Source organism: Bacillaceae bacterium S4-13-56, from assembly GCA_040191315.1.
Classification (GTDB): Bacteria; Bacillota; Bacilli; order Bacillales; family JAWJLM01; genus JAWJLM01.
This window is the reverse complement of sequence record JAWJLM010000026.1, coordinates 1-56,978: the sequence shown is the minus strand read 5'-3', so window position 1 is coordinate 56,978 and position 56,978 is coordinate 1. Positions and strand designations below refer to the sequence as shown.

The window sequence follows — 56,978 nt, the reverse complement described above, 5'->3', positions numbered from 1 at the left end:
AGTTCTACCAAAAAGACAACAAGGTAACAGCATAAATAAATAGTTCTACAATGACATCAAGAAAACTGCATAAATAGGATCCCCTAGTTTTTATTAACGAGCTGGGGGATTTTTTTCACTTGAATGAAGAAAAATAGCATCTAAAACTTTCCTTTTTACGTCTAGGAGTTGATAGGAAAGGAGAGAAAAACTATGAAAAAAAGATTAATTTTTGTTATTTCTTTTCTGCTTTTCATTCTTAATTTCCCTAGTGGAATGAGTGTAATGGCTGAGGGTGATGAAAAACCGGCTAAACCAAGTATTGGGATAGAATCGCAGGATCCATATTATGGGGAAGGTAGTATTGGAGATGTTTTTCTTAAAAAAGACGGCTCTTACTCAACACTATCTTCTACTCAATATTTAAAATATGGAACCAGCTCAATTGAAATCATTGGTACATCTGCTTTTGTGGTGGGAAAGTCGGGAGCTTATTATCCAGTTGATAAAGTGGAGGTAGAGGTTTATTTGCAAATTTGGGATTCAAGTGTTGAGAAAAAATGGGTGGATATAAGTTATATAGGAACATTTAGCAACTATAATGATTCAGTTGCTAGTGGTGGAAGTTATGTATCTCTTATTAGTGGTTATTATTATCGTACAAGATCTCGGCATGCTGTGACTCATGGATCAGATACAGAAACAGCAACAAGTTATTCATCCTATCTTTGGTATCCATAAACAAAAGTGAGGGATTTCCCTCACTTTTGTTTTAAAGAGATTCTGCTATAGCAATAATTTCATCCCTCGATAAAGTACCACTAATTGATATTTCATAGGATTGATTTGTCCATATAATCTCGAATAAATCTTCCTTGTACTGAATGAGAGTCGCTTGCTCTCCATTAATGGAGATTTCTTCTATTGAACTTTCATCGACCCCGTTAACTCTTCCTGAACCATACATTTCTCCCATTAAAATCTGGTTGATTGCAAAACGTTTTTCGTTATTAAAATAATTCAAATAAATATCCTGACTCTTTTCTACATGATTACTGAGTACTGTAACATCCTGTAAAGTAAATCCCTCTGGTATATATTTTGGAACTCTAATGGGGAAGGCAGTAACCTTCTGTGCGTCTTCTAGTGGCATTTTTTCAGTTGTAAAAGGTTCACCTACTTCAAAGTTGTCAGGTGATGGGAGATTTGATTCCTTGGGAGCTGAGTCTGTTTCTGATTTAATAAAAATCCGAGTCACAGAATCACTTGCTGTGTGATACATCTCTGTTAATGGTTTAAAAGCATTCCCACTGTTTGGAATCATAAATAACGAAGATCCCAACAAGAGAAAAAGAATCGCAGCAACTACGATTTTAGGCACCGTAAATGTTTTTTTAGGGGAGCGGTCCCGTTTAGAATTAAGCTTTTCCCATGCCTCTTCAACGGACAATGGGGGATCTGGACTATTTTCCAAGTCCGAATGAATGGTCTCTTTAATTAATTTTTCTAGTTGGTCTTCTTTCTTGTTTTTCATAAAATTCTACCACCATCCTTAAAATCTTCCGTCCTAATCAAGATTTCTTTAAGTCTTTGCTTTCCACGATAGATACGAGACTTTACTGCTGAAAGTGAGATTTCTAGTGCATCCGCAATTTCTTGTTCCTTTAAATCATGTTCGTATTTAAGAAGTAGGACTTCTTTATATTCAGGTTTCAATTCAGAAAGTTTTTGTTGCAATAGCTCTTTAACAAGCTTTGACTCAACGATGGCTTCTACTGTAGGCTGATTATTTAGCTCCTGAATGGTCTCCTTATCTATATAGACGTCATCTGCAAGCAAATCGATGCTTTTTTTTGACTTTCTTATGAAATCAATTGCAGTCCGTGTCGTTACCGTGCCTATCCATGCTTTCAACTTATCTCCATCTTTAACGGTATGTATCTTTTTAAAAATTTTTATAAATGATTCTTGTACAATATCTTGTGCCATATGAGCGTCTCGCACAATGAAATATGCGGTTTGGTAGGCATGGTTATAAAACATTTCAAAAATTAGTTTTTCATATTCACTTTGTCTTTTCTTTGCCATAGGGACACTCTCCCTTTTTCTTTGTGTTTCTCTTATTCTATCGTATGCACCTCTTATAGAAAACTAGTTTTTCGAAGAATAGAAAAACCTCGCGCTTTACAAGTTTTCAATCTAAGCAGTTCATGTTATTCCTGTACTACATCAGCTACAGGTATTCCAATGGTAAGATTTTGTTTTTTCTCATCATATTCTCGACTTAATTTAGGGAGGATAAGGTAATATCCGACTCCTACGAATAAGAGGGCTCCCCCACATGCATAAAAGATTTGGGATATAGTGAACCAGGATGGAAAGCCAACAGAAATAATTCCTAATGTAGCTGTATGGGAGGCCATCATTAGCGGTGTAATCCAGCTCTCCACCCGTCCCATCATTTTTTTATCTACGATCGAAGGGAGCCACCCTCCAATAGCGATGTTTGCTAGTGGAATAGTTAGTGCTACAAAAACGGATCCTACTAGAAACCAAGCCAGTGTAGGAGCTATTCCACCTAACATTAAAAATGCTCCAGAAATGCTTAATCCAAGAGAAAGCGCAGTATAAAGCTTTATTTTGTATACTAACATAGAAGAGAGGATGCTTCCGACAATCATCGAAATACCAAAAATAATACCTAACACAACAGCCCATTGTTCATAAGAGTTCGGCGCCAACTTATATTTTAAAATATACATTGGCATTACTGACAGACCACCATTAACAATCCCTAGAATAAAGAAGCCGGTTATAATCGCAAATAATAACTTGTGGTTAAGAATATAGAGCAGTCCATCTTTAAAATCTTGGAAAATAAATTTGACTTTTAATTCTTTCCATGAATGTGAGCCATTTGGTAGTCTAGCTTCTTGGTCAATTTGGCAAGACCATATTAAGAAAGCCGAGACTAAAAATGTGATTCCATCCGCAATGATGGCTCCTTGAACTCCTAAACTCCAATAAGCGACTAAACCAATCCCTGTTGCAAAAAGATTAAATACACCAGCTACCATTTGGTTGAGGCCAGCGGCTGTTTTGTATTCTTCTTCTTGCAAAATTCCCTGAACTAGACTCTTTTCAGCTGGATCAAAGAATTTGGCAATCCCACTTCTTAAAAATAATACGAAGAATACAAGTGGCATCCACTCTGTTAGAACTGCGGCTACGAGTGTAAAGGATAAGATGGCACATATTAAATCTGCATAAATTGCAACTTTCTGGCGGTCCATACGGTCAGCAACAACACCGGTCAAAAAGAATACAAAAAGTGTGGGAGCTGAGTACATCATTTCTGTGAATGTGGCATAAAAAGGCTGACTAGAAAATCGTTCTAAAAGGTAAAACATAAAGGCTGTCATTCCAACAATGGTTCCTAAGTGGGAAGTAACGGCAGCAATAAAGACTTTCGTAAAATTTTTATTTTGAAATACAGAAAAGGTTTTTTTCATTTCTCATAGTCCCTTCGATATTTAATACATTCATTATAGTTGATGGAATAGCAATCACGAACCAACTAGAGATTGAAATAAGCCTCCGCCCCAAGGGGTAGGAAAGGATGCCAAAAACAAAAGAAAACCCAGCACATAGGCTGGGCGATTTAATCATTCTAATTCAATTCGATACGCTTTTTCTCCAGTATCTCCTTTTGGAATAGAGAGCTGGAGGACTCCATTTTTAAATTTCCCTTTGATCTGTGTTTCATCAATGTCTCCCACATAAAAGCTTCTTTCAAAGCTTCCGTAAGAACGTTCACGACGAATATAATTGTTCTTTTCATCCTTTGTTTCTTTATGCCCCTCACGTTTTGCACGAATGGTGACATAATCTCCTTTGTACTCGACAGAAATGTCATCTTTTTCTACCCCAGGTAGTTCTGCTTCAACTAAGTAGGCATTTCCATCATCTTTTACATCCATTTTAAACGACTGATTACTGAAAAAATCACTCATCGGTGCAAAAAAATCATCGGCAAAGCTCTGGCGCAATCCATGATCAAACACATCTCTCATGTGATCAAAAAGGTCTCTGTTTCGTCTTGGAAACAAGTTTGGCATAGCTGTTACCTCCTCTTTTGTTATTAATATATCTTTTTCAATTATAGTATATTCATTTGGTCAGTAAAGGTCAAATGAAAAGCAAACTTCAAAAAGTGAATTTTATATGAACGTTTGGAACAAAATCCCATAAAGGAAATAAGTAAATTTCTTTACGATTTAAGCATGTTTCATTATAATTTGTAATATGTAATATAAATAAAACTTATATAAGGGGTTTTTAATGTGAAGAAATGGTTTTTAGGAATACTTAGTGTATTTTTTGTTTTAGTACTTGCGGCATGTGGTGGGGATGATGAAAACACAGATAATGCATCTGCTGATAACGGAGATAAGGTTTTTAAAATTGGTGGGATTCCAGATCAAAATGTATCAGATTTGAACCGCCGTTTTCAGGAAATTGCTGATTATATTGGAGAAAAAACAGGGCTAACTGTTGAATATGTTCCTTCTAATGACTATGCTGCCTTGGTAAAAGCTTTTGAGCGTGGGGAAGTTCACTTAGCTTGGTTTGGTGGCTTGACTGGTGTTCAAGCTCGAAATGCAGTGGAAGGGGCAGAAGCTATAGCTCAACGTCCAAGAGATGCTGAGTTCCATTCTGTTTTTGTTGCTCAAAAAGATTTAGGGTTAGAGTCAATTGAAGATGTGAAGGGACTTAGTTTTACTTTTGGAAGTGAAAGTTCAACGTCTGGACATTTAATGCCTCGCTACTATATGATGGAAGCTGGAATTGATCCAAATGCAGATCTTGATGGAGATCCGAACTATTCAGGATCCCATGACAAAACATACAAACTTGTTGAGTCAGGTGCTTTCCAAGCTGGTGCTCTAAATGAGGCTGTGTGGGAAAGTGCAGTTGAGGAAGGGAAAGTAGATACTAGTAAAGTAGATGTTTTCTATACGACGCCTTCATACTACGACTACAACTGGACGATTAATAGTGTAGATGAAGAATTTGGAGAAGGTACAAAGGATAAAGTAAAAGAAGCTCTATTATCCGTAACATCTGAGCAAGAAGCGATTGTAGATCTTTTCCAAACGGATAAATTCATTGAAACTAATAATGCAAATTATGATATGATTCGCCAAGTTGCTGAGGAGTTAGGAATTATTAAATAAAGAATGGGGTAAGAGAAATGACAGCTCCAACTTATCAATATGAGATTAATCAAATAGAAAAACATTATGGGAAGAACGCTGCACTCTCTTCCCTTTCTTTTTGTATTGAAAAAGGAGAAAAAATAGCTTTGGTAGGGCCAAGTGGTGCTGGTAAATCAACGCTACTTAATTTGATGGCTAATTTGATCCATCCTGATCAAGGAGAAATTTTGATTGATCAAAAAAGGACCACACAATACAAAGCAGGTAGGGATTTGTCACGAAAGGTTGGAATCATCCGCCAACAATTTGACCTTGTAACGCCATTGCCTGTCATACACAACGTTTTGGCTGGAAGGCTTGGAGAATGGGGGTTCTTTAAATCCCTAATTTCCCTTATTTTTCCTCGAGAAAGGCAAGTGGCAATTAACGCTTTAAAGCGAGTGGGATTAGAGGAGAAGGCTTATGAGAAAACCGCCGATTTATCAGGTGGACAGCAACAACGAGTGGCTTTAGCACGATTGCTTGTTCAACAACCAGAAATCATACTTGCCGATGAACCTGTAGCATCATTAGACCCTGCGCGAGCAGATGATGTTCTTTCTATAATGGTAAAACTAGCAGAAGAAGAGAACCAAACCTTACTTGCGAGTTTACACTCTGTTGACTTAGCCAAAAAATATTTTGATCGAATTATTGGACTGAGGAATGGAAAATTATTTTTTGATTTGCCAGTGGAACAGGTGAATGATGAACAGCTTCAAGAGTTATACGAATTAGAGGGGATGAGGCAGGATGGTTAGAGCCCCTCTTTTTAAAAATAAAACGTTTCTTACCGTATTAGTAATTGGTGTTTTTATTTGGAGTTTAACCTCTGTGACATGGAATTCTGATCTCTTCCATTCTGGTGGGGGGGTCATGCTTTTACAAATTCTAAAAGGAATGGTCACTCCTGACCTCTCTTCAGAAATCCTAAGTCTAGCTATAGTTTCAACATGGAAAACATTAGCATATGCAGTAGCTGGGATGTCACTTGCCGTTCTATTTGGCTTCGTTTTTGGACTTTTAGCTTCTGGTGTTTTATCAGGAAACAAAACAAGAATTTATACAAAAGTAGGATTTCGCGGAGTATTAGGGTTTATGAGGGCTATTCATGAGCTAGTATGGGCTTGGCTATTTGTGGCGGCCATTGGGTTATCTCCTTATACTGCAATTTTTGCGATTTCCATTCCCTATGGGGGAATCTTGGGTAGAATTTTTGCTGATATGTTAAATGATGTGCCTCAAGAACCAATTGATGCACTTAGAGCAAGTGGTGCTTCAAGGTTTCAGGTTCTTTTATATGGTTATCTGCCTATTGCCTCTGCTGACATGGTTAGTTATGTTATGTATCGTTTTGAATGTGCCATTCGTTCCTCTGCTATCATGAGTTTCGTAGGTCTAGGTGGACTTGGTTACCAGATTCAACTTTCCCTTGACGATTTGAAATATGATGAGGTATGGACCTTCTTGTATTTCTTAATTGCTATTGTCGTGCTCGTTGATTTGTGGAGCCAAGGGTTAAGAAAGAGGTTGGTATCATGAGAAAAAGATCATTAAAGGAACGACTAGGCTTTGTTCGACTTTCTTTTTTCGCTATTATTGTACTTTTTATTAGTTCTTGGGTATTTATTTTTATTGGTGAAAAAGCAACATTATCTACACTTTTTTCAGAGGAAAATGCGAAGCACACTAAAGAGTTTTTAACCTCTTTACTTGGGTTAAATGAAGAAAATCCAGCTTTCCTTGATGTTGAAAGCTGGAAAAATGCTTTGAAACTTTCTTATGAGACCCTTCAAATGAGTGTCATGGCCATTGGTTTTTCGGTTATTGCGATGATTTTTACGGTTATCCCAGCGGCAAGAAATGTGGCTGACGGGACGTTAACCTTAGGGAAAAAGTGGTATGGCTGGTTAATGTACAATATTGTCCGTCTGATGTATGTTTTTTCTCGTGCCGTACCAGAGTTGATCTGGGCAATGATCATTATCTTTATTTTTAAACCAGGTGTTCTTCCAGGTGCCATTGCCTTAGCCCTCCACAACTTTGGTATTCTTGGAAAGCTTTGTGCTGAAGTATTGGAAGATACGGATAACCGACCGATCCGGAGTTTAGCTTCTAGTGGTGCAAGTAAATCACAAATGTTTTTATATGGTGTATTACCTAACGTTCTTCCTAAATTTATTACGTATATCCTCTATCGTTGGGAAGTGATCATCCGAACAACGATTGTGGTTGGCTTCGTTGGTGCAGGTGGATTAGGTAGGGAGTTCAAGTTGAGCATGAGTTGGTTCCATTATTCAGAAGTGACTTTATTTTTAATATGTTATGTCCTTCTAGTTGTATTGGCAGATATGTTGTCTGAAGGATTTAGGAAAGCAGTGAAATAATAAAGAGGCAACCTTTTGGGTTGTCTCTTTTTCTAAGGATTTTTAAAAAACTTATCCGGAAATAATATTTTTCATTTAAATCATTGAAATTAACTATAAAAACGAATATTATGATTAATGTTGGTTAATATCATTCGGAAAGAAGGGTACATATGTTAGAGAAACTATTTCATTTGGGGCAAAATAACACGAATGTTCGAACAGAAGTGTTAGCAGGATTCACTACTTTTTTAACGATGGTTTATATTGTTATTCTTAATCCTGTTATTTTATCAAGTGCAGGAGTTCCTTTTGATCAAGTCTTTATGGCGACGATTATTTCAGCTGTCATTGGAACTTTAAGTATGGCTTTTTTAGCCAATTATCCGATTGCAATTGCACCGGGCATGGGTTTAAATGCCTATTTTGCTGCGACAGTAGCTTCGCAAGGATTATCCTATCAAGTGGTCTTTGGTACGGTATTTCTTGCTGGACTTATCTTTCTTCTTTTAAGTTTTACAAAATTCCGTGAAGCATTATTAGAGTCTATTCCAAATTCTCTCAAATATGGGATTACATCTGGAATCGGTTTATTTATCGCCTTCTTGGGGCTAAAACAAGCTGGTATCGTTGTTCCTAGTGAAAGTACGATGGTGGCTTTTGGGGATTTACATCAACCAACTACTATTTTAGCTATCGTTGGATTATTTATTACGCTTATTTTAATGGCAAGACAAGTGAAAGGCGCGCTATTTCTAGGAATGGTGATCACTGGGATTATAGGTTTTATGACGGATCAACTAGTGTTCCAAGGTTTGTTATCAGCGCCTCCCAGCCCAGTACTATTCGACCTAGATATTGCAGGTGTCTTTTCAAACCATTTATATACAATTGTATTTGCTTTTTTATTAGTAACCATTTTTGATACAACAGGAACATTAATTGGAGTTTCAGAACAAGCTGGTCTGACCAAGAATGGAAAGTTACCAAAAGCAAAACATGCCTTGTTATCGGATGCTTTCGCTACAACTATTGGTTCTGCATTAGGAAGTAGTCCTTCTACTGCTTATATTGAATCTAGCACTGGTGTTGCAGCAGGTGGAAGAACGGGATTAACTTCTGTTGTTGTTGCAGGGTTGTTCCTTTTATCTATGTTTTTCTCCCCTTTCGTTCAAGCTATCGCTAACTTGCCGGCAATAACCGCACCGGTTCTTTTAATTGTGGGTTGTTTTATGATGGAGGGCTTATCAAGAATTGATTGGAAAACCTTTGATGAAGCCTTTCCTGCCTTTATCATTGTTTTGACGATGCCACTTACTTCAAGCATTGCTACAGGTATAGCAATTGGTTTTATCACGTATCCTTTATTGAAATTAGTGAGCGGAAAGGGAAAGCTGGTCCATCCACTTCTTTATATTTTTGGAATCATTTTCATTATTCAAATGATCTTTTTCCCAGCGCATTAAGTGTTTGAGTGTCCTTATTTTAAGGGCACTATTTTTTTCGTAAAGCAATAAAATGATTGAACTTTTGACATACTACGATTAAGAAAGGAGGGCGTAAAGTGAAGAAAGCAATCACTCTTTTTTGTTCCTTGGTGTTAAGTGTTATCTTGGGAGTTTCATCTGTTGGGGCTCAGGGGAACGATACTTATATTGTTCAACGGGGTGACTCTCTTTGGAAGATTTCAGTTAAATATCAAGTTGGGCTCTCAGAAATCATTGAGGCAAACCCTCAATTTGAAAACCCTAATTTAATTTATCCTGGAGATAAAGTCACTATTCCTCTTATTAATGATGTCAAGACTATTGAACAACAGGTTATTGACCTAACCAACCAGGAACGTGCACAGCAAGGACTTCCTGCATTGAAGCATGATTGGCAGCTATCGCGAGTGGCGAGATATAAGTCCGTGGATATGAGAGACAAGAGATATTTTTCTCATGATTCACCGACCTATGGATCTCCATTCCAAATGATTAAAGCCTTTAATATATCTTATACCAGAGCAGCGGAAAATATTGCAGCTGGTCAACAGACAGCAAAAGACGTTGTTAATGCATGGATGAATAGCGCTGGACATAGGAAAAACATTTTAGATCCTAATTTAACCTATATAGGCGTTGGTTATGCTAAAGGTGGAAGTTATGGCCATTATTGGACCCAAATGTTCATTACCAAATAAAAAAAGCAGGGATTTTTCCCTGCTTTTTTTATGGTTCTATTGATTCTTTGCGAAGGATTATAGCTAAATGCTTCTTTTGAATAACTAGCATTCTTCCTAACAAGGTCATGGCTCCTGCGGCTAAACCAATAATGAGCCCCATCCAATATCCATAAGGGCCAAAGTCTGTATAAGTGGCTAACAATATTCCTGATGGGAGGCCGATAACCCAATAGGAGACTAAAGCCATAATTAAAGTAATGTTCACATCTTTATACCCGCGGAGTACTCCTTGTATAGGTGCACCAAATGCATCAGAAAGCTGGAAAAAGATTGCGTAAAAAATAAAGTGTTTTGTAAGCTTTATTACTTTTGGGTTTGAATTATATAACTGTGCAATCCAGTCATCAAATACATATAAAATAATCCCGCAAAATACAGCCATAAGAATGGCCCCTAAGATTCCAATTTTACTATAGGTAATGGCATCTTTAACTCGCATGGCGCCTACTTCAAAACCAACAACTACGGTTAATGCCATGGATATGCTCAACGGAATCATATATAAGAAGGAAGAAAAGTTAATGGCAGCTTGGTGAGCGGCAATTGTATTTGTACCGAAATCAGACATAAATAACGTAACAGCGGCAAAAATGCTTGTTTCGAAAAAAATAGCAAATCCAATGGGTATTCCAATTTTTAATTGTTCTAACCAGAGTTTTATATTGGGTAATTCAAATGAGTTAAAAATATGATAAAATGCAAATGGTCTTATTCGATGTATAATAAAGATAGCAAGAACCATCACTAACCAATAAGTAATAGATGAAGCTAATCCTGCTCCTATGCCACCTAAGGCAGGTAAACCAAGCTTTCCAAAAATAAAAATATAATTTAGAAAAACGTTAATGGGAAGGGCTATAAGAGTAATAAACATGGAAACCCTCGTATGTCCTAACCCATCTAGAAAACTTCGAAGCAAATTGTAAACAAATAATGGAACTAACCCTATACCGAGTGCTAATAGGTAGCCTTTAGCAACTCCATAGACATCAGGTTCAAGTTTCATGAGTTGAAGCAAAGGATCTAGCAAAAAATAACCAATTGTTCCGACAACCGCTGCAAGTAAAATAGCTAAGTAAATTCCTTGTCTGACTACGAAAGGAATCTCTTCTTTCTGTTTCTTTCCATTTAAATGGGCTACAATGGGAGAGATAGCTAATAATATTCCATTCAGTCCCGTAAAGACTGGTACCCAAAGACTAGATCCAATGGCTACTCCCGCTAAATCAGCAGTACCTGCTTGGCCTGACATCACTGTATCAAAAAAGTTCATGGCATATAGGCCAAGCTGTGTGATTAGGATGGGTAGGAGGATGACCGAGAATAATTTCATTTTTTCTTTTATTGTAAATGTTTCATACATTTAAAAACTTCCTTTTATAATGGAGTGATCTTCTAAAGAGTTGATAAGATGGATTATAGCATATCCACATCATGAACATGAATAAATTAAACATCTAACGAAGGGGCGTTGTAAATGAAGGTAAAGGCAAGAAGAATTCTGTTTACTGGTGGAGGTACCGCCGGTCATGTTATGGTAAATTTAGCCTTGATTCCAGAATTTTTAAAGTTGGGATGGAAGGTTGATTATATTGGATCCAAAAATGGAATAGAGCGAGAACTTATTGAGCCCCTGGAAGACGTCACCTATTATTCCATTTCCACAGGAAAATTAAGAAGGTATCTTTCCAAAGAAAACTTAAAAGATCCTTTCAAAGTATTAAAGGGAACATGGGAAGCTCAGCGAATCATAAGAAAGGTAAAACCAGATGTTGTTTTTTCAAAAGGTGGATTTGTATCTGTGCCAGTTGTGATTGGTGCGGGAGTCAATAGAGTCCCAGCCATCATTCATGAGTCTGATTATACTCCCGGGTTGGCTAATAGATTAGCGATTCCTTTTTCTTCAAAGGTCCTAGCCACTTTCCCTGAAACTCTGAAGCATTTGCCAGTTAGAAAGGCGGAGTGGATTGGAGCCATTGTTCGTGAAGAGCTTTTTACGGGAGATGGAAAAGAAGGCATGCAAATATGTCAATTTCATCAAGAACGCACCACGCTTTTAATTATGGGGGGAAGCTCCGGCTCGAAAAAAATTAACGACGGAATACGCGCTAATCTTGAGAAATTACTCCCTACATTTAACATTATTCATATTTGTGGAAAAGGAAATGTGAATCCTTCTTACAACCAAGAAGGATATGCACAGTTTGAATATGTAAAGGATGACCTAAAGCATCTTTTAGCCGCATCAGACTTAATTATTTCACGTGCTGGTGCAAATGCTATATATGAGTTTTTAGCGTTACGAAAGCCAATGTTGCTGATTCCTTTATCAAAAAGTGTAAGTAGGGGAGACCAGATACTCAATGCACATTCCTTTGAAAAACAGGGGTTTGCTCATGTTTTAGAAGAAGAGGATTTTGCGAATTCACACAAATTATATGAAGAAATTTTACAACTCGAAAGAGAAAAAGACAAAATTATGAAAAGTATGGAGAAGTATGAAAGTAGTGTTGCTAAAGATCATGTCATTGAACTCATAAAAAAAACTGCCAAGTCGTAAAAAGCGAGGGAATTTTGATGAAAAAGGATGTAGTATGTAAATATTGCAATAAAAAAATCAACAATCGAGATGAATTAGTTACAGCATCAGCCTTATTTAAAGTTCAACCTTTTCATTATGTTTGTTTTCAAAAAGTAACCAAAGAAACAACCATAAGTTGGACGGCTTGGAAACCGCTAAATACAGTAACTGGAGTTATTTCTATGGTGCTCATGATTGTTTTATCTGTTATTTTGTTAGGAACAGACCTATTAGCAGATAGAACAAAATATAAAGATCTCGATCTAGGAAACATCATAGGAATCATTGCGTTATATCCACTATTATTACGAATTATTTCTTTTGGATTATATGAAAGCAGATTACCGAAACAGTAGAAGAATCATTTCTTCTGCTGTTTTTATTCTGAATGGAATGAATTGTAATTTTATACTTTTCGTCCTAATATAGAATGGAAGTATACGAGGAGGGATTAGTTCAATGGATCTAACTATGTCAACGACTTTGCAAAATGGTGTTAAGATGCCATGGTTTGGGCTTGGAGTTTATAAGGTAGAAGATGGTACTCTTGTGAAAGATACTGTCAAATCAGCAATAGATATTGGCTACCGTAGTATTGATACGGCATCCTTCTATGAGAATGAAGAAGGAGTTGGAGAGGGAATTCGGGAAAGTGGGGTTCCTAGAGAAGAACTTTTTATCACAACTAAAGTTTGGAACACAGAGCAAGGTTACGAAGAAACTTTAGCTGCTTTTGATCGCAGTATAAATAAACTTGGCTTGGATTACATAGATCTATATCTTGTCCATTGGCCAGTACCAGGAAAATATTTGGATACTTATCGTGCTTTAGAAAAACTTTATAAGGAAAAGAAAACAAGAGCTATAGGGGTAAGCAACTTTCTAATCCATCACTTGGAAGATTTGAGAAAGAATGCTGAGATTCAACCAATGGTCAATCAGGTAGAATTTCATCCGAAAGTTGCTCAACCAGAATTAGTTAACTATTGTAAAGAAAGAAATATTCAGTTGGAGGCATGGTCTCCTTTAGCTAGAGGACGTTATCTAGACGACCCTATTTTGAAGAATATTGCTGAAAAATACGGTAAAACAACGGCGCAGGTTATTTTAAGATGGGATTATGAAATGGGTGTTGTAACTATACCAAAATCTACTCATTCAGAGCGTCAAAAAGAAAATGCAAACATTTTTGATTTTTCTTTAACAGAAGATGACTTAGCTTTAATAAGACAGCTGAATGTTGGTGAAAGAACAGGAGCACATCCTGATTTGTTTGATTACTAAAAAAGACTGGGCAAAGGCCCAGTCTTTTTTAAAAGATAAAGTATAAAATTTGTCTAGCTCCAGCGAAAAAGCTTCCTTGAGTAATCTTCGAAGTTTTTGCCCCGAGTAATCGCAGGAAGGAAAGCTACCTAGACCTTCTTCGCAGAAACAAGTGTTTTTCTTGTTTCGGAGGGCGCTTGCGCTTTTCTTATTTTTCGAGAAAAATCTAGTAGTTTTTTTGTCTCTCGGTCAACCATTCAAGTTTACCAGTAGTAGGATCGATTACGAATCCATCGACATTAATTTCCTTCGTAATTAATGGATGATTTTTAATCAAATCAACACTTTCTAAAACAGCTTGACCAACATCGCTGAAACCAGTAAGCCAACCTGCTACATCTTCTTTAACCTGACCTTTACCTACCCCGGCATCAATCATTTTTTGTACTAAAGCTTTTCCCTCAAGATTCTGCATCCCACAATCTTTATGTCCAATGACAAGAACGTGATCAGCTTCTAATGCGTAAATCGATACAAGTAAGCTTTTCATGATGCTTCCATAGGGTTCCGTTATCGTACCGCCTGCTGTCCGAATGATTTTAGCATCCCCATTTTTCAAGTTCAACGCTCTTGGGAGTAAGTCCATTAAACGAGCGTCTATACATGTTAAGATGACTATTTTCTTGTTAGGGAATTTATCGGATTCATAAGGTTTGTGCTCCCCATTTTGAACAAATTTTTCATTAAAACCTAGCATTTGTTTGATATCCATATTGCCCCTCCAAACCCTTTGTTTTGTCTAGACCCATCACCCATCGACTAGAGTCAGTTCCCTTATTTCCTTCGATAAGTCAACATCGATTCACGATGTCAATCGTGCTCCCTTAGGGCCTACAGGACAGGAAAACTACAATGAACTACTTCGCGCGGAGAAAAAATCTTACTTTTTCGAGGATGTAGGTCACGTCGACATTGTCAATCATTTCGGTGGGACGAGTAACTGCAGTCCCAACATGATGTGATGATTATCCATCGTTCTGCGGTCCGCTTTCTTACGATAAACAGGGCGATTCTAGTTTACTCTAATATCTATCATAGAATATCTGATTTAAATAAACAACTTTACCACAAAATCGACGTGATATCTATCACAAAACTGGTAACAAAAATGACAATACAGTGAAGCGGAACAAAAGTGTGACTTTTTTCACGGTTTTCATTATGAGAAGGTGAGTAATATGGAGAAGACAAAGACATCTTTATCTCACATGAATGGGTGATAATACTCCATCTCTAGCCTTAAGTAAAACGAGAAGAGTATAACTGCCCGTAATTGTCCGATTGGTTCAAGGGCCCTTAGGCTATACCCTTAGGTGCTAACAATCAGTGGGAGACGCCCACTGAGGGAAGTTTCACTTTTTGAAAAAGAGGAGTTGCAAGGATGAAAAAGAAAACATCTCCATTATGGAATCGACTAACGTATATGAAGCCTAAAGAAAAATATAGTGATGGACATAGTCAATTACAGGAAGGGAACAGAGACTGGGAAAATGTCTACAGAAGACGCTGGCAGCACGATAAGGTTATTCGTAGTACACATGGTGTCAACTGTACAGGGTCATGCAGCTGGAACATCTATGTAAAAGATGGCCTTGTAACCTGGGAAGGTCAAGCAACGGATTATCCAACCACAGGACCTGATATGCCAGATTTCGAACCAAGAGGTTGCCCAAGGGGTGCTAGCTTTTCGTGGTATATATATAGTCCACTTCGTGTGAAGTACCCATACGTAAGAAAAGCTTTAATTCAAATGTGGAGAGAAGCTTTAGAAAATCACGAATCTCCATTAGATGCTTGGAAGAGTATCGTTGAAAATCCGGAAAAAGCAAAACGCTATAAGCAAGCTCGTGGAAAAGGTGGTCTTGTGAGAGCAGAGTGGGATGAAGTGTTAAAGCTTGTGGCATCATCTGTGCTCTACACTGTAGTTAAATATGGTCCGGATCGAAATATTGGTTTCTCACCAATCCCTGCGATGTCCATGGTAAGCCATGCGGCAGGAAGCCGTTTTATGTCACTTCTTGGTGGGCCAATGCTTAGCTTTTATGACTGGTATGCAGACTTGCCACCAGCATCTCCACAAATTTGGGGCGATCAGACAGATGTACCTGAAAGTTCTGACTGGTTTAATGCAGGATACATCATGACTTGGGGATCAAACGTACCTTTGACGAGAACTCCTGATGCTCACTTTTTAGCAGAAGCTCGTTATAAAGGAACAAAAGTTATTTCCGTAAGCCCTGACTATGCTGAGTCAACGAAATTCTCTGATGACTGGATGTCAGTCAAACAAGGTACTGATGGTGCAGTGGCTATGGCCATGGGTCACGTCATCTTAAATGAATATTACAATAAGCAAGAAATACCTTACTTTGATCAGTATGCTAAAACATATACCGACTTCCCATTCGTCGTAAAACTAAAAAAAGCTGGAGATTCCTATCAAGCGGATCGTTATCTTCATGCTTATGACTTGGGTAAAGAAGTAGAGAAGAATGAATGGAAGCCAGCGATGTTTAATAAGAAAACGAATGATTTTGCGATTCCACAAGGTACGATGGGATCTCGCTGGGATGATAAGGGAAAATGGAATTTAAAGCTTAACGATGAAGAAACAGGAGCAGCTATTGATCCTGAAATTAGCTTCCTAGATCAGAAAGACCAAGTGGTAACAGTGGAAATGCCATATTTTGATGGTGATGGACGAAAAATATTAAACCGAGCAGTTCCAGCGAAAGCAGTAGAAATTGACGGGGAAACTCAATATGTAACGACTGTTTATGATTTAATGCTTGCCAACTACGGAATCGATCGTGGTATCGGTGGAGAATGTGCAAAGAGCTATGAAGACAATACTCCCTACACTCCAGCTTGGCAGGAGAAGATTACAGGAGTGCCGGCTGATCAAATTATAAAGATTGCAATGGAATTTGCACAAAATGCCATTGATACAAAAGGTCGCTCCATGATCATCGTTGGTGCTGGAATTAACCACTGGTATAACTCTGATACGATCTATCGTGCCGTACTAAACCTAGTGTTAATGGTTGGTGCACAAGGAGTCAACGGTGGAGGTTGGGCTCACTATGTTGGTCAGGAAAAATTGAGACCAGCGGAGGGCTGGACTAATATCGCAACAGCAAAAGACTGGGCAGGACCACCGAAGCTTCAAAACGGTACTTCCTTCTTCTATTTTGCAACAGATCAGTATCGATATGAAGAAACTCCTGTTGATGAATTGGTTTCTCCAACAGTAGAAAAAGCTCGCTACAGTCACTATGCTGACTACAATGTCATGGCAGCCCGTTTAGGTTGGTTACCATCATATCCAACGTTTAATCAAAATGGAATAGACTTATATAAAGAAGCGGAAGAAAAAGGGAACAAAACACCTGAAGAAATTGGAAAATATGTAGCACAAAAACTTAAAAATAAAGAATTGAAATTTTCCATTGAAGATCCAGATGCACCAGAAAACTTTCCTAGAAATTTATTTGTATGGAGAGCAAACCTAATTTCTAGCTCCGGTAAAGGACATGAATATTTCTTAAAGCATTTACTAGGTGCTCAAAATGGATTGTTAAACGATGACAAAGACAGTCTTCGTCCACAGGAAATCAACTGGAAGGAAGAAGCTCCTGAAGGAAAGCTTGATTTACTTATTAACTTAGACTTCCGTATGGCAGGAACAGCTCTTTACTCAGATGTTGTATTACCAGCAGCCACTTGGTATGAGAAGGAAGATTTATCAAGTACTGATATGCATCCATTTATTCATCCATTCAACGCAGCGATTGCTACTCCATGGGAATCAAGATCAGACTGGGATATTTTCAAATCCCTTGCTAAAGCAGTTTCCGACTTAGCAACTGAGTTAGATATGGAAACAACAAAAGAAGTGGTGGCTACACCATTACAACATGATACGCCACAGGAATTGGCACAGCCATTAGGGAAAATTAAGGATTGGTCTAAAGGTGAATGTGAACCAATTCCAGGTAAGACAATGCCACAAATCCACGTAGTGGAACGTGATTATAAGTTAATCTATGACAAGATGACAGCTCTTGGTCCAAATATCGCGAATCAACCATATGGAATTAAAGGCATGAACTGGGATATGAAGGAAGAATATGAAAAAGTAAAACGTACACTTGGTGTTATTAAGAAAGATACAATTGCCAAGGGATACCCAGATATTTCTTCAGCAAGAAATGTTTCAGAAGCCATTTTGATGCTATCTTCGACAACCAATGGGAAAGTAGCAGTTAAAGCTTGGGAGTCTCTAGAAAAGAAAACAAGTCTAGAGCTTGTGGATCTTGCGAAGGAGAGAGAAGAAGAATGCTTCACTTTCGATGATATTTCTGCCAAGCCAAAGACAGTTATTACTTCGCCAGCCTTTAGCGGTTCTGAAAAAGGTGGACGTCGTTACTCTCCATTTACAACGAATGTAGAGAAAATGATTCCCTGGAGAACGATTACTGGTCGTCAATCCTACTTCTTAGATCATGAAATGATGACAGAGTTTGGAGAGAATCTAGCAACCTTTAAACCTATTTTAAATCACACGCCTTTCCGTTCAGACCGTCCGAAAGTGGAAGGTAAAGAAATCACTTTAAATTATTTAACACCACATAACAAATGGTCTATTCACAGTATGTACTTCGATGCTCAACCAATGCTTACTCTTTTCCGAGGAGGCCCAACCATCTGGTTGAATAAGGATGATGCAGCTGAAGCGGACTTAGAGGATAACGACTGGCTTGAATGCTTCAATCGTAATGGAGTTGTTGTGGCAAGAGCGGTTGTTTCTCACAGAATTCCTAGGGGAATGGCGTTCATGCATCATGCACAGGATCGTCATATCCATGTACCAGGAACGAACTTAACGAAAAATCGCGGAGGGACTCATAACAGTCCAACACGAATTCACGTCAAACCAACACACATGATTGGTGGATATGGACAATTAAGCTATGGATTTAATTATTATGGACCAACGGGTAACCAGAGAGATCTAAATGTCGTTATCAGAAAGCTGAAGGAGGTAGATTGGCTTGAGGATTAAAGCACAAGTTGGCATGGTTATGAACCTCGATAAATGTATCGGGTGTCATACTTGTAGTGTAACGTGTAAAAATACCTGGACGAATCGCCCAGGAGCAGAATATATGTACTTTAACAACGTGGAAACAAAGCCAGGAATTGGTTATCCAAAGCAATGGGAAGATCAAGAGAAATATAAAGGAGGCTGGGAGCTAAAGAATGGTGAGCTCCAGCTGAAATCAGGTTCCAAAACGAATCGCTTATTAAACCTTTTTTACAACCCATATCAACCTACTATTGATGATTACTATGAGCCATGGAACTATGACTATGAAAATTTAACCACTAGTGGTGAAAAAAAGCATCAGCCAATTGCAAGAGCAAAATCAGCGATTACAAATGAATTTATGGATCTTGAATGGGGGCCAAACTGGGAGGATGACCTTGCAGGTGGACATATTACCGGTTTAATGGATCCAAACGTCCGCAAAATGCAGGAATCTATCAAAACAGAATTTGAAGATGTATTTATGATGTATCTTCCGAGAATTTGCGAACACTGCATCAACCCATCTTGCGTCTCCTCTTGTCCGTCAGGTGCAATGTACAAGCGTGATGAAGATGGAATCGTTCTTGTTGACCAAAATGCATGTCGTGCTTGGAGACACTGTGTGACTTCTTGTCCTTACAAAAAAGTATATTTTAATTGGAAAACAAACAAAGCAGAAAAATGTACGCTATGTTACCCAAGAATTGAAAATGGTCAGCCTACTGTTTGTTCTGAAACTTGTGTAGGACGTATCCGTTACATTGGCGTTATGCTTTATGACGCTGATAAGGTTCAAGAAGCAGCTTCAGTAGAGGATGAAAAGGAACTTTACCATAAGCAATTAGAACTTTTCTTAGATCCAAATGATCCAGAAGTAGTGAAGGAAGCTCTTGCACAGGGTATTCCAATGGATTGGATTGAAGCGGCACAAGCTTCACCATTATATAAAATGATTATTGATTGGAAGATTGCTCTTCCATTACATCCAGAATATCGCACAATGCCAATGGTATGGTATATCCCACCATTGAGCCCAATTATGAACTCCATTGAAGGAAAAGGAAGTCAGGCACAACCTGATGATATTTTTCCAGCTATCGATAACATGAGAATTCCTATTCAATACCTTGCTGAACTTTTAACAGCAGGTGATGAGGAACATATCCGTACAACTCTCAAGAAGATGGCTGTTATGAGAAGTTTTATGCGTGCCCAACAAACCGGAAAAGACTTTGATGAAAAATGGATTACTGACCTTGGCTTAACGAAGGATTCTATGGAAGACATGTACCGTTTACTAGCTATTGCAAAATATAATGATCGTTTCGTTATTCCAAAATCTCATCGTGAAGAGGTTGAAGACTTATATGCAGAACAAGGGTCATGTGGTCTTGACTTTGCAGGCGGCCCAGGAAGCTGCGGAACTTTATCCTAAGGAGGCGTGAAAAATGAATGAAGAACAGATACAAACGGTTTACCAATTGACTTCGTTTCTCTTACGTTACCCTAAGGAGGAAGTGAGATCTGTACTTCCAGAATTAAAAGAAGAGATCTTGGACTTGGGTCAAAATCAAGTCCAAGATCACCTCTTGAGATTTATTGATGTAGTCCAAGAGATTCCAGCCGAAGAATGGATCGACCACTATATTCAGCTTTTTGATTTTGGTAGAACAACGAATCTTTATGTAACCTATCTAAAATTAGGGGAGCAACGAGAACGAGGATTAGAATTACTAAAGTTGAAGAATTTTTATTCAAAAGCAGGTTTTGAGGTGATTGATAAGGAGCTTCCTGACTATCTTCCTCTCATGCTTGAATTTAGTGCTCATACATGGGAAGAAGGAATTGAATTGCTAACTACTTATGAAAAAGCAATTCGTGAAATTAGGGAAACATTAGTGAAAGCCCAAAGCTTTTACACCTTCTTGCTCGATGCCTTATTAATCACAATGGAAGAAGCGGGCATCTATCAAACCGCATAAGGAGGTAAAAAAATGGACTGGATCTTATGGGGAATTCTTCCCTATGTGACACTAACACTCTTCATTGGTGGTCATATTTATCGCTACCAAAAAGATCAATTTGGATGGACTTCAAAATCTAGTGAATTTCTAGAAAAAAAACATTTGAGATTTGGGTCTTTGCTATTTCATTGGGGAATCATCTTCGTGTTTATTGGTCATGTCATGGGATTGGCTGTACCAGAAACTGTTTATAGTACCCTTGGAGTATCAGAGGAAATGTATCATTGGATAGCTATTATAGGCGGTGTTCCAGCTGGAATCGTAGCTATTCTAGGACTCTTCATACTATCTTTCAGAAGATGGAGAGTGAAGAGAATTAAAGTAACTACTTCCAAGGGGGATGTGTTAGCTTTAGTTTTTCTAGGAATTGTTATGTTATCTGGAATGTCAGCAACATTCTCAAACATAGATTCTCATGGCTTTGATTATCGAACGACGATTGGACCGTGGCTTCGTGGATTGTTCTATCTAAATGTGCAGCCTGAACTTATGGCAGAGGTTCCAGTATGGTTTAAATTCCACATTGGTGCAGTATATGGATTAATTGTAGTTTGGCCTTTCACAAGATTGGTTCATGTGTTTAGCCTGCCACTCCGTTATCTATCTAGAAGCTATGTAGTTTATAAAAAGAGAGAAAACAGAAAAGCGAGTTAAGGAATTAGAGGATGCTAATAATTTGGTTAGGGAGGTTCTTTTATGAACGTAAACAAAGGTAGAACATCGGCACTTGTCATGTCAACAATAGCAATGGTAATCGGTTTTTCGGTTTGGTCTATTTTATCTCCTATGGCAAATGACATTCAGGTATTGTATGGATTAAGTGGAACTCAGAAAAGTGTTCTAGTTGCTGTTCCAGTTATTTTGGGTTCGATCATGCGTATTCCTTTAGGAATCCTGTCCGATAAGTATAGTGGGCGTAAGGTATATGCCATAACCCTCTTGTTCTTAGTGATTCCACTTATTGGAGCAAGCTTTGCTGAATCGTATGCTGCATTATTAGTATATGCCTTCTTCATTGGTATGGCGGGAACAACCTTTGCCATTGCCATCACTTTTGTTTCAGGATGGTATCCAAAGGAAAAGCAAGGTTTTGTATTAGGAATTACAGGTGTTGGAAACATCGGTACAGCTGTAGCTGGGTTTGCCGTACCTGTTATCGTTTCTGTATATAGTATTGACGCTGCATTTCGAATTCTAGCTGTAGCTGTTATTATCATGACTGTGATCTTTTGGTTTGGAACGAAGGAAAGAGAAAGAACGGGCCCTCCAAAAACATTTAGGCAATCGATGGAGGCCTTAAAATATCGTCAAACATGGATTCTATCAATCTTTTACTTTTTAACGTTTGGATCTTTCGTTGCTTTCGGTATCTATTTACCAACTTTACTACAGGATTTGTTTGAAGTATCTAGTGTATCTGCTGGCCAGCGTGCTGCTGGGTTTGTTATTTTAGCTACGTTTGTTCGTCCAGTTGGAGGAATGCTAGCAGACAAGATCGATCCTAAGAAGCTATTATTTGGTATTTTTAGTGTAGTCACAGTGTTTGCTGTAGTACTAGGGTTTTTCAATGAAAATATATATATTTTCACAGTATCCTGCTTAAGTATTGCTCTAGTTGTTGGTCTTGGAAATGGAGTCGTATTTAAAATGGTTCCTATGGTTTCTCCATCCAATACAGGTGCAGTTACTGGTATTGTAGGAGCTGCAGGTGGTCTCGGAGGCTTTTTCCCACCAATCGTACTAGGTATGTTAAAGGATACGACGGGAAGCTTCTTCTATGGATTTATCTTTCTTGCCCTTTTCAGCTTGGTATGTCTATTGATTAACATGTCAAAGGCTTCAAATGTGGCAAGTGAAAGTTCAACTAATATGGTGAAAGCGTGATATTTTAAATTCTGAGTTAAATCATAAAAACCAATCTTTTTTGGGCGCCTAGAATCAGGTGCCTCTTTTTTGATTTGACTCGTAGTGTTAACTTAAAGGTGATGCGCGAATATAAAAATTAGATGCGCGATGACTGGAAATCGATGCGCGAATCTGCAGGACAACGTTCTAAATCTAACAAATAGAGGAGGTATTCGAGAGTGAGAAACTGGTTGTTGCTTCATGGTGCTATTATAGTAGGGTTACTATTCATTATCTTTTCAAACCCAGAACATGTTATTTCAAAATCCATTGCATTTTTAGCTATTTTGTTATTAATCGTGAACTGGAACATGTACCCTCTCTTTTACACCATTAAAAAAGGGAAAAATAAATCATTAAAGAAAAGGTTGGTACAGTACTCAAGAAAAATGATGCCCCTTCATCCGTGGATAGGTCTGGCGGGGATATTATTAGCCGTAATACATGGTTGGTTAATGTGGCAGAATACGCCTTCGCTTTCTAGCACCCATTACAGTGGGGTCTTCACATTGGGGATGGGATTATTTTTGCTTGGTACGGGTTGGCATAGGAGAAGAAAGGCCACCGGAAGATGAAGAAAACTTCATCTTTATAGTGCAGGAACATTCTTATTTCTAGTCATCTTACATATCATTCTATAGAGCCATAAAATATTAAATAGGAAAGACCCCCCATAATAAAAATGGAGAGCTCGAATTTTTCTATATAAAGAATTTTTTTAAATGGGGGAGAACCTATGAGCAATCTCAGTCGTATATGTAAAATTTGTGGTGCACCGATCTCGAATACTCCTTTTATGTCATGTGGGAAGTGCTTGCAGGATCAAGAAAAAGTTCTTTCTTATTTACGGAAAACACCTTTGGCAACTGTACAACAAATCGTAAAGGGGACGGGAGTGTCCGTAGATAAAATTAGCAAAATGATATATCTCGGTTCTTTAAAAATAAAAGTGTAGATTGACTTCATGAGAAGATGAGGATATACTGATTGAGGAAAATATATGCAGAAGGAGGTTAAAGGAAATGAAAAAAGTATATGTATATCAAAATCAACTGAATATTTCCGTAACCTCGCATAAGATGAACATCAGATAATTATTTGTTTTAATTATTTCATTTTCTTAAAGCAGGTTACGTATGCTCGTGGCCTGCTTTTTATATTGCTTTATTAAGATTTCTGAATTCTTAAACAGCGTGCGTCAGGAGACGTGTGCTGTTTTTTGTTTTTGGAGAGAGTTCGACAGGAAATCTCAATTCACCATTAAAAATGTGTAGAAGTTATGGTTTGTTCGATAGAAAATAAATCGTAAGGACTAGATATACGACGAAGTTTAGCCAGGTTCAACACAAAATGAACAAAGAACATTAAATCGGCGTCGAAGTAGATCCGACTTAAACTCAAAATGATTAACAATAACCAAAATTGTGTGGAAGTACCGTCAAGTTCGACATAAAAAGGAGATTGCATCTTAAAAATGCGTCAAAGACAAGTCAACTTCGACTCAAATAAAACGTGACATGTAAATTTGCGATGAAGCAGAGTCATGTCTGCACCTATATTCCGAGTTCAAGCATTTAGCTTAACTATATAAAAATTTTTTAAGGAGGAAATGAATGTGAGTCATGCAGTTGTTTCAAAACCAAGTGTAAAGAAAGATGATTGGATGGATGATGGTTAGTTAAAAACAGAGAGAAGGTAATTGTATGTTTAGTGTATTAGGAAAGTTAAAATGGTTCTTTTTAGAACATAAGAAAAGGTATATCATTGCGGTTTCATGCTTGATTCTTGCTAGTATCGCTGATGTGTTGCCACCGAAATTAATTGGACTGGCGATTGACGCAATTACCTACGAGCAAGCAGGACCGAGTGAATTAGCCAATTTATTGCTAATCTACGGAGGAATCATTGTCTTCTCCTATATCATCTCATTTGTATGGGTCTATTTGCTTTTTGGTGGAGCTTATCTAGTAGAAAGAATGATGCGCACCAAACTTATGGGCCATTTACTACAAATGAATCCGACCTTCTTCGGTAAGTATCGAACCGGGGATTTAATGGCTCGTGCTACGAATGACTTAAAAGCAATATCCGCAACTGCCGGGTTTGGAATCCTGACACTAGTAGATTCCACCGTATTTATGATGTTGATTATTGGAGTCATGGTGTTCACGATTAGCTGGAAACTTACGTTGGTAGCTTTAATTCCACTGCCATTTATGGCGATAGTCATGCACAAATACGGAAAGACGATCCATGAACGCTTTATGCGTGCTCAAACTTCTTTTGGGGATTTAAATGATTATGTCCTTGAGTCTGTACGAGGTGTCCGTGTTTTACGTGCTTTCGTTCAGGAAAAAGAAGATGAAAAAAGATTCCGTGAGCATACGGAAGATGTGTATACCAAAAACGTTGCTGTTGCGAAAATTGATGCCATGTTTGAACCAACCATGAAGGTTTTAGTTGGACTATCCTATACCATTGGTTTGGGATATGGGGCACAGCTCGTTTTTCAGAATGAATTAACTCTCGGAGGTCTTGTTTCCTTCAATGTCTATTTAGGAATGTTGATTTGGCCAATGTTTGCTGTAGGGGAATTAATAAACGTAATGCAGCGTGGAAACGCTTCTCTTGATCGTGTAAATGAAACCCTATCTTATCCGGCAGATGTAAGATCTCCAGAACATCCAGTTTACATCAACCTCCCGGAAATTCTAGAATTTAAGGATTTAGACTTTGTTTATCCTGAAAGTCAGATGAAAAGTGTTTCTAATGTGACTCTAACAGTAAAACGTGGTGAAACCATTGGTGTGGTTGGGAAAACAGGAGCAGGGAAAACAACCCTTTTCCGTCAAATGCTTCGAGAATATCCTAGAAAAAATCATGGAGAGCTTTTGATTAATGGAGTTCCTATTGAAAAACTATCCTTAGATCAAACTCGTTCTTGGATTGGATATGTACCACAGGATCAGATTTTATTTTCAAAATCTGTTTTAGAAAATATTCGATTTGGTAAATCTGATGCAAGTCGTGAAGAAGTCAACCAAGTTCTGGGTCTATCTTATTTAAGGCAGGATGTGGAGTTGTTACCGGAAGGGTTAGATACACAGGTTGGCGAAAGTGGAGTGACTTTATCTGGTGGACAGAAACAACGTTTAGCATTAGCTAGAGCCTTAATCATGGATCCTGAAATTTTAATTTTAGATGATGCTATGTCTGCTGTTGATGGAAAGACGGAAGCGAATATTATTGCAAATCTTCGCAAAGAGCGAAAAGGAAAAACAACATTTATTGCTGCTCATCGTCTATCCGCAGTTGAACATGCAGACCAGATTATCGTTTTAGAAGAAGGTGAAATTGTGGAGCATGGTACCCATGAGCAATTAATTGCCCATGGTGGTTGGTACGCTGCACAGTATCAACTCCAGCAACTAGAAGATCAGGAGGTGGTCTAAATGAATAAAAAATCCACCGAACGACGTTTATTTGATTATGCCCTTTCTTTTAAAAAGTCCATTCTTTTAGGGTTATTGTGCTTAGTATTAGCCGTAGCTCTTGAATTGACCGGTCCTTTTATCGCGAAGAAAATAATTGATGATCATATTTTAGGGGTTGAAGGTACCTGGTATGAAGTTGAAGAAACTTTAGATAAATCCGTTCAATATCATGGAAGTCATTATATAAGAAGAGACCGTTTAGAAGATACATCTACAGCCACTGATATTGTTTCCATCGTTCAAGTTGGACGAAAATATTATATGGTAGAGGATGAAGTACCCGTAAATGGAGCGAAGAGTATGGAAGGGGATCAAATCAAAATTGAAACAATAGATGGATCCCAATTTTACGAAGGAGATCCCCTTACTATTCAGGAGATAGGAACCTTCTTTAAGTCCGAAGTTCAACCTATTTTCCTATTATTAGGTCTCTATGTCTTACTTTTACTCATAGCAGCGTTTTTCCAATTCGGAAAAACTTATTTACTTCAAGTATCTTCGAATCGAATCATTCAAAAAATGCGTGGAGATATTTTTACTCATATTCAAAGGCTGCCAATTCCTTATTTTAATGATCGACCAGCAGGGAAAATTGTTGCACGCGTTACGAATGATACAGAAGCTATTAAAGAGCTTTATGTTAAGGTTTTAGCGACCTTTGTTACAAGTGCTGTTTATATGATTGGGATCTATTCTGCTCTTTTTCTTTTAGATGCCCGTTTAGCAGCTTTTTGTTTAATTCTCGTTCCTATCCTACTTGTCTGGATAAATGTCTACAAACGGCTTGTATTAAAGCATAATCATGTCGTTCGATCCACAATAAGTGAGATTAACGGAAATATTAACGAATCTATTCAAGGTATGCCTATCATTCAGGCATTTCGGCAAAAGAAACAGACTGAGGAAGAGTTCGAGGTGCTTAATCAGCGTCATTTTACTTTCCAAAGTAAAATTTTGAAGCTGGATGCCTTAACGTCTCATAATCTTGTAAATGTTATTCGGAATATTACCTTTGTTGGATTTATCTGGTATTTTGGTTCTCAATCAATGAACATTGGTTCTGTTGTAACAGCAGGGGTCTTATATGCGTTTGTTGATTATTTAAACCGCTTGTTTGAGCCAATGAATCAAGTGGTAAACCAGTTACCACAGCTTGAACAGGCTCGAGTAGGTGCATCAAGGGTTTTTGAGCTTATGGATCAACAAGGTGAAGAAACAGACCATGATGCAATTCCAAAATATAGGGGACATATAGAATTTAATCATGTATCCTTTAGCTATGATGGAAAAGAAGATGTATTGAAAAACTTAAACTTCACCATTCAATCAGGAGAGACTGTTGCTTTCGTTGGCCATACAGGTTCAGGAAAAAGCTCCATTATGAATCTATTGTTTCGATTCTATGATCCTCAAAAAGGGACTATAAAGATTGATGGAAATGATACAAAACAATGGTCTAAGCAACAAGTGCGATCTCATATGGGGATTGTGTTACAGGATCCATTCATTTTTTCGGGAACCATTCTATCAAATGTAACAATGAATGATGAACGAATTAGCCGCGACCATGCGATTGCGGCATTAAAAGCAGTCGGAGCAGACCGCTTTATTGAGAAGCTTTCGAAGAAATATGACGAACCATTAAAAGAGAAGGGTAGCACTTTATCAAGTGGTGAACGTCAGTTAATTTCTTTTGCAAGAGCCCTTGCATTTGATCCAGCTATCTTAATTTTAGATGAAGCGACAGCAAATATTGATACAGAAACAGAGGTTCTAATACAAAATGCCCTTCAAGTGCTAAAACAAGGACGAACCACTTTAGTCATTGCTCATCGCTTGTCGACGATTCAGCAAGCCGATCAAATTCTTGTTCTTGATCATGGGAAAATCATTGAAACGGGAAACCACCAACAGCTTCTCGAACAAAGTGGAGTGTACTATCAAATGTATGAAATGCAAAAAGGAAAATTGAAAATTTCTTAAAAGTAGGTCACAATAGTAGAAGGATGCCTGATGTACATATCCGTGCATCAGGCTTTTTTTCTCAAGATAAGAAAATAATTGACTCGCTTTACAGGTCGAGGAAGCAAACCAGGTGAATAGACCGGTCCTATTGACTCGTTTTTCGGATCGAGGAAGCAAACCAGGTGAATAGAGCGGTCCTATTGACTCGTTTCACAGATCGAGGAAGCAAACCAGGTGAATAGACCGATTCTATTGACTCGTTTTACAGGTGGAGGAAGCGAACCAGGTGAATAGACCGATTCTATTGACTCGTTTTACAGATCGAGGAAGCAAACCCAGTGAATAGACCGATTCTATTGACTCGTTTTACAGGTGGAGGAAGCAAACCAGGTGAATAGACCGATTCTATTGACTCGTTTCACATGTCGAGGAAGCAAACCAGGTGAATAGACCGATTCTATTGACTCGTTTTACAGGTCGAGGAAGCAAACCAGGTGAATAGATCGATTCTATTGACTCGTTTTACATGTGGAGGAAGCAAACCAGGTGAATAGATCGATTCTATTGACTCGTTTTTCGGATCTAGGAAGCAAACCGGGTGAATAGACCGGTCCTATTGACTCGTTTTACAGGTGGAGGAAGCAAACCAGGTGAATAGACCGGTCCTATTGACTCGTTTTATAGGTCGAGGAAGCAAACCAGGTGAATAGACCGGTCCTATTGACTCGTTTTACAGGTGGAGGAAGCAAACCAGGTGAATAGACCGGTCCTATTGACTCGTTTTATAGGTCGAGGAAGCAAACCAGGTGAATAGACCGGTCCTATTGACTCGTTTTACAGGTGGAGGAAGCAAACCAGGTGAATAGACCGGTCCTATTGACTCGTTTTATAGGTCGAGGAAGCAAACCAGGTGAATAGACCGGTCCTATTGACTCGTTTTACAGGTGGAGGAAGCAAACCAGGTGAATAGACCGGTCCTATTGACTCGTTTTATAGGTCGAGGAAGCAAACCAGGTGAATAGACCGGTCCTATTGACTCGTTTTACAGGTGGAGGAAGCAAACCAGGTGAATAGACCGGTCCTATTGACTCGTTTTATAGGTCGAGGAAGCAAACCAGGTGAATAGACCGGTCCTATTGACTCGTTTTACAGGTGGAGGAAGCAAACCAGGTGAATAGACCGGTCCTATTGACTCGTTTTATAGGTCGAGGAAGCAAACCAGGTGAATAGACCGATTCTATTGACTCGTTTTATAGGTCGAGGAAGCAAACCAGGTGAATAGAGCGGTCCTATTGACTCGTTTCACAGATCGAGGAAGCAAACCAGGTGAATAGATCGATTCTATTGACTCGTTTTACAACTATCAATAGTACATAAAAAAAATTATGCTTTCGCCATTAGGACTTGCACTGCAGATTATAAGGGCTTTTAAGAAAGCAAAACATGCTTTCAAGAATCCCTTTAGCGATAAGCCAAGTTTTTCTAATATAATAGATAGTTCAGGAGGGGAAAGCTTTTGGATGATCAAAAAGATGATATCAACTTTAAGAAAGAAAGCAAAACAAAAACTCCAGAGACAATAGATGAGTCAGATCTGTATGAAGAGCTTGAGCCTGAAGAGATGCTGGAGGTTCTTAAAGAAGAACGAGAAAAGGCTTTAGCAAGAAAAAGAGCAGAGAAAGAAAACCTAAATCCTCCTGCAGGTTTTCCTCGATGGATTTTTTGGCTCATTGCCTTTGTGATGGCTTTTCAAATCATATCAATTATTCCGAAGACATTCTCTATCCCAGCGATAGAATTTTTAATGACATCAGCTGACCTTTTGGATGATGAAGATATGCAAAAGTACAAGGAATCCGTCGTTCTAGTAAAGGCTGGGGGCAGTAAAGGTACAGGGTTTTCCATAGATTCAGAGGGTACGATTCTTACCAATCACCATGTAATAGAAGATAGCCATCAAATAACCGTCACGTTTCCAGAGGATGGAATGTACAAAGCGAAGGTTTCAGAGTCTTATCCCGATATTGATTTGGCTGTGTTAACCATTGAAGGGGAGGACTTACCGTTTTTAACTTTAAGTGGAAGTCCTGAGTATAATAAAGGAGATCCTATTCGTTTTATAGGTAATCCACTCCAATTTTCTGGTATTGCAAATGAAGGAAATTTATTGGAGATGACACAGCTAAAAAGTTGGGAGCGAGAGGTCATGATGATCGAGGCCCCTGTCTATCGAGGGAATAGTGGCAGTCCGGTATTAAATGAAGATGGGGAGGTAATTGGAGTTATATTTGCTACGTTAAAGAAGGAACCTTTTGGAAAAGTAGGGCTATTTGTCCCTATTACGTATTATCTTGATAAAGGGAAACTTCAATCAGCGGCAGTCCCCCACTGATTGTTTGCACCAAGAGTATGACCTAAAAGTCCTGCACTTTTACCTTTAGTCGGTTGATAGTATAAGAAAAAACTAATACTTTCGGCTATAAGGACTTGCACTCCAGAGTATAAGGGCTTCTAAGAAAGTAAAATTCGTTTCAAGAATCCCTTTAACGACAAGCCAAGTTTTTCTTACCCCCATAAAATTTCTCTTTATAACGAAACTTATAGTGACGGAGGTGAAGAGGTTTGATCAGCCGTTTATTTCAAAAACGTATAGATAATTCACTCGAAGAACAAGTCATCGCAGCGCAGAATGGGCAGAGTGATATTACCAATCATCTCCTGGAAAAATATCGCCCCTTTATTGCCAAAACAGTTTCTGAGGTATGTAAACGTTTCATCGACCCAAATCACGATGATGAATTTAGTATTGGTCTGATTGCTTTTCATGAAGCAATTGATGCTTATTCCAGTGAAAAAGGAAGTTCTTTCCTTTCATTCGCTAAGTTGGTCATTAAACGTAAGGTCATCGATTACATAAGAAGTGAGAAAAAGAAGGTAGCAGTTGCTTCTATCGACCACTTTTATGATAATGAGGATTACTCAGAAAATCCTGAGGAAGTAAAGGCCGCAAATGAACAATATAGATTACAGATGGAGGCCATGCATCGTCAGGAAGAAATTAAGGATTATCAAATAAAACTCAAGAGGTACCAATTGTCTTTTGAGGAACTGACGAAAATATCACCAAAGCATAAGGATGCAAGAGAGTCTGCAATTAAAGTAGCCAAGCTTTTGTATCAAGAAGAAAGTCTTCGAAATTATGTGTTTGATAAGAAAAAACTTCCTATAAAAGATTTAGAGGCGAAGGTAGATGTAAGCAAAAAAACACTTGAAAGAAACCGAAAATATATTATCGCCATTTTTATCATCTTATGTGAGGATTATTTGTATTTAAAGGATTATTTAAGGGGGGTGGGATGATGAAAAAAGGAATTTTAATGGAGAACAAAAGAAACTATTCCATCTTCATGTGTGCAGATGGTTCCTTCTATAAGGGAAAGGTTGAGCCAGGTTACCAGGTTGGTGCTGATGTTTATTTCGAGCCAATGGAAGATAAAACTTGGATCGGCTCTTTTTGGGCGGCACAGTCGAAGAGAAGAATGGTTGCTGTGCTGACTGCCCTCCTTGTGATGTTACTCCCGCTTTTTGGTTGGTACGATTCAAATAAAGTATATGCATACGTTAATATCGACATTAATCCTAGTGTGGAACTTAAAGTAAACAATGATATGAAAGTAGTAGATATTGAACCACTGAATCAAGATGCTAGAGAGCTCCTTGAGGATTTTTCCAATTGGAAAAAGGAACCGATTCAAAAGGTTACTCTTCGTCTTATTCAAGAGAGTAAAGATAGTGGATATGCAACAGACAAGGGCGTTTTGATTGGTGTAAGTTATACAAAGAACCTACAAACGAAACATGATATTATTCAAATTCTTAACCAGTCTATCCAAACAGAAGAATTAGTTGATTCCGTAATAACCTTCGAGGTGCCTAAGGATACTTTAGAAAAGGCACATAAAGAGGATCGCTCCATGAATGAACTTTTTGCAGAGTTATTAAAGGATGAAAAATCTGCACCTCCTGTAATTAACCAAGAGGATAAGAAGGCAGAAATTCAAGAAAAAATAGCAAAGAAAAACGCTGAACAAGAAAAAAAGAAAGAAGAAAAGAAGCTTGAGATGGAGGAAAAGAAAAAAATAAAAGAGTTTTTTCAAAAGGAAAACAAGGATAATAAAGAAAAAAAAGATTCAGCAAACAAGGGGAATGAAAAAAAAGGTAATCCTCCAGGACAAGAGAAAAAACAATTAAAAAATAAGAATGAGGAGGAAGTTGAGCAAAGGGAAAGACAACTTCCCCCTGGTCTTGAAAAAAAGGACAAGCGAGGTAATTCAGGAAATAATCAGTCTGAGAAACAGGAGTCAAAAGGTAACAAAAATAAACAAGAATCTAATGGCCAAGAAAAAAACCAAAAGAAGAACGATTAGAAAAACAAGGTATTAGCCAAGGTCTTGTGGCGAATACTTTAGTTATATTTATACAGATAGGAAAGTTATATATTTTCCTATCTGTCAAAAAGCGAACATCCTTCCGGAGGGTGTTCTTCTTTGTTAAAAGATCAGAAAATTTGTAACTTTAGCGAAAAACCCTATTCTAACCAAAGTCTATCTCAGTTTTTGCCCAAGTCATCGCAGGAAGGGAAGCTGCTTAGAGCTACTTCGCAGAAACAAGTGCTTTTCTTGTTTCGAAGGGAGCTTGCGCTTTCCTTAATTATCTAAGCTTTCTAAAAAAAAACAGATTGAAAATTTGGGTATGAAGCATATATCCAGAATAGTATAATAGTAAAAGGTTGGTTTTCAATGCAATGTTGAACTATGTTTTAATAGATTCGTAGAGAATAAGAATCACAGGAGGAGGAGAGGGAAAAATGGAATCACAAAGGAAAAAGGGGATCAAACTATGGCTTGTTGCCTTGATCACTATTATAGTGATTGGTGGCTTTGGTATAGCAGCTTATGGGTTATTGAAAGATTTTAATCCGAAATTGGCTTATTTAAGTGCAGAAGAAAAAACATTTGAAGAACAATTGGAACGTATGGAGCCTTACTTAAAGGATGCTTATGAGCATCAAGAAAACATGCAGAGTAAGGCCTTTCAATCGAATGGAGAATTAACCACAGAGTTTAGTTTAGGCGGCGAACAGATGACTCAAATGTTACCCATGATGTCTATGATTCAAGGAATCGTAGCTAACTCAAGCATAACTACCAGTCTACAGGTAAACCCTGAACAGAGCAAAGTATTTGGTGAATTTGATGTAAATATGCAAGGGACAAGCTTACTTGGTGCTAAAGTATATCAAGATGAAACAATATCAGGAGTCTATGCACCATTCATGTACGATCAATATCTTACACTGGAAAATTCCCGTTTAGGAGAGTTTCTAGAAGAAACTGGAGAAGTGAATCCTGAAATCAATGAAATCCCAAATTTTACGAAATACCTATCAACTGGCATGACAGTGGATGAAGCGAAAGAATTAACTTTGGAGTACTCCAAGACCATTGCTGATCAGCTTACTGATGAGCAATTTATAATGGAAAAGGGAGTAGAATATAAGGGTCATTCTTACGATGAAGTTACAGTCACTTTAACGGGAGAAGAGGCTCGCAATGTAATAAGTGCTTTAGTGGAAAAAATGAAGAATGATGAGCGTATATCGGACCTTTTCCAATCCCAGTTGGTTGGATCAGGGGCTGAACTCGATCTAGTTATTGAGGAAATCGACAATATTGAAATTCCAAATGGTATGGTGTTAAAGGCTTATCTAGATAAAGGGTATGTAGCACACCGTACTGTTTCAGTAGATATTGCAGCAGAGGGTGAAACAGTAACAATCCAGCTGGATACTAGTTACCTAAAAGATGGTGACAAGTATACAAGTACTTTTGATTTAAATGTTGAACCCCAATTAGGGGAAGGGTATGCAGCCATTAACTATCAAGCTGTAGGTGAGCCAACTGATAAAGGCTTACATGTTGACTATGATATGGCACTTTCCTTTAGTGATGATTTTACGAACTTCTCTGCAGGTGCAACATTGGCTACTGATTATTATAATAAAGGATCAGAAACAGCCTTTGACCTCACTTTTGAGGGGTCAGATATGCCGGCTGAAATTCCAGTGATTTCAGGCTTTCTAAACACATCTCTAGAAAAAGATGAAGTCCTAACTACATCTAACTCAGAATTGGGTATAACGATTGATATGAATGATCCAACTACAGGAAATATTATTTTAGATGTAATTCTTCGCTACAAAGAGGATGTTGAATTCACAAATGACTTAGAATTCCCTTCTCTGGAGGCTCAAGCGGTTAATCTCTTAGAGCTGAGTGAAGAAGAAAGAAATCAACTGATACATGAAATGGAGTCCAATATGAACCAGTTGACGCAAGGGTTAGAAATGTTTGGCGGATTTTAAATTTTGATGAAAGAAAGGAAGGGTTAGAATGTTGTTTTCTCAAGAATGGAAGGCGATCGTTCAACGACCCCTTCCTTTTTTATTTTGTATAGTGTTTCCTATTCTTCTCATGGGACTTTTTATTTTACTTGGTTATGGAATGTTAAATCCCAGTTCGGATGAAAAGATAACAGCAGCCATAATTGATGAGGATGGAACATTTGAAACAAAAGCCCTTCTTTCTCAATTGCAAAGTGAAACCAAACTACAAGAAGTAGTTGAATTGAAGAATATGACTTTTCAGGAAGCTAAAAAAAGCCTGGAAGAAGGGAATATAACAGGATATATTCTTATACCGAAAGGGTTTACAGAAAGTCTAAGAATCGGTGAGAATGATCCTCTTTATCTGGTTACAAGTAATCAACAAATGTATCAAGGGTCTTTATTAGATAGTTTTTTAAATAGTGGTGCTTCCTACATATCTGCTGCACAAAGCGGAGTGAATACCGTTTATGACCTATACCTTAAAGGAATTTCGGACTCTAAGGAAAGGAATGAACTATTAAATCAAACGATTGTATCTTACAGTATGTTTGCGTTAGGACGAAATCAGTGGTTTCAAAATATAGAAGTTCCTCACGGGGCATCAAATGGCTGGAGTACTCACATCATTGTTGCTTACCTTTTTACAACTCTTATGATGAGCATGCTTTTATATCTCTTTTTATGGGAAAGTCCGACTAAAAATAAATTTTTTTTAGAAAGACTTAGAATGCTTAATAAAACAAGACCACATCTTATACTCCATGAATTCGGCAGATTATGGATCTTTGGAGTATTTGTATCGTTTGTAAATTATGGGATTACTATACTTACTCCGTTTACCATGCACATGCCTTTATTAAAAGTAACAGGTCTAATTCTTATTACATCCTTTGTGTTTTCTGCTTTTATTCTTTTCTTTTATCATATATTTCACTCACCTGGTCTTGGTTTTGCTGGAAAAGGATTCATTATGTCTGTGATTTTTTACTTGGAGGGAATATGGATTCCGTCGATTTATTTGCCGGAGTCACCGACGTGGACCCAGTGGGTTTATCCATTTCCAAATGTTTATTCGATCTGGGTAGAGGGAGTTTCAACAAAATGGACAGGAGAAATGATTCAATTGGTGATCATGGGGATCGTTTATCTCATTCTACTGGTTCTCTTTGCCATAAGAAAGGAGAAACATTATGCTTACTACACTATTTCTCCGTCTTAAGCAGCTTATAGATAAACCTTGGATGATATTATTCTTAATTCTAATTCCAATGATAGTTGTCTTGGCTATTCAGCCCCTTATTCAAAAATCAATGGATACGGTGGGTATTCCCATTGCAGTAGTTGGTTTGGAGCAGACTGGTTCATCAGATTTTATAGAACTAAAGCTATCTGAGGCAGATCGAATAGACATACGACACCTTGATGAAAAACAGTCATTAACCTTATTACAAAAAGGAGAAGTTGAAGCTGTATTTGTTTTCGATGAGGAATTTGAAGAGATTCTTCAAAGCGGTGAAATAAAAAAAGCGATTACTTGGTATAGAACTGGCGAGTCTCAATTAGATTTTATTGTCAAAGAAAAAATTGCTTCCTTAGTTACTCGATATGCGATAAATAGTAAGGCTGCACAGCAAGTATCCAGTCACACAGATGTTTCATGGCAGAAGGCTTGGGACTATTCAGATGAATTTTGGGAACCGGAGCCCTTATTCCAAATAGAGCATGAGATGATTGTGACAAAGGAAATACAACAAGAAGAGAAACCTTCTGTACAAATGTCCTCTCTTTTATGGGCTGGCTTCTTCCTCTATCTATCTTGGAGTACATTGTTATATTTACATGAGCCCCTCATACATGAAAAACGGAAAGGGATTTTAGAAAGAATCCGCTCCAACAAAGGGACAATCCTCCCTTACTATTTAGGGCATTTTGTTTTTACAACCGGAATAACTCTTCTTGTTTTTTTTCTTTATTTAATGATTAGCTATCTATGGAAAGGACAATTATTGTTTAGTTTTAGTGAGATGTTGTCCATTTTAGGATGGGTGTATATAGTGGGAATTGGATTTCCATTATTATTACAATACTTTATCCGCGATATTAAGATTTATCGCATGGTAATCTTGATATACCCACTTCTCTCCTATGCTGTGTTTTTTATGATTTTCTTTCAGATTTACGATATTGGACTTTTGAAATGGATGTTCCCGCATGTTTGGTATTATTATTGGTTATTGGGATGAGGTGAAGAAATGATCTCAGTCAAAAATGTCGGTAAAACTTATAGAAATAAGAAGGTAATACATGAAGTTTCTTTTGATATAAAGAAGGGTGAATCCATTTGCTTACTTGGTCCAAATGGTGCTGGTAAAACTACTTTATTGAAAATGTTAGCATCTGTCGAAAATCACACTAAAGGTTCTATCACCTACTTGGGAGTTCCTTTGAAAAAAAGTTTTAAGAAATTACGTAAGCAAAGTGGTTATGTATCTCAAGAAATTGTCCTGTATGAAGAAATGAAAGTAAAAGACCAAATTCAATTTTGGCAAAAAATAACGAAGAAAAAGGCAAGTTCCGAATACATTAATGAGACTATTCAGCTTCTCCGACTTCATGATGTTTGGGATGAACGAACGGAAAATCTATCTGGTGGTTGGAAGAGAAAATTACATTTATGTGTGGGAATGATCCATGAGCCAGAGATTTGTTTTTTAGATGAGCCTACTGCAGGAGTAGATATAGCAGCAAGACTTGACATCATAAAATGGTTAAAAAAGCTGCATGAGCAAGGCATGACTCTTATTTTTATCAGCCATCATTGGGATGAAATGAAGCAATTGGGAGAACGTATTTTATTATTGGAGAATGGGGAATTACTTTTTGATGGATCAGAAACGGAATTGGATCAAAACATAGACCGCTTAATTGGGAATGCATCTACAAAAGAATTAGCATCCATTCTAGAAGCAAAACAGTAGTTCAAAAAGGACTGCTGTTTTGCTTTTCAAAAGCTAGGGAAGTTTCAATAAGGGAAGATAAGAATAAGAGTTTGAACAGGTATTCTTTCATAAACTAAGGTAAACTAATGGTAAATGAAAAGAAAGGAAACGATAGTATATGCCAAAATTGGATTTATCAAAATTTGAACATAAAATTAAAATACGAAATATAGAGTATTCAGACATTGAGCAAATCTTAAAATTGCAAGAGCTTTGTTTTCCAAACATGGAGCCTTGGAAGAGGGATCAGTTAAAAAGTCATATTGACCATTTTCAAGAGGGTCAATTTTGTGTTGAATATGATAGTCAAATTATCGGGACATGCTCCAGTCTTATTGTGAATTTTGATGAGTATGATGATAAACATACATGGGACGACATTACAGACGAGGGGTACATCACGAATCATGATCCAGATGGTTACAATTTATATGGGATTGAAGTCATGGTACATCCTGATTTTAGAAGAATGAAGATTGGTCGTCGACTTTATGAAGCTCGTAAGGATTTAGCAAGAAGATATAATCTTAAAAGTATCATTATAGGAGGGAGAATTCCTTTTTATCATAAATATGAAAAAGAATACTCTCCTAGAGAATATGTGGAAGAAGTTATGGCGAAAAATATTTATGATCCAGTCCTTACCTTTCAGATAATGAATGGATTTACGGTCATGAGAATTAATCCAAAGTATCTTCCAGATGATAAGGCGTCTTTAGAATATGCAACTTTAATGGAATGGAATAATGTTGATTATCGGCCGACATCCAAACGACATTTTAAAACCTCTTTTCCAGTTCGAATTACAGTGATTCAGTATATGATGAAGTCCATTGATTCGTTTGAGGAGTTTAAAAGGCAGGTTGAATATTATGTAGATGTAGCCTATGACTTTGGATCTGACTTTGCCGTATTTCCTGAAATATTTACGACACAGCTCATGTCATTTTTAGATGAGAAAGTGCCGGCCAAGGCTGTCCGTCGTTTATCGGAATATACAGAGGATTATATCGAGTTATTTACTCATTTAGCAGTGAGGTACAACGTCAATATCATTGGTGGCTCGCATTTTGTTGAAGAGGATGATCATATTTATAATATTGCCTATCTCTTTAGACGAGATGGTACCATTGAAAAACAATACAAAATACATGTAACACCAAATGAAAAAAAATGGTGGGGAATACAACCAGGTGATTCAGTAAAGGTCTTTGATACAGATTGTGGAAAAATAGCTATTCAGATTTGTTATGATATTGAATTTCCTGAGCTTTCACGTTATGCGGTAGATCAAGGTGCTAACATCATTTTCTGTCCATTTTGTACTGATGACAGACAAGGATATTTGCGTGTTCGATATTGTGCTCAGGCCCGTGCCGTTGAAAATCAAGTATATACGGTTATTGCTGGAACAGTTGGCAACCTTTCACAAGTGGAAAATATGGACATTCAATATGCTCAGTCAGGCATTTTCACTCCTAGTGATTTTGAATTCGCAAGAGACGGAATTATTGGAGAATGTCATCCTAATATCGAAACGGTTGTCGTTGGTGATGTAGACATTGAGATATTACGAAGACAAAGAAAGTCAGGAACTGTAAGACAATTGCGAGACAGAAGAAGGGATCTATTTGAAATTAAATTTAATAATTTAAATACCCAAGTAAAAGAGATGAAAAAGGACTAACCTTTGCGGGTTAGTCCTTTCCTATCTTAAAAAAGCTCCAGTTCTTCTGGAATTCCCATGGCGTGGTCAATGTATTGTAATAGGCTTTGGTGATTTTCTAATACTTCCTCATCACTTCGGGAATAATGGTAGGCATGTAAGAAATGTTCTATTCGTTTAGAGAGGAACTCATCCTTTGTTCGCACCATTAAAACTAATAAATCGTCCCACTGCCCCCACAATGTAAAGTAGAGGGCTTTGTCGTAGTCTGCTGCATTCATTAAAATGCCCTCCTTTTTCAAGGGTTACTTTTAGTATGGTTTCAATTTTTGTTTTATTACTGGGACGTTTTTGGAGGAGTTGGAAAATATAAAATAAGCGAGATAAAAGAAAAATCATACATTTATATTTCTTTACTCACACGGTAAAAATAAGAGAGAAAGGAGTTGGGATCCATGACTAGTCACCGTGGAAGTAAAGGAAGTAAGAATCAGAATTCACCTAAAAGAACTGGGAAATTACCAGGTGGTGTGGAACAAGAGGAATTTTCCAAAGAAATAGCAACTGGGGATCAAAACAAAGGAAAGGACTATCGTTCAAAAATTGGAAGTAAGTCCCAATTAAAACATCCTTATAATCATTAGATTTTCCTAGAAGAGACGCCAATATGTGGCGTCTTTTTCCGTTTAAAGAAAGAATATCGTTTTATCTTTAGTTTCATACTAAAGATGTCGGCATATTTTAATTGGAGGTGTCAGTCTTGATAAAGAAAAGAACATTAGGAACAGTTACTATATCAGCTTTGTTATTAGCTAGTGGGTGTGCTGGTAATAACGATGAATCCATGATTGATCGAGCTGACGATAACCGTTACCAAACGGAAGATGTTAGGTATAATACTGGGGATAATCGAATGAACGTAGGAGATTACCCAAGAAATCGGAATTACGATAATGGGAATACGACACGCTTAAACACAGGTAACGACCTGAATAATAATCAACGTGATATAGGAGATAATGTTACTCGTAACAATAATGAAAATCGTTTTGATATTGCCGACGAGGTTGCAGAAAATGTATCGCGTGAAGTGAGTGGTGTAGATCGGGCTTATGTGCTGACCACTGACGATAATGCATATGTCGCCGTGGTGTTGGATGAAGGGACGAATAATGAATTAGGGGACAATGTAAAACAGGAAATTGAAAGAGCTGTTAAGGACGTAGATGCTGATATTGATAATATTTATATCTCAGCTAACCCTGATTTTGTAAATATGACGGACGATTACACGAATGATGTTCGTCAGGGGGAACCAGTAGAAGGGTTCTTCCGTGAATTTACTCAAATGATCGATCGCGTATTCCCAGATGTAGAATAAGTACAAGATTAGATGATTCCTCACATTAGAGGAATCATCTTCTTTTTAATCAAAACTTCACGGAGTCATCAACTCTTGGTTTTGCTCCCAGTAATACAGAGGAAACCTATTGACTAGAGTCGGTTCCCTTATCCCACTTGATAAGTCAACATCGATGAAGGAAGTTTGGTTAATAATCTTATGTAGTTTTTTTCTGTCTCTCTTTCTTCGTAACAGCACCCGCATTTTTTACCCTTTTTTTTCATACATATGAGTAATAGTCAAAAAGGGGAGATGGACAGATGGCTACTCAGGATCACCAAGCCTTAGAGAAAGCGATTGATGAGATAACAGAGATTGCAGGAGGATTTGGTTTGGATACTTATCCTATGCGATATGAAGTATGTCCACCAGAAATTATTTATACGTTTGGAGCTTACGGGATGCCTACACGATTTTCTCATTGGAGTTTTGGAAAGCAATTTCATAAAATGAAGCTTCAATATGATTTAGGTCTAAGTAAAATTTATGAACTTGTCATTAATTCTAATCCTTGTTACGCGTTTTTATTAAATTCAAACTCACTTATTCAGAATAAGTTAATTGTGGCTCATGTGCTTGCTCACTGTGATTTTTTTAAAAACAATGTTCGATTTAAAAATACAAATCGGGAAATGGTCGAAAGCATGGCAGCTACAGCGGAGCGCATAAAAATTTATGAAAAAAAATATGGTCAAAAGACGGTAGAAGATTTTTTAGATGCTATTTTGGCTATTCAAGAGCATATTGATCCTTCGATTGTTCGCCCTCAACTTAATTATGACTTAGAGGAGGAATCTTCAGGAAGCGAACAGAAAATATATACTCCATATGACGATTTATGGGACTTAGATCAAACTTCTTCTGATAAAGAGCCGAAGTCGATCAAGAAAAAGAAATTTCCTCCCAAGCCAGAAAAAGATATTTTACTTTTTTTGGAACAATATAGTAGAGAGCTTGAGGAATGGCAGAGAGATATTCTCACTATGATGAGAGCAGAAATGCTCTATTTTTGGCCTCAGCTGGAAACCAAAATTATGAACGAAGGCTGGGCTTCTTATTGGCACGCTAGAATTATTCGTGAGATGGATTTGACTAGTGATGAAGTGATAGAATTTGCAAAATTAAATGCGGGTGTTGTACAGCCATCAAGGACATCCATAAACCCATACTATTTAGGATTAAAAATATTTGAGGACATTGAAGATAGGTATAATTATCCAACAGAAGAGATGAAAATGAGAGGAGTAGAGCCTGGTTCAGGAAGAGAAAAAATATTTGAAGTTAGGGAAATTGAATCGGACATTTCCTTTATCAGAAATTATCTGACAAAAGAACTTGTTCAAAGAGAAGACATGTATCTTTTTCAAAAGAAAGGAAAAGATTACAGAATAACTGATAAAGATTGGCAAGGGGTTCGAGATCAATTAGTCACCATGAGGGTTAATGGAGGTTTTCCTTATTTAACGGTTCAGGACGGTGACTATTTGAAAAATGGGGAATTATATATAAAGCATCACTTTGAAGATGTAGAGTTAGACGTTAATTATCTGGAGAGGACGATGCCATATATATATCAGCTGTGGGGACGTCCTATTCATCTGGAAACAGTCATTGAAAATAAAGAAATTCTTTATAGTTATGATGGAAAAAGAGTCTCGAAGAAATTTATGTAGATTAAGAAAAGCTGGGACTTCCCCGGCTTTTCTACTGCATTTTTTCATCATTGTAATTGCAGTGTTTACCATGTATTCTGTGAGGACGAGATAAAGTGAAACTTTAATCAGTGGGGGACGGTCAATGATTGAAGTTTCACTTTATCATTATTTTGAAGAAGCCTTTTAAGAAAAGAAAATTGATGAGATTTGTATTATTCATGCAGGTGATAAAGAGCAGGCCATGAAATGGAAACTAGAACAGAGATAACCAAATGTTTCATTTCCTATTGAGGCGTTGGTTCCTGTGGTTGGTGTTCATAACAGGATATGGGACAATAGGAGCTGGGTGGTTGGAATAACATAAAAGAAGAAGAGGAAGCCCCTTCTCTTTATTAATCAAAGGCCCTACCATGATACTCTTCATAAGCTTTCTTGTTCTCAGGGGATGCTTCTAGTACTTCATATTCATACATACAAATGATATCTAAGTGACGTTGTGGAGTAGACCAAGTTTGAAAGTCTAGTGCTTCTTCACCTTCCTCTAAAGAGGAGCACATATCTTGGTATAAATCATCAGCTAAAGATTCAATAATCGTATGGGCTGAAACGATTGGAGTAGGCGTGATAAGCTAAACCATCACGCCAACGGAAAGAAATTTCAGAATAAAGGAGATAGAGAACATCTCCTCTGCAAAAAGGAAAAATTTTTACTCCCTTGCATGCATGCTAAAACGAGGAAGTATAGTGAAGGAGGGACAGGGTTCAAAGTTTCTTCCTGGGATCAGCTGAAGAGCAAAACAAAAAACCGTTTCTTCACAGAAATCACATTCTGAAAAACGGTTTTCTCCATGTATTTAAGACTGGATTACTGAAAGGGTCTTTGTCTCTGCATTTAAAACTTGAGTAGGGGATTGCAATGTACTATAGGTAGATCGATAGTTTGAATAGACTAACCTTTATGAAAGAACATTTCCTTATTTTTTATCATCTAAATCCAATTTAGTCTCATAAGTATTACTGCCTACATGAAAAAACAGATCAAAAGTACCACCAGCCCATCCTCCTAACAAAGAATAGATAATTCTATACTCAGAATAAGCTCTATAATCCTGAGTTTCATATTTTCTACCTATCGTTAAAGTTTCGGAAGTAATCGTTCCACCGATAACAGAAGCAGCTTCATTATAAGATCTAACGATATAATCATAATCACCAATTCTCGTAACAAAATCAGTAGTAAATTCAATATTTACTACTCCTGAAATCCAATATGAATTTATTGTGTGTTCAATGGATGTACTTAAAGCATAGAGCATTTCATCATTTTGAATTTCTTCATTGCCAATTTTCGCTACAGATCCATCAGGATAGATAATAGTTTCCGTCTCATTAAGACCAAGTTTTTTCAGTTTTTCTGTAGCTTCTTTAATAGAGTTAGGTTTCGTCGAATCAATCATTTGGCCCTTGCTCAATTTATCTAGTAATTTTTCTTGAGTCTTTGGACTAATACCTAACTCTGTAAAAGATTTTATTAGCTCAACCTTATTCGCACTTACCCAATCAGCTGCATTTTGATCAGACACTTGTTTTGCGCTCGGAATTGAAGGCCCTGATAAAATAAAAACAACTACTAACAACAGGTATAGAAGTTTTCTCATGTACATTCAGCTCCTAATTTTTTTATATACTGTTATAACCAACAATCCCCCATAACCAAATTTTAACAAACAGTATATAGGGAAATAATTCGATATAAATTTTAGAATTCTTTCCAAAATAAATAATAATTTTCCCACAAAAAGTATTTATGGAAATTATTGTTTTGGTGAGCGTATAACAAATATAAAAAGATTAAGAGGTGAAAAAATGTCAGTAATAGAGCTTTTACCAATACTATTTGCATATTTATTTTTTGGAGCTGTACTAACCGGAATTATTTTAGTAATTGTTTTTTTTATGCGAAAGAGAAAAGAGTAATTTAAAACGATTATGTCCGCTTTTAACAAGTGTTTCAAAAAACTATCTAAATTTAAGAAGGAATGAAAAAAGAGGGGAAAGAGCATGATAAAAGAAAAGGGAAGAGCCACACGATCAGATAAGTTAATATCAAACTCATTCTCCAATATCATTTTGATGGAGCGTGCACCTTTCTTATACCCCTCCGATCAAAAGCCTTTAGAATGAGTTCCTTGGCTTCGAGGTCTAACTTCTCCCTAGCTTCACGGACAGAGGTAGCCTTCAAGTAACTATAATACCCAGACCTAGAAACATCCAGAAGCTTACAAAAGTACCTAGTCATCCCCTTAAATCCGTTTTGCTCAAGCGTCTTCTGGATCAATTGATATGCCTTCTCTGGATTTAGATTTTAGCTTGCTTTTAGCAGCCTCCTTTCGGTCGTTTCTATCTTTTTTAACAGCTCCACCTGTCCCTCCAACAGCTCGATCCTCTTAATTACTTCGGATGGTGTAAGCCCCCGTTTTAAGGGTCTGCCGGATGTTGTTTTCCTCGTATCTGTAAGCCCAATCAAGCCATTCTTTTCATAGGCCTTTTTCTACCTATGGGCTGACTGTTCAATTCGTTTGATGCCAATGACATCCGCATCAAATTCGTTCTCCTCAAAGATCTAATTTAGGTATATAAAAAATACCTGCAGTTTGAACACTCTTTTTTTACAAGTGTCCTACCTACAGGTACCATTCTACGAGAAGCCCTCTTTTATATTTTTGTGTTTCTTTTTTTTGCTCGGTCTTCAAGTACAGATTTCGGACGTTGATCCGTTACATCTTCTGAAAGACCTTGAGGATTAACAGAAGAAGCCCCTTGTCCTCGGTTACGATGTTTTTCTTGTTTAGCCATGAAATAGCACCTCCATTAGTAGTGTTTCTCGATTCTTTCATCTTATCCGAATTTTTGAAACATACGAAAATGCAATTACTGAACTAAAAAAGCGAGCACAATGGCTCGCTCACTTGATACTCTAAGTTATTCATTTTGTTATGACGTGCCGCGGTTCAAATCTAAACCACAAATAATTCCTAAATAACAAAAGCCCTACCTCTCTTTCGTCCTTGCGACTCCTAGGTCGCGCCAGTACAGATAAGAGTTTAAAAGTAGTACTATAGACGCCAGTATTTACAAATTCCTTTGAAAACGACTTCAAAGGCTTTATTTGTTCGTTCATAATCGATATTCCTAGAGTAAAATTAGGATATTGGCAACTCGACTTTTCCTAACAATCTTTTATACTACAGCAAATAAGGGGATAAGTCAAATCTGTTTACGCTCTCGCATCTTTTTTTTGCAGTACCATAAAATGAGGATGGGAAGGTTCTTTCTTTTTTGATACACTACAAACAAGTACAGTGGGTAAGGAAGGGGAATTAGATTGACAATAAAATCAACAATCTTAACGGAGCAGGGTTTTATGAATCATGACGAATTATCATATCCTTTTGAAGAACGGGGGTTGCAGTTCGGCGACGGAGTTTACGAAGTCATTAGAGTGTATAATGGACAATATTATTTAATGAGTGAACATATCAACCGCCTTTACCGTTCAGCAGCAGCGATCAAGCTTCAAGTTCCTTTTGAAAAGGAAGAACTTTGGAGAAAATTAGATGAATTATTGGAAATGAATAAAGTGACTGGAAGTGCGAAGCTTTACCTTCAAATTACGAGAGGATCAGCTCCGAGAGATCACATTTTCCCTGTTGGTGTTAAATCTAATATGTATGCCTATGTTATGGACCATGAGCGAAATATTAAAGCCTTAAAGGAAGGTATAAAGACTATTACTGTTAACGATGTACGATGGGAAAACTGTTATATTAAAAGTTTAAATTTACTTCCTAATGTTCTTGCCAAGCAGGAGGCCCATGAAAATGGATGTGGAGAAGCTATTCTGCATCGCAACGGTACAGTGACTGAATGTAGTTCTTCAAATGTTTATGCAATCTTCGATGGGCAGGTATATACTCACCCAGCATCCAAAAATATTTTACATGGCTGTGTAAGAATGAAAGTCCAATCAATTTGTGAAGAAAAAGGAATCCCTTTTGTAGAAAAACCATTTAGCATAGAAGAAATGTGGAAAGCAGATGAATTGTTTATCTCAAGTAGCTTAAATGAAGTAACGCCAGTCATTGAAGTTGATCAAAAAAAGATCCAAGAAGGAAAACCGGGTAAAATGACTCAACTTCTACAAAAAGCCTATGAGGAAGACGCTGGGATATCAGATAATGCTTCTATTTTTCAATTGAATTAAGTGCCTATAAAAAAAGCTCGCCGAAAGTGGCGAGCTTTTAAACTGAATAGATATTATGATTAATGATTTGCAATTTTGGCATTTGGTTTGTTGTATATTCCAATACGATTCACAAGGTGAAGACTTTCATCATTAAGACCACGCACATTTACGTGAATGCCTCTGCTTCGGAATTTTAATACAATACGATCGATAGCGTCCACACCAGAGTCATCCCAAATATGGGAATGGGTAAGATCTAGTGTAATTTCCTCTATGTTTTCATCATAATCAAATGATTGTATCACTTCTGATACTGAAGCGAAGAAAAGTTGCCCTTTCACTTGATAAATAATATTTTCGTTCTCTACTATTTTCTTCACATGTACATTGGAAATCTTCGCAGCAAAGAAAACAGCACTAAGAACAACCCCTGCAAGAACACCCTTAGATAAATCATGTGTAATAACAACAGTAGTAACAGTGGTTAACATGACTAGTGTATCCGATTTAGGCTTGATATGGAGTGTTCGAAGGGATGTCCAGTCAAAGGTTCCGATAGACACCATGATCATCACTCCTACTAATGCCGCCATTGGAATTTGAACAAGAATGTCGTTAAACAATAAAATCATGGCCATTAATGTTACACCAGCAACCATGGCTGATAACCTGCCACGACCACCTGATTTCACATTAATAACAGATTGTCCAATCATGGCACAACCAGCCATACCTCCAAAAAATCCTGCCGCAATGTTTGCTATTCCTTGTCCCGTTGCCTCTTTATTTTTGTTGCTTGTTGTATCTGTCATATCATCAACAATTTGTGCTGTGAGAAGTGATTCCAGTAGACCAACCATGGAAAGGGCAAGTGAATAAGGGAAGATAATCATTAAGGTTTCCCATGTGAATGGGATATCTGGGAATAGGAAGACTGGTAAAGCCTGTGTTAATTTACCCATTTCTCCTACTGTACTAACAGATGTTCCTGTAATCATAACAAAAACTGTCATCGCAACAATTGCAACTAGCGGGGCAGGAACAATTTTAGTGAATCTAGGTAAAATATAAATAATTGCTAAAGATCCTCCCACCATGGCATACATTACCCAGTTAGCATTTTCAAAGTGAGTAAGCTGGGATGTGAAAATAAGAATAGCTAATGCATTAACAAAACCCACCATTACGGATCGGGGAATAAACTTCATCAGTTTCCCAATTTTCCCGATGCCAAATAGGATTTGCAGAATTCCTGTCAGAATGGTTGCTGCTAACAAATATTGAAGTCCATATTCGTCAACTAGGGACACCATAACTAAAGCCATGGCTCCTGTTGCAGCTGAAATCATTCCAGGTCGACCTCCAACGATGGAGATCACGACAGCTATACAAAAGGAGGCGTATAAACCTACCATTGGGTCCAAACCGGCAATAAGGGAAAAGGCTATTGCTTCAGGAATAAGAGCAAGAGCTACAACAATTCCAGAGAGAATATCACCTTTCCAGTTACCAAACCATTCATTTTTTATTGTTGTAAAATCCAATGCTGCACCTCTTTCTATATTTTTAAAATTGTTTTCCTCAGGAAAACGTGTACCGTCCGCGACAGTTTTTGATTATAGCATCAAAGCTGATTTATACATAATGGGATGAAAGCGTATGAAATCTGATCATGCTTCCTTTTGCTTTCATTTTCTTTATAATACTTAGAAAACAAACATTTTCACTATATTTATATAAAAATGTCATAAATAAAAGCTTCTCTTGTAATGAATTACTGTTAAGATATAGGGATACAGAAAGGATTGATGAAAGTGGTTGAAAAAATTTTATTGGCCTCTGATGGGTCATCACATGCCTTAAGAGCTGCTGAAAAAGCGGCTGAACTCGCTAAGCTTAGTAATGGAATGATAACTGTGCTGTACATCATTGATCCATCTCGATCAAAATCGGAGGTTCTATCTGTCGGAGATACAGATGCCCTTGAGGATAAAAGGAAAAAGAGACTTCAAGAAACTGAAGAGGTTCTGTTAAAGCAGGAATTAGAATATACAGTTAAAATTTTAAAGGGCGAGCCTGGGCCATCGATTGTTTCACTATGCTAATGAAAATAAATTTGAATTGGTTGTGATAGGTAGTCGCGGGTTAAACTCTTTTCAAGAGATGGTTTTAGGAAGTGTTAGTCATAAAGTAGCTAAGCGTACTGATTGCCCGGTACTGATTGTGAAATAAGGGAACAAGCGAGCCTAACTGCTTTTCAAAACAAATAAATCAAAACTTCCCGTGTTTGGTTAACTTGAGTGCTATTTGATCCATTTAGGTGCTATAAAAAGCCTTTGGGAAACGATAATAAGCGTTTAGTGATAATTTCAAAGTTCTATGTGCTAAATGGCCGGTTTTAAGTGACGATTTTTTGGTGCATAGTGCCGGTTTTATAACTTGCGTGCTATACCCTTGGTTTGGGTGCTACTATCTTTGTTTGAGAGCCATACGCTCCATTCCTATGTGACAGTTTCAAAGTTTTAGGTGACGCTTTTTTCCGATTTAGAAGGTTAGGTGAAACTTCTGTTGGTTGAGTGCTGAAATGACTAATTAAGTGCCGCCCGTCCAATCCATATAATTATATAAGTGCCACCCATCCGCAAATAAATGGCTATTTAAGTGAACTCACACCACTCACTTCAAAAGGTATAATAAGCAATCGATGGGCTCACATATCCGATCCCATTTGAACATACATATATACGTAGATCATAAAATTTTGAAGGAGGTTGCTTCCTTGAAACCGATTATTGGGGTAACAGCTTCGGTGGAGGATTCAAAAGAATCCATTAGCCGAGATAATTTATGCTCGATTATAAATAATGGTGGTATACCTTTTGTTATAACAAGTGAATACGAGAAGAGTGATGTGTATCAAATTGCTAAAAGTATAGATGGACTTTATCTTACAGGAGGGTATGATATTGATCCAACTTTGTTTGGGGAAGAACCACATCCAAATCTGGGGATCATAACTCCTACTAGAGATCAGTTTGAAGTGGAATTAATAAAGGCCTTGTTACAGATGAATAAACCGATCTTAGCCGTATGTAGAGGCTGTCAGATTCTTAACATAGCCATGGGTGGGGACATGTATCAAGACATTTATGATCAAATAAATGGTGATTTGCTGCAACATAACCAAAAAGCTCCTAAAGACCATGCTTCACACTATGTATATGTGGAATCCAACACACTTCTCTACTCTTTGGCAAAAAATAATAAAATAAAAGTAAATAGTAGACATCACCAAGCCAACCGAAAAGTAGTAAGTCCTATGCAGGTATGTGGCAGAGCAAGCGACTCTGTTATTGAAGCCATTGAAAGTGCAGGTCATTCTTTTGTGTTAGGGCTTCAATGGCATCCTGAGAACATGGCAATGAGCGGAGATCAAGTATCTATAAATATATATAACGCATTTATTGATACGTGTCAGACACGGAGATGAGGGACTAAGTTTACCCGAGTCGACGTAAAAAAGAGGAATAACAGAGAAAATGGGTCGAAGTCACTTAAACCCTAGACTTCGACCCAAATTTTATAAAAACAACACCATTAAATTTTGGTCCCAATACGTATGATCCAACTTTAATCCCTTCATCTCAACCCCATATGTTTCAAATCCATATTTAGAGTAGAAGGTGGTTGCGGCTTTTATCGTAGAAACAACGGTGAGTTGTAGTTGTTCAATTTTATAAGACTTTGCAACCTCTACTATCTTATCCATAAGTTCCTTACCTACCCCTTTTTTTCGGAACTCAGGGGTGACATACATATTTAAAATATGTCCTTTATGCTTTAACTTCCGTGGGGACTCTAATCTAAGGGTGATAGATCCGATTAATTCCTCTTTTTCGAATGCACCATATGTAATTTCAAGGTCTGAACTAAGCTCTTCTTGATACTTTTGGAGGGGACCCTTTGTTTCTAATGCTTCATCATAAACAGTCACAAATGACTCGGGATTTTCTTTTAATGCTTCAATCCGTAGTTCCCAATAGGCCTTTGCATCTGCTGAGAAGAGTTGTTTAATTTCCATTTATTCCATTCATCCTCTTTCTGAAAATAAATTATCCTCCTTCACTTTACCATTTTTTACGTAAGGGGGAATAGGAAAAACACTTCGAAATTTTAATTTAACTACCAAGTAAAAATAGGTGAATAACTACGAACAATTCGCTATAATATGGTGATACTTACCATATAAAAGTGAAATATACATAAAGGGCGGAGACCAAGTGGATAGTGTTAGTAAAGTTTGGGGAGAAAAACAAGAAATACATACTCGTAAAACAATGTTTAAAAGGGGAGTATCCGCAGGAATGCCCATTTTTCTTGGCTATACCCCAATTGCTATTGCATATGGGGTTCTTGGCCAACAAAGCGGGCTTACCGTGCTAGAAATTGTTCTAATGAGTATTATGGTTTTTGCTGGAGCAAGCCAATTTATGGGCGTAAAAATGATCATGGACGGTATAGGCTCAATTGAAATTATTTTAGCTACCTTTGTCTTAAACTTTAGGCATTTTGTGATGAGCCTCTCTCTTATGAATCGTTTCAAGCCCTTACCTCTTAGGTGGAAAGGGATTTTGTCCTTCGGAATTACCGATGAGACTTTTGCTATGTCTTCTTTATTTCCAAAGGAAGCCCATCAAAAAAATGGGGCATGGTTTTATGCTGGATTAATGTTAATTGCTTATTCATCATGGGTAACAGGATCGCTTGTAGGTGGGGTCTTGGGCGATGTCATTCCCCCAGTGTTAAGTAATAGCATGATGATTGCTTTATATGCGATGTTTATTGGATTATTAGTACCTTCCATCAAAAAAGAATATAAAGTCGGAATTATTGCCGCTATTAGTATTGTAATTAATTATATGTTAACGGAGTTCGTTGGATTATCAGATGGGTGGTCCATCGTTATAGCGACCATTTTAGGAGGATTTTCAGGGGTGTTTATTTTAGATGCACCGAAGGAAAAGGAGAGTGAAGGTTAATGATCTACGCTATAATTATCGGAATGGCTGTTGTGACTTTCCTTCCTCGACTGTTGCCGGCCTTTATTATGGAAAAATTAAGAATTCCTGAGTGGGCTGATAAGTGGTTAATATCGATCCCCTACGCTGCTTTGGGAGCTTTGATATTTCCTGGAATCCTTGAGGTATCACCAGATAAACCTTATATCGGCGTTATTGGTGGATTAGTTGCTGTTGTAATAGCTTTTTATGTAAAAAACGTTATTTTGGTTGTACTTGGCGCAATCGGAGTCGTTTTTCTTATGCAAGTTCTATAATTAAAACAACCACGTGATGGAGATGTCACGTGGTTGTTTTTGAGTAAGGTTCAATATGAATATGTGAATGGTGAATCTCATATTCTTTCTTGAGGTGTAATTCAATTCGATCTGCTATCTCATGGCTTTCTTGAACACTTAAAGATGGATCAACATGTATAGTTGCCTCTAAAAGTACATGATTTCCATGCACTCTTGCCTTACAATCACCAACCATCATAACACCTTTATCTTTACTAATTTCATTTTTGATAGCCAAAAGTTGATCGATATCAAAACCATCGGTGAGCATATGAGTAGCATCGGAAAATATGTCCCATGCTGTTTTGGAAATAATGATTCCTACGATCAGGCCCGCAGCTGGGTCTAACCAGAATGCTCCAAATTGAGCACCAATAATCCCGACGAAAGCCCCGATACTTACAAGAGCATCTGAACGATTATCTTGCGCAACGGCTTTTAAAGAGTGACTTTTCACCTTTTTAGATAGATTTAAGTTAAAAAAATAGACACCAAACATGGCAAATGCAGAAAATAAAGCTGTCCATGCAGTGATCATGGACGGCTGCTCTCCTTGTCCAGAAAAAATCGATTGTAACGTATCCCATATAACTTGGAGTCCTACAGTGATCATGATAAAAGCAGCAACTAAGGAAGAGATTGTTTCGGCTCTCATATGACCATAATGATGATTTTGATCGGGTGGTTTACGAGAAATCCGCAACCCAATTAATACAGCTATGGAAGCAATGATATCGGTCGTATTATTAAGTCCATCTGCTTTAAGAGCCTCTGAATTCCCTATAAAAGCAACAGAAATTTTTATGAAAGATAGAAAAATATATGCCCCTATGCTTACCCAAGCTCCTTTTTCGCTTCGCTTAAGGTTTGAATAATCTTCCATTGATTGAACCTCCATTTTTAAACCTAACCTTATTGTATCTTTGCAGACAAAATGTATAACAGCTCCTTATCTGCATTAGGTTTGTTAATGGTAAAAGATTCGATGATATACAGGTTCCCTAAAAAAAATTATGACAAACAGGTAAAATGTTTTTCACACATCTTTTTTAGAAGATTACTTATGGTATAGTACAAATAGTATCGCATCGTGGAGGCTTCTAATGAAAAAAATTATATTTTTAACTTTAGTTTTATTATTACTCACATCTTGCATCTCAGAGAGAGAAACTGGATCAATAGAATTACATATAGCGGCTGCATCAAGTTTAACAAATCCTTTGCAGGAATTAAAAGAAGAATATGAAAGGGACAATGCGAAGGTAGAAATCATACAATCATTTGCTTCATCGGGGACCTTGGTTCAACAAATAGGACAAGGTGCAACGGTAGATCTTTTTCTATCTGCTGATGAACATTGGATGAATGAAGCTATTCAAGACCAACTTGTTGATGAAACTACTGTACAAACGGTGGTAACAAATCAGTTAGTCCTTGCAACCATTAATGAACAGGAAATTTTATTAGATGATCTTACGAATTTTGAATTTGAAAGGTTCTCAATGGGAGACCCAGCAAGTGTCCCTGCTGGGAAATATGCCAAAGAATCTCTTGAATTCTATGGTTTATGGGAAAGGGTAAAGGAGAAGGCAGTTTATGGTAAAAATGTAAGACAAGCACTTCTTTATGTAGAATCAGAAAATGTTGTGGCGGGTATTGTATATTTGTCTGATGCTTTATCAAGTTCTAAAGATTTAAATTTTACTATTATAGATGATGAAAGCCATACACCTATTGTGTACCCAGTTGGCATTGCTAAGGAAGCTCCAAATGAAAATGAGGCAGAAAAATTTTTATCTTTTCTTACGTCAGACAAGGCCATCACTATCTGGGAGAAGTATGGATTCAAAGTAAGTAAGGAGTAGTCAATCATGGATATGACCCCATTTTTTTTATCGATTCGAATAGCGCTACTATCAACGATCATTGTTTTTATAATAGGTACTATTTTAGCGAGGTTCATATCTAGAAGAAACTTCAATGGAAAAACTTTTTTGGAGTCTCTTTTTATGCTTCCAATGGTGCTTCCTCCAACTGTCATTGGCTTTGGTCTATTATATTTGTTTGGGAAAAATGGTCCTCTTGGAATAATGTTGGAAACTGTTTTTGATTGGAGAATTGTGTTTACCTGGCATGCAGCAGTTTTAGCAGCAACAGTGGTTTCTTTTCCTTTAATGTATCAAAGTGCAGCGGCAGCATTTTTAAAATATGATAGAAATATTGAAAATGCAGCTTACACATTAGGAGCTAGTCGATGGAAGGTATTTTGGACCATCTCCTTTCCTATGGCATGGCCGGGATTGTTAGCTGGAGTAGTGTTAGCTTTTGCAAGAGGATTAGGTGAATTTGGTGCAACGTTAATGGTTGCGGGCTATATCCCTGGAAAAACCGATACATTGCCAATGGCCATTTATTTTGCAACAGAAGCCGGCAATACGGCACAAGCAGGGATTTGGGTTCTTATCATAGTGTTCATTGGATTGACGACAATTTATTGGCTAAATAAGTGGAACCAAAGTCCAACGGTTCGTTTCATTTCCAAGAAGAAAAGGGGTTTCTGACTTGTTATCTGCAAATATTTTCACCCCACTCAATCACTTTGAGTTGAATATTCAACTAAATATACGTAATGAACTGTTAGTCATTACAGGGAAATCGGGTTCAGGAAAAACAAGCCTGTTAAATTGTATAGCTGGTCTTCTTACTCCCAAAAAAGGTGAAATTAAATTTCAAGATCAAATTCTATTTAAAACAGCTGAAATAAATCTACCTCCACAACAAAGGAATATTGGATATGTCTTTCAAGACTATGCATTATTTCCACATATGTCTGTTCAAAAAAATATATTTTATGGGGTTCCGAAAAACAAAAGGGCAGAGATACTTCCGCATATTAATTTGTTAGTAAATACTCTTGATATTGGACATCTTTTAGAACAGTACCCTCATGAAATTTCTGGAGGAGAAAAGCAGAGAGTTGCTGTTGTTCGCGCATTAGCTAATCGGCCTAACGCTCTTCTTATGGATGAACCCTTTTCCGCTTTAGATCCTGAGACTAAAATGCAATGCTATAAGCAAATTTTACATCTGAAAGAAACTTGGAATATTCCCATGATTTTGGTTACACATAATGTTGAGGAAGCAAAAATCTTGGGAGATCGTTTAGTGCAAATGCATCAAGGAATAATAGTGGATTCGAAAGACTTGAACTGACTGTGATATTACCTTTTCAATGATGAACTCGTCCATATGGCGAGTTTTTTTATACTAGTTGATAGCATAAGAATCTAAGGCAGGACTCGGCGATAAGCCAAGTTTTTTTAAAAAGATAAAGTATAAAATTTGTCTAGCTCCAGCGCCCTATCGACTAGAGTCGGTTCCCTCCTCTCCATCGATAAGTCTCCATCGATGAAGGAAGTTCGGTTAAAAACGCGACATACGATTACTCGGCCCACCGAAAACATTTGTCGCAACACCGAACTGAATCGCATCGTGAACCGTGTTTCCTTTACCTCGGAGGATCGTAGGCTAAAACCGCCACATCGTGTGGCAACGCTTACGTGACCTACATCCTGTGGGCCTCACCGCCTTACGTCGATGATCACAAGAAATGCTTCTAAGAATTACTTCGCAGAAACAAGTGATTTTCTTGTTTCGAAGGGCGCTTGCGCTTTTCTTATTAAACCCACCCCCAAAAAGCAGCGACAGAACTCGTACATTATAGTGAATATAATTTAAAGGGGTGTTTACAAAATGAAAAATAAAAAAACTATTCATATTTTCTCAGCAACAATGTTATCAGCATCCATGTTTGCTGCACCATTAGCAACATTTGCAGAGGAGGATGAGAATCAAGATGTTGTTGTTGATGGGTCAACGGATACTGATGTAATTACTGAAACAGAGAGTACACAGGAGGAGCTCGTGCTTGTTACTGAGGATGTCATCTTTGACAATTTATTTCAATTTGTTGAAGCATTGACAAACAATATAAAACTTGCACTTTCAAATGAAGATGGAGAAAAAGCAGAACTTTATATTGCGATTGCTGAAAAACATATCGCTCAAGCTGAAGAGTTATTAGCTGAAGGCAACGAAGATGAAGCTGCTAATTTATTTGAAGATGCACTTGTAGCTTTAGCTAATGCTGATAAAATATCAGATGATATAGACGGTGAACAAACGGAAGACGGTACTGAAGAAGAATCTGAAGACGCAAATTCTGATGAGGATGTAGTAGCTGAGGATGATCTGGAAACGGATGATGTTATAGCTAACGATGATGAAGCTGAAGATTCCGAAGAAGGCGAAATCAAAGACCGGATTGGTCAAAACGTTATTTCACTAGCTCATAACATGAATAAAGTTGGTAATGAAAAAGCTAAGGCTGCTCTTAAAAGGAATATTGATAGAGCTTTAGAAAGACTAGAAGTAAAATACGGAAATATCGATGACTTAAAAGCAGAGCTTAAATCCATACTAGAACCGAATGATGAAGAGTCAGCAGAATCAACAGAAGATGCGACTTCAGATGCAGAAAGCACAACAGGTGAAGAAGCTGCGGAGGATACCACCTCAGGAGATCAAGCTACTGATGAAGATACAGAAGAAGAATTAGTAGATGTTGAGGAAGACGAAAGTGTCCTAGATCCTACTCCTGAAGAACTTAAAGGAATGCAAAAAAATCCTTCCCAAGACGTAATCAAAGGTTTTGAAAACGCTAATAAAGGGAAAGAAAATAGTAAAGCCAAAGGAAAAGCAAAGGGAAAAAATAAGGATTAAAAATAACTCCTTTTTCCTGGAGTTTAACCATAGATTCTCTTTCCACTTGACCACGGACAACTAGTTCTGTGGTCTTTTTTTAACAGATAAGTTATGGCTCGCTTCGCGGAGCCACCATCTACCATGAAAATGAATTCCTAGTCAAACAAGGAGGATAAATCTTGTTCGTCTTCGGGAATACCTTTAATAACAATATGACCAGGTTGAAAT

At 37.5% G+C, this 56,978-nt stretch carries 49 protein-coding genes and 1 pseudogene; 38 read left to right on the top strand and 12 right to left on the bottom strand.

Annotated elements, in window-relative coordinates:
- The first annotated feature begins 192 nt into the window (after positions 1-192).
- Entirely contained in the window at positions 193-720 is a 528-nt protein-coding gene (locus tag RZN25_08835) for a DUF6147 family protein (GenBank protein MEQ6376923.1), read from the top strand.
- A gap of 31 nt (positions 721-751) precedes the next feature.
- On the opposite strand, the gene RZN25_08830 is transcribed toward RZN25_08835, so the two are convergent.
- From RZN25_08830 to RZN25_08815, 4 genes are all read right to left on the bottom strand, one after another.
- The gene (locus tag RZN25_08830) at positions 752-1,513 is read right to left on the bottom strand and encodes a DUF4367 domain-containing protein (protein MEQ6376922.1); all 762 of its coding nucleotides are present in this window, start codon (positions 1,511-1,513) and stop codon (positions 752-754) included.
- Positions 1,510-2,067, bottom strand: a complete 558-nt coding sequence (locus RZN25_08825) for an RNA polymerase sigma factor (protein ID MEQ6376921.1) — start codon at positions 2,065-2,067, stop codon at positions 1,510-1,512. Before RZN25_08825 ends, RZN25_08830 begins: the two co-directional genes overlap by 4 nt.
- 125 nt (positions 2,068-2,192) lie before the next feature.
- A complete protein-coding gene (locus RZN25_08820; GenBank protein ID MEQ6376920.1) occupies positions 2,193-3,491 on the bottom strand; it encodes an MFS transporter in 1,299 nt (432 codons plus the stop codon).
- A gap of 153 nt (positions 3,492-3,644) precedes the next feature.
- Complete coding sequence (locus RZN25_08815) at positions 3,645-4,097, bottom strand: Hsp20/alpha crystallin family protein (GenBank protein MEQ6376919.1); 453 nt, start codon at positions 4,095-4,097, stop codon at positions 3,645-3,647.
- 225 nt (positions 4,098-4,322) lie between these two features.
- On the opposite strand from RZN25_08815, the gene RZN25_08810 reads away from it, so the two are divergent.
- The 6 genes from RZN25_08810 to safA all read left to right on the top strand — a co-directional run bounded on the left by RZN25_08810 (position 4,323) and on the right by safA (position 9,788).
- Complete coding sequence (locus RZN25_08810; GenBank protein MEQ6376918.1) at positions 4,323-5,216, top strand: putative selenate ABC transporter substrate-binding protein; 894 nt, start codon at positions 4,323-4,325, stop codon at positions 5,214-5,216.
- 17 nt (positions 5,217-5,233) lie between these two features.
- Positions 5,234-5,998 (top strand): phosphonate ABC transporter ATP-binding protein, encoded by a 765-nt coding sequence (locus RZN25_08805; GenBank protein MEQ6376917.1) that lies wholly within the window; start codon positions 5,234-5,236, stop codon positions 5,996-5,998.
- Entirely contained in the window at positions 5,991-6,779 is a 789-nt protein-coding gene (locus tag RZN25_08800; GenBank protein ID MEQ6376916.1) for an ABC transporter permease subunit, read from the top strand. Before RZN25_08805 ends, RZN25_08800 begins: the two co-directional genes overlap by 8 nt.
- Positions 6,776-7,624, top strand: coding sequence for an ABC transporter permease subunit (locus tag RZN25_08795; GenBank protein MEQ6376915.1), 849 nt, complete (start codon positions 6,776-6,778; stop codon positions 7,622-7,624). Before RZN25_08800 ends, RZN25_08795 begins: the two co-directional genes overlap by 4 nt.
- A 152-nt stretch (positions 7,625-7,776) precedes the next feature.
- Entirely contained in the window at positions 7,777-9,069 is a 1,293-nt protein-coding gene (locus RZN25_08790) for an NCS2 family permease (GenBank protein MEQ6376914.1), read from the top strand.
- A 131-nt stretch (positions 9,070-9,200) separates the two neighbouring features.
- Positions 9,201-9,788, top strand: a complete 588-nt coding sequence (safA, locus tag RZN25_08785; protein MEQ6376913.1) for a SafA/ExsA family spore coat assembly protein — start codon at positions 9,201-9,203, stop codon at positions 9,786-9,788.
- Positions 9,789-9,816: 28 nt separating this feature from the next.
- Here safA and RZN25_08780 read toward each other — a convergent pair whose 3' ends face one another.
- Complete coding sequence (locus tag RZN25_08780; protein MEQ6376912.1) at positions 9,817-11,193, bottom strand: MATE family efflux transporter; 1,377 nt, start codon at positions 11,191-11,193, stop codon at positions 9,817-9,819.
- Between the two features lie 114 nt (positions 11,194-11,307).
- Here RZN25_08780 and RZN25_08775 point away from each other — a divergent pair, with 114 nt between their 5' ends.
- The 3 genes from RZN25_08775 to RZN25_08765 all read left to right on the top strand — a co-directional run bounded on the left by RZN25_08775 (position 11,308) and on the right by RZN25_08765 (position 13,695).
- Positions 11,308-12,390 (top strand): undecaprenyldiphospho-muramoylpentapeptide beta-N-acetylglucosaminyltransferase, encoded by a 1,083-nt coding sequence (locus RZN25_08775; protein MEQ6376911.1) that lies wholly within the window; start codon positions 11,308-11,310, stop codon positions 12,388-12,390.
- Positions 12,391-12,407: 17 nt separating this feature from the next.
- A complete protein-coding gene (locus tag RZN25_08770) occupies positions 12,408-12,767 on the top strand; it encodes a hypothetical protein (GenBank protein MEQ6376910.1) in 360 nt (119 codons plus the stop codon).
- A gap of 103 nt (positions 12,768-12,870) precedes the next feature.
- A complete protein-coding gene (locus RZN25_08765) occupies positions 12,871-13,695 on the top strand; it encodes an aldo/keto reductase (protein MEQ6376909.1) in 825 nt (274 codons plus the stop codon).
- A 205-nt stretch (positions 13,696-13,900) separates the two neighbouring features.
- Here RZN25_08765 and RZN25_08760 read toward each other — a convergent pair whose 3' ends face one another.
- The gene (locus RZN25_08760) at positions 13,901-14,446 is read right to left on the bottom strand and encodes a carbonic anhydrase (protein MEQ6376908.1); all 546 of its coding nucleotides are present in this window, start codon (positions 14,444-14,446) and stop codon (positions 13,901-13,903) included.
- Positions 14,447-15,115: 669 nt separating this feature from the next.
- Between RZN25_08760 and RZN25_08755 the strand changes: the two genes are divergently transcribed.
- From RZN25_08755 to RZN25_08680, 16 genes are all read left to right on the top strand, one after another.
- Positions 15,116-18,799 carry a nitrate reductase subunit alpha gene (locus tag RZN25_08755; protein MEQ6376907.1) on the top strand — a complete coding sequence of 1,228 codons (3,684 nt, stop codon included), beginning with the start codon at positions 15,116-15,118 and terminating at the stop codon, positions 18,797-18,799.
- Positions 18,789-20,261, top strand: coding sequence for a nitrate reductase subunit beta (narH, locus tag RZN25_08750; GenBank protein MEQ6376906.1), 1,473 nt, complete (start codon positions 18,789-18,791; stop codon positions 20,259-20,261). The genes RZN25_08755 and narH overlap by 11 nt, the downstream gene beginning before the upstream one ends.
- A gap of 13 nt (positions 20,262-20,274) precedes the next feature.
- Positions 20,275-20,808: a nitrate reductase molybdenum cofactor assembly chaperone gene (gene narJ / locus RZN25_08745; GenBank protein ID MEQ6376905.1), complete on the top strand. Its 534-nt coding sequence runs from the start codon at positions 20,275-20,277 to the stop codon at positions 20,806-20,808.
- Between the two features lie 12 nt (positions 20,809-20,820).
- Positions 20,821-21,504 carry a respiratory nitrate reductase subunit gamma gene (gene narI / locus RZN25_08740; protein ID MEQ6376904.1) on the top strand — a complete coding sequence of 228 codons (684 nt, stop codon included), beginning with the start codon at positions 20,821-20,823 and terminating at the stop codon, positions 21,502-21,504.
- 42 nt (positions 21,505-21,546) lie between these two features.
- Complete coding sequence (locus RZN25_08735) at positions 21,547-22,734, top strand: MFS transporter (protein ID MEQ6376903.1); 1,188 nt, start codon at positions 21,547-21,549, stop codon at positions 22,732-22,734.
- A 200-nt stretch (positions 22,735-22,934) separates the two neighbouring features.
- Complete coding sequence (locus RZN25_08730; GenBank protein MEQ6376902.1) at positions 22,935-23,330, top strand: hypothetical protein; 396 nt, start codon at positions 22,935-22,937, stop codon at positions 23,328-23,330.
- Positions 23,331-24,458: 1,128 nt separating this feature from the next.
- Positions 24,459-26,207, top strand: coding sequence for an ABC transporter ATP-binding protein (locus tag RZN25_08725; protein MEQ6376901.1), 1,749 nt, complete (start codon positions 24,459-24,461; stop codon positions 26,205-26,207).
- Entirely contained in the window at positions 26,208-28,232 is a 2,025-nt protein-coding gene (locus tag RZN25_08720) for an ABC transporter ATP-binding protein (GenBank protein MEQ6376900.1), read from the top strand.
- A gap of 1,498 nt (positions 28,233-29,730) precedes the next feature.
- Positions 29,731-30,606, top strand: coding sequence for a serine protease (locus tag RZN25_08715; protein ID MEQ6376899.1), 876 nt, complete (start codon positions 29,731-29,733; stop codon positions 30,604-30,606).
- Between the two features lie 230 nt (positions 30,607-30,836).
- The gene (gene sigI / locus RZN25_08710; protein MEQ6376898.1) at positions 30,837-31,574 is read left to right on the top strand and encodes an RNA polymerase sigma factor SigI; all 738 of its coding nucleotides are present in this window, start codon (positions 30,837-30,839) and stop codon (positions 31,572-31,574) included.
- Complete coding sequence (locus RZN25_08705; GenBank protein ID MEQ6376897.1) at positions 31,574-32,641, top strand: hypothetical protein; 1,068 nt, start codon at positions 31,574-31,576, stop codon at positions 32,639-32,641. The genes sigI and RZN25_08705 overlap by 1 nt, the downstream gene beginning before the upstream one ends.
- Positions 32,642-33,081: 440 nt before the next feature.
- Positions 33,082-34,638 carry a DUF6583 family protein gene (locus tag RZN25_08700; GenBank protein ID MEQ6376896.1) on the top strand — a complete coding sequence of 519 codons (1,557 nt, stop codon included), beginning with the start codon at positions 33,082-33,084 and terminating at the stop codon, positions 34,636-34,638.
- 28 nt (positions 34,639-34,666) lie between these two features.
- Entirely contained in the window at positions 34,667-35,881 is a 1,215-nt protein-coding gene (locus tag RZN25_08695; protein ID MEQ6376895.1) for an ABC transporter permease, read from the top strand.
- Positions 35,853-36,905, top strand: a complete 1,053-nt coding sequence (locus RZN25_08690; protein MEQ6376894.1) for an ABC transporter permease — start codon at positions 35,853-35,855, stop codon at positions 36,903-36,905. The genes RZN25_08695 and RZN25_08690 overlap by 29 nt, the downstream gene beginning before the upstream one ends.
- 9 nt (positions 36,906-36,914) lie before the next feature.
- Positions 36,915-37,640 carry an ABC transporter ATP-binding protein gene (locus RZN25_08685; protein MEQ6376893.1) on the top strand — a complete coding sequence of 242 codons (726 nt, stop codon included), beginning with the start codon at positions 36,915-36,917 and terminating at the stop codon, positions 37,638-37,640.
- A gap of 139 nt (positions 37,641-37,779) precedes the next feature.
- Complete coding sequence (locus RZN25_08680; protein ID MEQ6376892.1) at positions 37,780-39,348, top strand: bifunctional GNAT family N-acetyltransferase/carbon-nitrogen hydrolase family protein; 1,569 nt, start codon at positions 37,780-37,782, stop codon at positions 39,346-39,348.
- Between the two features lie 26 nt (positions 39,349-39,374).
- Here the strand turns inward: RZN25_08680 and RZN25_08675 are convergent, their stop codons facing one another.
- Positions 39,375-39,608, bottom strand: coding sequence for a YhdB family protein (locus RZN25_08675; protein MEQ6376891.1), 234 nt, complete (start codon positions 39,606-39,608; stop codon positions 39,375-39,377).
- A gap of 174 nt (positions 39,609-39,782) precedes the next feature.
- Between RZN25_08675 and RZN25_08670 the strand changes: the two genes are divergently transcribed.
- From RZN25_08670 to RZN25_08660, 3 genes are all read left to right on the top strand, one after another.
- Entirely contained in the window at positions 39,783-39,971 is a 189-nt protein-coding gene (locus tag RZN25_08670; GenBank protein ID MEQ6376890.1) for an imidazoleglycerol-phosphate dehydratase, read from the top strand.
- A gap of 116 nt (positions 39,972-40,087) precedes the next feature.
- Positions 40,088-40,708: a YhcN/YlaJ family sporulation lipoprotein gene (locus tag RZN25_08665; protein ID MEQ6376889.1), complete on the top strand. Its 621-nt coding sequence runs from the start codon at positions 40,088-40,090 to the stop codon at positions 40,706-40,708.
- A 281-nt stretch (positions 40,709-40,989) separates the two neighbouring features.
- A complete protein-coding gene (locus RZN25_08660; GenBank protein MEQ6376888.1) occupies positions 40,990-42,402 on the top strand; it encodes a SpoVR family protein in 1,413 nt (470 codons plus the stop codon).
- A gap of 956 nt (positions 42,403-43,358) precedes the next feature.
- Here RZN25_08660 and RZN25_08655 read toward each other — a convergent pair.
- The gene (locus RZN25_08655) at positions 43,359-44,048 is read right to left on the bottom strand and encodes a hypothetical protein (GenBank protein ID MEQ6376887.1); all 690 of its coding nucleotides are present in this window, start codon (positions 44,046-44,048) and stop codon (positions 43,359-43,361) included.
- Positions 44,049-45,099: 1,051 nt separating this feature from the next.
- On the bottom strand, positions 45,100-45,240 hold the full coding sequence (gene sspL / locus RZN25_08650) for a small, acid-soluble spore protein L (protein MEQ6376886.1): 141 nt from the start codon (positions 45,238-45,240) through the stop codon (positions 45,100-45,102).
- Between the two features lie 529 nt (positions 45,241-45,769).
- On the opposite strand from sspL, the gene dat reads away from it, so the two are divergent.
- Positions 45,770-46,648, top strand: a complete 879-nt coding sequence (gene dat, locus RZN25_08645) for a D-amino-acid transaminase (GenBank protein ID MEQ6376885.1) — start codon at positions 45,770-45,772, stop codon at positions 46,646-46,648.
- Between the two features lie 59 nt (positions 46,649-46,707).
- Here the strand turns inward: dat and RZN25_08640 are convergent, their stop codons facing one another.
- Positions 46,708-48,174, bottom strand: coding sequence for a SulP family inorganic anion transporter (locus RZN25_08640; GenBank protein MEQ6376884.1), 1,467 nt, complete (start codon positions 48,172-48,174; stop codon positions 46,708-46,710).
- Between the two features lie 270 nt (positions 48,175-48,444).
- Here RZN25_08640 and RZN25_08635 point away from each other — a divergent pair.
- Both RZN25_08635 and RZN25_08630 read left to right on the top strand, forming a co-directional pair.
- Positions 48,445-48,862, top strand: a pseudogene (locus tag RZN25_08635) (universal stress protein).
- Positions 48,863-49,409: 547 nt separating this feature from the next.
- Positions 49,410-50,120 carry a gamma-glutamyl-gamma-aminobutyrate hydrolase family protein gene (locus tag RZN25_08630; GenBank protein ID MEQ6376883.1) on the top strand — a complete coding sequence of 237 codons (711 nt, stop codon included), beginning with the start codon at positions 49,410-49,412 and terminating at the stop codon, positions 50,118-50,120.
- A 90-nt stretch (positions 50,121-50,210) separates the two neighbouring features.
- Here RZN25_08630 and RZN25_08625 read toward each other — a convergent pair whose 3' ends face one another.
- Complete coding sequence (locus RZN25_08625; protein ID MEQ6376882.1) at positions 50,211-50,711, bottom strand: GNAT family N-acetyltransferase; 501 nt, start codon at positions 50,709-50,711, stop codon at positions 50,211-50,213.
- A gap of 199 nt (positions 50,712-50,910) precedes the next feature.
- Here RZN25_08625 and RZN25_08620 point away from each other — a divergent pair, with 199 nt between their 5' ends.
- A complete protein-coding gene (locus tag RZN25_08620) occupies positions 50,911-51,669 on the top strand; it encodes an AzlC family ABC transporter permease (GenBank protein MEQ6376881.1) in 759 nt (252 codons plus the stop codon).
- Positions 51,669-51,965 carry an AzlD domain-containing protein gene (locus RZN25_08615; GenBank protein MEQ6376880.1) on the top strand — a complete coding sequence of 99 codons (297 nt, stop codon included), beginning with the start codon at positions 51,669-51,671 and terminating at the stop codon, positions 51,963-51,965. Before RZN25_08620 ends, RZN25_08615 begins: the two co-directional genes overlap by 1 nt.
- A 25-nt stretch (positions 51,966-51,990) precedes the next feature.
- Here RZN25_08615 and RZN25_08610 read toward each other — a convergent pair whose 3' ends face one another.
- Complete coding sequence (locus tag RZN25_08610) at positions 51,991-52,869, bottom strand: cation diffusion facilitator family transporter (protein MEQ6376879.1); 879 nt, start codon at positions 52,867-52,869, stop codon at positions 51,991-51,993.
- Positions 52,870-53,089: 220 nt separating this feature from the next.
- Between RZN25_08610 and modA the strand changes: the two genes are divergently transcribed.
- From modA to RZN25_08590, 4 genes are all read left to right on the top strand, one after another.
- Entirely contained in the window at positions 53,090-53,851 is a 762-nt protein-coding gene (modA, locus tag RZN25_08605) for a molybdate ABC transporter substrate-binding protein (protein MEQ6376878.1), read from the top strand.
- A gap of 6 nt (positions 53,852-53,857) precedes the next feature.
- On the top strand, positions 53,858-54,547 hold the full coding sequence (gene modB, locus RZN25_08600; protein MEQ6376877.1) for a molybdate ABC transporter permease subunit: 690 nt from the start codon (positions 53,858-53,860) through the stop codon (positions 54,545-54,547).
- A 1-nt stretch (position 54,548) separates the two neighbouring features.
- Positions 54,549-55,199: an ATP-binding cassette domain-containing protein gene (locus RZN25_08595; protein ID MEQ6376876.1), complete on the top strand. Its 651-nt coding sequence runs from the start codon at positions 54,549-54,551 to the stop codon at positions 55,197-55,199.
- 540 nt (positions 55,200-55,739) lie between these two features.
- Entirely contained in the window at positions 55,740-56,768 is a 1,029-nt protein-coding gene (locus RZN25_08590) for a DUF5667 domain-containing protein (GenBank protein MEQ6376875.1), read from the top strand.
- Positions 56,769-56,978: the final 210 nt, after the last annotated feature.

Coding starts and splice junctions, on each gene's coding strand:
- RZN25_08835 (MEQ6376923.1), top strand. CDS start 193: ATGAAAAAAAGATTAATTTTTGTTATTTCTTTTCTGCTTTTCATTCTT.
- RZN25_08830 (MEQ6376922.1), bottom strand. CDS start 1,513: ATGAAAAACAAGAAAGAAGACCAACTAGAAAAATTAATTAAAGAGACC.
- RZN25_08825 (MEQ6376921.1), bottom strand. CDS start 2,067: ATGGCAAAGAAAAGACAAAGTGAATATGAAAAACTAATTTTTGAAATG.
- RZN25_08820 (MEQ6376920.1), bottom strand. CDS start 3,491: ATGAAAAAAACCTTTTCTGTATTTCAAAATAAAAATTTTACGAAAGTC.
- RZN25_08815 (MEQ6376919.1), bottom strand. CDS start 4,097: ATGCCAAACTTGTTTCCAAGACGAAACAGAGACCTTTTTGATCACATG.
- RZN25_08805 (MEQ6376917.1), top strand. CDS start 5,234: ATGACAGCTCCAACTTATCAATATGAGATTAATCAAATAGAAAAACAT.
- RZN25_08800 (MEQ6376916.1), top strand. CDS start 5,991: ATGGTTAGAGCCCCTCTTTTTAAAAATAAAACGTTTCTTACCGTATTA.
- RZN25_08795 (MEQ6376915.1), top strand. CDS start 6,776: ATGAGAAAAAGATCATTAAAGGAACGACTAGGCTTTGTTCGACTTTCT.
- RZN25_08790 (MEQ6376914.1), top strand. CDS start 7,777: ATGTTAGAGAAACTATTTCATTTGGGGCAAAATAACACGAATGTTCGA.
- RZN25_08780 (MEQ6376912.1), bottom strand. CDS start 11,193: ATGTATGAAACATTTACAATAAAAGAAAAAATGAAATTATTCTCGGTC.
- RZN25_08775 (MEQ6376911.1), top strand. CDS start 11,308: ATGAAGGTAAAGGCAAGAAGAATTCTGTTTACTGGTGGAGGTACCGCC.
- RZN25_08770 (MEQ6376910.1), top strand. CDS start 12,408: ATGAAAAAGGATGTAGTATGTAAATATTGCAATAAAAAAATCAACAAT.
- RZN25_08765 (MEQ6376909.1), top strand. CDS start 12,871: ATGGATCTAACTATGTCAACGACTTTGCAAAATGGTGTTAAGATGCCA.
- RZN25_08760 (MEQ6376908.1), bottom strand. CDS start 14,446: ATGGATATCAAACAAATGCTAGGTTTTAATGAAAAATTTGTTCAAAAT.
- RZN25_08755 (MEQ6376907.1), top strand. CDS start 15,116: ATGAAAAAGAAAACATCTCCATTATGGAATCGACTAACGTATATGAAG.
- narJ (MEQ6376905.1), top strand. CDS start 20,275: ATGAATGAAGAACAGATACAAACGGTTTACCAATTGACTTCGTTTCTC.
- narI (MEQ6376904.1), top strand. CDS start 20,821: ATGGACTGGATCTTATGGGGAATTCTTCCCTATGTGACACTAACACTC.
- RZN25_08735 (MEQ6376903.1), top strand. CDS start 21,547: ATGAACGTAAACAAAGGTAGAACATCGGCACTTGTCATGTCAACAATA.
- RZN25_08725 (MEQ6376901.1), top strand. CDS start 24,459: ATGTTTAGTGTATTAGGAAAGTTAAAATGGTTCTTTTTAGAACATAAG.
- RZN25_08720 (MEQ6376900.1), top strand. CDS start 26,208: ATGAATAAAAAATCCACCGAACGACGTTTATTTGATTATGCCCTTTCT.
- RZN25_08705 (MEQ6376897.1), top strand. CDS start 31,574: ATGAAAAAAGGAATTTTAATGGAGAACAAAAGAAACTATTCCATCTTC.
- RZN25_08700 (MEQ6376896.1), top strand. CDS start 33,082: ATGGAATCACAAAGGAAAAAGGGGATCAAACTATGGCTTGTTGCCTTG.
- RZN25_08695 (MEQ6376895.1), top strand. CDS start 34,667: ATGTTGTTTTCTCAAGAATGGAAGGCGATCGTTCAACGACCCCTTCCT.
- RZN25_08690 (MEQ6376894.1), top strand. CDS start 35,853: ATGCTTACTACACTATTTCTCCGTCTTAAGCAGCTTATAGATAAACCT.
- RZN25_08685 (MEQ6376893.1), top strand. CDS start 36,915: ATGATCTCAGTCAAAAATGTCGGTAAAACTTATAGAAATAAGAAGGTA.
- RZN25_08680 (MEQ6376892.1), top strand. CDS start 37,780: ATGCCAAAATTGGATTTATCAAAATTTGAACATAAAATTAAAATACGA.
- RZN25_08675 (MEQ6376891.1), bottom strand. CDS start 39,608: ATGAATGCAGCAGACTACGACAAAGCCCTCTACTTTACATTGTGGGGG.
- RZN25_08670 (MEQ6376890.1), top strand. CDS start 39,783: ATGACTAGTCACCGTGGAAGTAAAGGAAGTAAGAATCAGAATTCACCT.
- RZN25_08660 (MEQ6376888.1), top strand. CDS start 40,990: ATGGCTACTCAGGATCACCAAGCCTTAGAGAAAGCGATTGATGAGATA.
- RZN25_08655 (MEQ6376887.1), bottom strand. CDS start 44,048: ATGTACATGAGAAAACTTCTATACCTGTTGTTAGTAGTTGTTTTTATT.
- sspL (MEQ6376886.1), bottom strand. CDS start 45,240: ATGGCTAAACAAGAAAAACATCGTAACCGAGGACAAGGGGCTTCTTCT.
- RZN25_08625 (MEQ6376882.1), bottom strand. CDS start 50,711: ATGGAAATTAAACAACTCTTCTCAGCAGATGCAAAGGCCTATTGGGAA.
- RZN25_08615 (MEQ6376880.1), top strand. CDS start 51,669: ATGATCTACGCTATAATTATCGGAATGGCTGTTGTGACTTTCCTTCCT.
- RZN25_08610 (MEQ6376879.1), bottom strand. CDS start 52,869: ATGGAAGATTATTCAAACCTTAAGCGAAGCGAAAAAGGAGCTTGGGTA.
- modA (MEQ6376878.1), top strand. CDS start 53,090: ATGAAAAAAATTATATTTTTAACTTTAGTTTTATTATTACTCACATCT.
- modB (MEQ6376877.1), top strand. CDS start 53,858: ATGGATATGACCCCATTTTTTTTATCGATTCGAATAGCGCTACTATCA.
- RZN25_08590 (MEQ6376875.1), top strand. CDS start 55,740: ATGAAAAATAAAAAAACTATTCATATTTTCTCAGCAACAATGTTATCA.